Origin of the sequence: Shimia haliotis (assembly GCF_900114415.1) — a bacterium.
In the GTDB taxonomy this organism is placed as follows: Bacteria; Pseudomonadota; Alphaproteobacteria; order Rhodobacterales; family Rhodobacteraceae; genus Shimia; species Shimia haliotis.
In genome coordinates this window covers 1-44,290 of sequence record NZ_FOSZ01000014.1, presented here as the reverse complement: position 1 = coordinate 44,290, position 44,290 = coordinate 1, and the positions used below count along the sequence as shown (strand labels likewise).

The window sequence follows — 44,290 nt, the reverse complement described above, 5'->3', positions numbered from 1 at the left end:
CGAGGTAGACCACCTCGTCGATAGGCCAGAGATGTAAGTGCGGTAACGCATTCAGTTGACTGGTACTAATTGCCCGATAGGCTTGATTTGATCCAGTAAAAGAAAGACTTTTACGGACCATATGAAGTCATACACAACACAATCAGCGTACAAGACTTGGACAACACTATCAGAACCGGGTTGTTTACTCGGTTTGGTGATCATAGCGCGAGTGAAACACCCGGTCCCATCCCGAACCCGGCAGTTAAGCACCGTAGCGCCGATGGTACTGCATCTTAAGGTGTGGGAGAGTAGGTCATCGCCAAACCTAGTAAACAACCCAGCTCTCGTATCTCTCAAAACGATACTAAATTAGCGACAGTCGTGCTCAAGTAGCGCTCCGCGCGGTAGCACAGCTAAACTGGCGCGGGATGGAGCAGCCCGGTAGCTCGTCAGGCTCATAACCTGAAGGTCGTAGGTTCAAATCCTACTCCCGCAACCACTGAAAATTGACTCCCGGCTCGCAAAACAGCGCCCGGGAGTTTTTCTTTTTCCAACCCCCCGTAAGTCCCTAAGATCCCAGCACAATCACCGTGAAGCGTGATCGTGTAGCCGTCCTGTGCTTCCGGATCAGGTGTGAGAACCACCGTCTCAATCATATCAGCCAGAGCCTCATGGGCGCGCTGAACGATTGCAGGGTCCCGCAGAGTGTCTTCAAGCGAACGCACGAGTGCACCGTAGGCCGCAGGCAGGTTGGGCATCTCAAAGGGCTCCTTAGGTGTGTGTGCGAGGGCATCGAGCTTGGCGGCCAAGGCCTCACGTTCGGTCTTCCGTTGCTCCAGACGTGGCAGAAGCAGACCCGCTTGACCGGCGCCGTCTTCAATCTGGTCCATAATGCGCGCCATCTTCACATCCAGAGCTGCGATCGCTTTTTCCAAGGCTCTCCGGTCATCACCTTCTGACTTTTGCAACGCATTGAGCTCTCCGCTAACTCTGGTGACGAAGGCTTCCAGGTTCTCCGGTGCCAGTAGCTTTGCTTTGAGGCTTGCGAGAACACGACCCTCGACTTGTTGTCGGGTTATTGTGCTCGCGTTGTCGCAGGCACCGGTGCGTTTGCGCGTTGAGCAGCCGTAGCGTTCCTTTGCCTGAATCGCCATATTGCCTCCACAGTAACCGCATTTGAGAAGCCCGGAGAGAAGGAACTTTTTGCGGTGAGAACGGTTGAGGGCCAGTCCCGTCTTAGGGTCTGTGGCCATCTCGCGTGAAATGGACCTCAGGCGATCGGAGACCGCATTCCAGAGATCTTGCGTCACAATCCGCAGTTCCGGCGCATCGACGACGAGAGGGTCAACGCCAGGTATGGAGGTGCGTTTTCCAGTCTTCGGATCTTTCCGAAACCTCATCTGGCCATACACGATTTGTCCTATGTAAGCGCGATTGCGTAGAATGCCGGTTTGGCGTTTGGCGTTGCCGCGTATCGTGGAAGATTGCCAGAGCCCGCCTGAAGGGCCGGGGACGCCCTCAGCATTCAAAGCTGCTGTAATTTTGGCGGGCGCCAACCCGTTTGCGAAGTCTTCAAAGATGCGACGAACGACCTCAGCCTTCGCTTCATTGATGACGCGGTTTTGGCCCGTAGTAGGCGAGACGTCATAGCCATAGGCGATGCCTGCTGCGACGCGCCCACGGTGTGTTGAGCCGACCTGACCGCGTCTGGTTTTTGCGCCGAGATCCTTAGAAAACTGTTCCGCGACGACGCCGAGGATTGCGGCGTGAAACTGTGTGATCTCGCCGACGTTCACGGCGTAGAGCTGTTGGCTCTGGAACGCGAGTTGATCTCGAAGGTCGGTGATATCCGCCGTTCGGCGACTAAGACGGTCGATAGACTCTGCGAGAACGATGTTGAACGCGCTGGCTTTGGAGTCCCGTAACATGCGCTGATAGGCAGGGCGTGCCGCGGATTGTCCGGATATCTCCTTGTCTATGTAAGTCGCCCCGATGTCCCAGCCTTGGCTGTCTGCATAGGCGCGACAAACGCGGATCTGGTCTTCGATAGAACAAGCATCCTGCAGAACCGAGGAATACCGAGCGTAGAGTGCAACAAGAAGAGCCATGGTTATTAATCCTGTTTGGGGCGAGGTGCGTTGTTGTCGTTTGCGGCTGAAAGCGTCGCGACGTAGCGCTCGGCAAGAAGTCCAACAAGAGCTTCAACAGAAGCGGGGGAGCGGTCGGTTTTGATCGTCATGAGTAGTGTCCTCGTTGGTGGGAAGCGGGGTTCCCGGTTGCTGTTTTGAGGACCTCAGACGCTTTGAAAATTTAAGAAGCGAGTTTGACAAGAAAACTGGTGAACCTGACGAAATACTCCGTCAGGTCGCTGATATTTATAGAAAAGAAATTTGCGATTTAGTCGCGAATTCCACGATGCCAGCCCACGTCGCGCTCGGCTGCAAGCAAATCACGCACACGATTAGAAAGCGAAATCGCTTGTTGAAGTTCTTGAGCAATCCGGTCGAAAATCTCGGAACAATCTTCCGGGTGTTCCATGTCGGCGATCTGCGTTTTGAGGGCATATGCGGCGTCTACAAAGCGATCGTTTAGCAAGCGTCGCTTCTCCACCGCTTGCCGAAGTTCGGTGACGTCAGCGGCGGTCGATCGGTCCAGCTGTATCGTCAGGGATGCGAGGTCTTCGAGGGCTTTGCGCGCGGCCTGCAGGCCGTTCGCAGTGAGTTCCTCCAAGCCGTCGAAATCATCGCGCGGTGTTGGCTGTAGGAACAGCGCAACGCGGTGTGAATTGTCGTTCGGGAAATGTGTTGGGGCAGGGATCATTGTGTCTCTTTCTGGGTCGGGCGAGCACCTGCCGACCTCACTTCGAAGGTCGGCAAGCGCTGGCGAAATGGAAGAAGGTTGCAGGCGCATCGGCGCCTTCAAGCTTTTGATCAGGTCATATCTTCGCCGCGCAGGGTCTGTGCGATTTGCTCAGACCGGCGCAGACGACCGAGCGTCAAAAGCGCACCGCGCAACTGCATCAGAGGCTGGATCTTCTCGCCCAGATCTTGAGCACCCGGGCGCAATATCTGATCGAGAGGCCTTCCAGAGGTGTGCCGCGATGAGACATGGGTATCTCCGAGGGGGGCAGGCTCCGCCACCGCCATCAATGGCAGCAGAACCTGCTCCAGAGCGTCGAGATCGCGCGCGGAAAATATCTTCTCTTGTGCGATCTGCGCAGATAGACGGCGCGCAGCGTCCTCGTTTCTTCGATCTATCCAATACTCCGAGAGTTGATCCAGCGCGTTGTGCGCGCTGGATGCCAGTGTCAGGGCCTGAAACACTGCCGCCTGGATTGGGTCGTAGTCGAGATTGGGCTCAGACATTGATCGTCTCCCATTTGGTTTTGCGAAACTTAGAACGTCGCTCGACAGTGACTGGGCGAAGGCCGCCCGCGTTGCGGCGATGACGCCCGAGAAAATCACGTCGGATGTCGCGTTCTGCGTGAATGCGTGCACGCACGCGGTGCATGCGATCGCTTGCCGGGCCGGTCAGGCGTCCGAGCACGGGCGTGCCAATCTCAGCACTCAGTTCAAAACCTGGATGGTCGAGCGACACGAGAACCCGTCGCGCAGCGTTGAAGCGTGTCGGTCGGTGGAGCGCGGTCGACGCGCGATCTTTGTCCGAGCGGACATCCACGCAGTAGGCTGCTTTGCGCGAGCGTGGATTAGACGTGCCGTAGGCGAGCGATGCGAAGCGGCCGACGTCGGTCTCTTCCACATCGAGGACGAGCGCAGGGCGCACTTTGGGATCGTTTGAGCCGTCGGTCTCATGCGGAAAACGAAACGCGACCACGTCGCCGGTTTGCAAGCTGTCTTGCCACACGGCAGGCAGCACAACGTCGGGAGAAAGGATATCGGTCATTGGGATCTCCAATTGGAACAAACATCACGTCTTCTTCTGAACCGGGGCTGGTCCCCGTTCTCAGATGCGCGACACAAGGTCTGTGCAGCTGAGAACGTGTGTCCTGCACCCGTGGTACACACCGCTTTGCAACCTCACCGAGGCCAGCGCTGGAAGGGGTTTGGGGAAGGTCGGCGCAAGGACCTTCCTCAAGAGCACGGGGTCTTGGGGCGGTTTGCGGAATACCCCCTGAGCCGGTCGGGAGACGCCCTTGGAGTGCAGAGGAGCGTGGCGAACGTTCCTTTGCCGCCCGCCGCGCAGGTGGCCTGCGGCAGCGCGGGGTTCGGGGCAGCGCCCCGACGAACGACAGCCAGAGCGGTTTCCAACGGAAACTGCGCGGGCTGATTAGTGAGTAACTTTCCCTGCGCAGCCAAGCCGCGCTCGGGTCAAGGTGTCGCCTCAAACCTGTGATGCACAAGTTTGCGACAGCGGCCCCACTTCCCGTCCTCAAGACAAGAGGGCGACATCATGGGTGAAGACATCAAGACGGCCTACATGCGACATCCGGTGGTGTTGCGCATGCTGGGCCTCTTTCCGGCGGATCTGGGGGGATACGAACTGCACCGCCGGCGTAAGGGCGGTGATCTTGGTCACGTGGATGAGACACGCTCGAACCTCAACCGACGCCTGATCGGCGGCGAAGATTGGGCGCAGCGTGCCATCGCAGAGATTGAACACATGCGCGTGGAAAACTTCGCCAAAGAGCTTGAAAGGCTGAAGAAGCGGCGCCGCAAGGCGGAGCTTGCCAAGCGGGTTGTAGAGGGACCTAAGGATCCTTGGCGCGGCACACGGCATGGGCCTTTGCGTGAAGTGATCATCACTGCGCATCAGGACTGGTTTGCCTCGATCGATCTACGCAACATGGATGATCTGTTCGGAGAGAGCCGCGAAGACCGGTTTGAACAGATAGCTGTGGCATGGCTCAAAGACAGCTTTGGTGAGGATGTGATCCACGCCCGCGCCGACCTCGATGAAACGACCTATCACATCCACGCCATCGTCATGCCTCGGTCCGAGACAAAGGACGGGCGCAAGATGTTGCAGCCATCAAAACACCCCCTGATCAAGGACTATGAGAAGGCCCAAGACAGTGTGGGGGTGTGGTTCGCGGAGCTTGGTTTGAAACGCGGTGAGAAGCGCAAGCAGGCGTTGCGGGCGGCTGTGCAAAAGCATCGTGAAGAACAGGAAGTACAAGACAAAGATGTCGAAATGCCAGTCGAACTTCCACAGCATGTGGAGCATGTCAGCCCGCGTGAATGGCGTGAAAAAAAGGAGCGGCAGTTGGCAGGCCGTGAAGCCCGCGTCGGCGAGCGCGAGAAAGAAGCCGCGACCAACATAAAGATCGCCAACGCTGTCGCCGCCGGGGATCCCAAAGTGCTCGAAGAGATAGCGCGACGGCAGGGCAAATCCTTCGCCGCGAGCCTGTTCGGAAAAGCTTTTACAACTCTACGCCGCAAGGCCCGCGAGGAGGCAAGGCAGGAAGCCCGGGCTGAAGTGCAGTCTCACTTTGAAGAGATCAAAGCGGCGGATGATGCGATTGTGCAAGCGGCTGCTGCGTTGCCAGAGGCGGCGCGCAAGAAGATCGTTGAAGCACGCAAGTCGTTGGTGGGGCGCATCACTGCGCTCAAGCGGGCGGTTCACAAGGGGACGAAGTCAGACCCCAAAGACGGTCCGGAAATTTGAGGGGAGTCAAACCTCTCTCAAACTTTTTTCTCTCTGAAGAGCAACGATCCTACCTGCTGATTGTCGAACGCGGCATTGCGCTGCCTCGGCAGTCACCGGGGGGCACAGCTTCCCTAAACATTCATGGTCAAAAAGGGGGACTCCTATGGACCTACCAACAGACCTCACCCCGGCGCAGTTGCGTGCGCTTGGGATCATTGCCGGTATCGGCGAAACGCGGGCCGAAGCCCGCGCGAAGATCAAAAAGGCACTTGCGGACACGCTCCCCAAGTTCCTTGAAGCGGCGTCGAAAGACGAAGATTTGCTACGCAAAATCTTTGTCCTCTTTGAAACGGTTGCTACGGCGACAAACGCTTCAAGAATCCAGCTTCATCCACTGCGCCCTGAGGGCATCGGCCAAGAGGTCGACATGCTGCGCGAGGCAAGAAAGGCGAAACCGAAGGTGAAACAAAAGTCGGAGGCAAAACCCGAGACGTGAAGCGCCCTCTGTTAGGATCGCAAAGAAAAAGGGGCGCGGCTTTGGCCGCGCCCTTATGCGTTTTGAGGACTATGCCAGCTCCTCGGGCCCAGGCTCCGCGTCAAAATGCTCAAGCAAAGACGACAGCTCGGCCTGGGTGTAGAGGCCAGATGTCTCAACCGCTTTGCCGATCGCCAGCCAGTGCAATGCCTGTGCCTTGATCGTCCGGTCGTGAACCAGTGCTTCATGACGGAGGCGTTCGTAAAGATCAGGACGAAGAGTGATGTAGCGGGGCATGGGAGGCCTTTCCAATCTGATGCGCTGCAATCAAAAGCGCAGAAGATTGGGAAAGGCAGGTGGCGGTCCAAAGCCGGCTTTGGACCGCATCCCCAAGCGCTGCCTTTCGCGCATGAGTACAATATCGCCATTGGCCAAAGGTCACTTGTGTGGATAAACAGTCGACCTGTCAGATGTCAGGCTTCAAGCCCTCTCGGCCTAAGGCCGTCTTTAGAATCGGTTCGTATCCTTCGACCAAAATTGATCATTCCGGTCGCCGGCGCGATGAGGAGAAACCTGCTTCAGGTGCCCAGGCCTAGAAACAGAATATGGGAACCGGGTCGGTCAAAGTTGTTCTGACTACCAAAGAAGCGGCATGAGGAGCCCTTTGCTCCAAGGCACCGGCGTTTCGAGACCCGCATGCAAATGCACATCAAGATCATAGGCTAAGGTCGTCGTCCACGCGATCAGGACACATAGACTGACATAAGTAATCCCCAAAAAGGCAGTCGTAAGATTGGAGAAGGGCGACCTTATCAACGTCACGATCGGCCCGAGGTAGAAGGCGCCCAACCAGGCGATCGCACCAATGGCGGCAAGGGTGTGTCGCAATTGCAGGAAATCCGCCTGTTCCGCACCCGTTGCAAGTTGCAGCGTGTCCAGCACCATTAAGTAGGGGCCGAAAAAGCCGGTTACAGTCTGAGCGAGCGACAGGTACATCGCGATCTCACCGAGCGGCATAGCCCAATGTGAGACGATGCCTGTCTCGTCCATCTCGCTTGAGGCAATAAACAGGATCAGCGCGACAATCGCCAATCCCAGGGCAAGAAACAGAGGAACCGAGACGGTGACATGGATTGGGATCTCGAAGCCCTCTAGGCGGTAGCCGCCGCTAAGCACGCTGGAATTGGTCATGAGGATCGAGATTACTGCAAGGTTGAAGCCCAACACCGTGAGGCGCGCACGCATAACATTTACTGCGATCCGGACCTTTTTGGCCTTCGGGTCTGTCCTTTTGAGTTTCAGCAATCCTACTGCCCCTTTGTACCTTTTGCAGTCCATAGCATATGTTTGCCAGCTGTCGAGAGACCCGATCGATGTGGCGTGCTACCAGCATCCTGCGAAACGTAAACAACGCTACTCTGGATCGCGAGCTTGCTTTATTTGCCAAAAGGAGCAACAAATTGGCTTGTTATTGTGTGCAACACTAGCTACTCAGCAATAAAATTTCCACGCATTCTCATCTAAACAGGGAAACATTAACATGTCGAAGGACAAGCCCGGGTATTACACGTCAATCTACGAGCAGTATCAGGAAGAGATTCCCGACGAGTTTCCCGAGCAAGGTGTCTCGCCCCGCGCGGCCGAGGCACTGATCGAAAGCGCAATGTGGACAGACGCCAATCCGATGCTCAACCTGTCAAGCTTTGTGACCACCTCCATGGAGCCCGAAGCACGCGAGTTGATCGAGCGGCATTTGCATATAAATTATGTGGATCACGACATGTATCCGACCACCTATGCGATGGAAAAGCGCATGGTGAAGATGCTGCATGGCCTGTGGAATGGTCCGCAGACTGCCGAACCTTACGGTGCAGCTACGGTCGGCTCATCGGAAGCCTGCATGTTGGCCGGCCTCGCGCACAAGTGGAACTGGCGTCAGGCGCGCGAGGCCAAGGGGCTTGATGCGAGCAAGCCCAACATGGTTACCGGTGGCAATGTTCAGATCGTGTGGAAGAAGTTTATGCGTTACTTCGATGTGGAACCCCGCATCGTGCCCCTTGAGAAGGGCAATTACCGGCTGACCGCGGAGCATCTGGACAAGTATGTGGACGAGAACACAACCTGTGTCGTCGCCATTTGCGGCCAGACCTTCACCGGCGAGGACGACGATCTACAGGAGATCCACGATTGGCTCGACGCCTATGAGGCGCGCACTGGGATCTCGATCCCGATGCATATCGACGGAGCCTCCGGCGCCTTCGTCAACCCCTTCCTGTACAAGGACTACGAATGGGATTTTCGCCTGCCGCGTGTACAGTCGATCAACGCTTCGGGTCATAAGTTCGGGCTGGTATACCCTGGCATTGGCTGGGTCGTGTTCCGCGACAAATCAGTCTTCAATGAGGACTTGATTTTCTACGTCAATTATCTCGGAGGCGAATCCCCCACCGCGACGCTCAACTTCTCTCGCAATGCCGCGCAGATCATCGGCCAAGCCTATCAGTTCCTACGCCTCGGCTTCGACGGTTACGAACAGGTAATGCGGCAGACGGTAAAAAATGCAGAATACCTGCGCGACCGGCTTCTGGCGTCGGGCTACTTTGAGATCATGAATAAGACCCAGCGCATCCCAGTTGTGGCAATGACGCTCAAGGACAGCGTCAAGAATTTCAACGAATTCGACGTCTCCTTCAAGGTTCGTGAGAAGGGCTGGGTGCTCTCGGCCTACACCATGCCGCCCAACGCTGAAGAAGTGACCTCGCTGCGCGTCGTGGTGCGGCCGCATCTCAACCGGACCCTGATGGAGGAGCTAGCCAGCCACATCGTCGAGGCGTGCAAATATCTCGAGGAACATGGTGGCACGGCAACCCCGCCAACGCTCCACGGACATGCCAAGCACGCCCCTAAATGCTGAGCGGTGCGAACTTATCCCATTTCAGGAGCCAGCGCTCGGGCCACTGTCAAATTCACGAGGAGGGACGCATGTTACGTCTCGTACAATTTTGTGGCCGAACCCTTCCGGCTATGTTCATCATGCTCATGCTGAGCGCCATCGCCTCCACCGCGCAGGAACCCGTCCCCGATTCCGTCGGCGGCGCGGCGCTACAGATCTTCGAGCCGGTGCTCGAAAGCGGGATCCACGGTTTTTTCGAGCTGCTTGACAAACAACCCTTCGTTTTCTTGCTGCTGGCCCTGGCTATCGGCTACCCGCTCGGCCGCGTGGCGATTGCCGGAATTTCGCTCGGGCCGACCGCCGGCACACTTTTGACGGGAATCGTGATCTCGCTGACCGCTAAAGTCGCGTTCGACATCCAATACGAGATCCCTGGGCTGGTCTCGACCATCTTCCTTCTATTCTTCATGTATGCGCTCGGACTGAAGGTCGGGCCGCAATTCTTCGCCGGGTTGCGCTCCGGTGGCCTTGCCTTCATCACCATCGCGGTCGTGGTCTGGGCACTGAACTGGATCATCGCGTTTGGCGGTGCTCAAATTGCCGGGCTCGATCCAGGCTATGCCCCAGGCATTATCTCCGGCAGCTATACCATCACCGCCGTGATCGGCGTTGCCACCTCTGCGGTGCAATCCGGTGCCTACGTCCCACCCGAGGGTCTGACTGCGGAACAGATTGGCGCCAACATGGCCGCTGGCTACGCGATCAGCTACGTGCTCTCCTCTGTCGGGATCATCCTGCTTATCCGTTACCTGCCTTCGCTTTTTGGCTATGACGCGAAGGCAGAAGCCGCCAAGGCTGAGGAATCTATGAGCGACGGCGCCACGGAGCCCGTCCCCGGCGCAGCGGAATCGCTGACCCTCGGGTTCTCGCCCTATGACATCCGTGCCTACCGGGTTGAGCATACCGCCTTGATTGGCAAATCAGTTGAAGCGCTTCACCATGCTCATCCGAATGCACCCATCCTACGGGTTTTGCGAGGCGGCCAGGTGATCGAGCCGGAGGTGGACCCGATAATCGAAGCTGGCGACATCGTTGCCGTGCGCGCCGATGTGCATGGACTTATCCTGCAGGGCGAAGAGGTGATTGGTCCCGAAGTTGACATCGCCGTAGCCCGAGATGTCGCGCTGGAAGTAGCCGATGTACATGTCGGCTCGCGCGACATTGCCGGTAAGACGCTAGGTCAGCTCGGTGAAGATATCGGCTACGGGCTGCAGCTCAAGGCACTGTTCCGGCATGGCGAGCAAATCGCGGCGGGCGCCAACACGGTTATTCAGCGCGGTGATGTCGCCCGCCTCGTTGGGCCGAAATGGGCAGTTGACCGGGTTGGTGTGAAAGTCGGTGGCAAGCCGATTGTTGAGACAACTTTGACAGAGGTCACCTGGATGGCGATCGCCATGATGGTGGGCTATCTCGTTGGGATTATCAGTGTTTCCGTTGGCGGCATTCCCTTCGCGCTCGGCACCTCGGCGGGCTGTCTGCTCGCGGGGATATTCGTCAGCTATTTCCGCTCGATGAATCCCGAGATCGGCGGGCCGGTTAGCGAGGGCGCGCGCAGCTTTCTGCAAGATATCGGGCTCAACATGTTCGTCGCGGTGCTGGCGGCGAATGTTGGTCCGCAGATATTGCAAAGCTTCCAAGGCGCGACAGTAATCTGGATCGCGCTGATCGGTTCCACCGCAGCGCTCCTACCGCCCTTCATTGGTTTCCTGATCGGCGTCAAGGTTTTCCGCCTAAATCCGATCCTCTCCGATGGTGCAGCCGCAGGCGCGCGTAACTCCACACCTGGTCTCAACGCCATCGTTGCCGAGAGTGGTAGTGCGGTTGCTGCAGTGCCGTATCCACTGACGTATGCAGTCACCACAGTGCTTGCACTGATCGGCGGCTATGTGGCAATGATCCTATCTTAAAAAGTGCTGAAGCTCCGCTGAGCAAGCGGTGCTTCCAACCATTCTCTGCTGGCACCGTCTTCCCGAAAGCTGCAAAGGTCTGATGTCTGACGCCAGCGCCCATTGCACCAAATAGGGCAATTTGAGTGCTGAGTGTTCTTGCCCCATTCTACCTCCCGAGGAGTGGACGATTGGACAGGCAAATAAATGCATTGAGGCGTAGATTGGCAAAGGCGACAGGCAGGCAGAGTTCTGCCCAAGAGAAGATGCAGATCGTGCTGGATGCCCTTCAGATTTGGTTTGCAATTGTTCTCTGCATTTTTCATTTTTATAGGCACATTCACGAATCGTGCTTATCGAAGGCTTAGTATGTCCCCTACAATAACGGTGTTCGGTTCCTATTTTCCGGCTTGGGCTGCCTGTTTAATGGTGGGGATCGGCTGTGCCATAATTGCTCACGGCGTGTTCAAGGCCTTCAACTTTCTTCCTGCTCTGCCCTTTCCTGCGCTTGTTTACTCGTTCACCGTTTTGCTCGGAGCCAATACTTTCTGGCTGGTGATGTTTCTTTGATGATGTTCCCGATTGAACCCTTGGAACCCACTAAACGTTATCTCGGTTGGGCGGTTTTTGCAGGTACTGTTGTTGCAGCCTTCGTGTCCACTTGGGTTGTGCTGAGTAACCTATCAGTCAACCCTCGATCGACAGACGCTTTCTTAGCCGCCGACATTGCGAATATTTCGGCCGGCGTGCCGGGCCAAGTTAGCGCGGTTCATGTTGGGGAAAACGACTTGGTCGCCAAGGGTGACTTGTTGTTTGAAATTGACCCTTCCAACTATGAGCTTGAAAGGGCTCAAGCCGAAGCAAACGTGGCTGCAATACAAGCGGCTATTCGTGAAGCCGAAAGAACGATAAGGGCGGAAAGCGCAAACGCGGTTTCCGCCGCTGCCGAAATTGAACGCGCCACACAGAACTTGAGCCTCGCTCAGGCAACGGTCAGCCGTCTCCGTCCATTAGTTGAACAGGGAATTGCGTCGCGGCAATCTTTAGATGAGGCAGAAACTGCAGCGGCGGATGCAGCGGTCTCCTTGCAAATTGCAACTCAAACTGCAGAGGCTGCCGACGAACTGGTCAAGACAACCGATGTTCTCAATGCCAACCTTGCCGCTGCCCAGGCAACGCTGGCTATTTCCGAACACATGCTTTCGCGAACGAAGATAATTGCTCCTTTCGACGGCAAGGCGGTCGGCGTATCAATTGTTGCTGGTGAGTGGGTTTTGCCAGATGCCCCGGTGCTAAGCCTGATCAATGATGCCAGCTGGTATACCGAAGCGTTTTTCAAAGAAACCGAGCTGGCCGAGATCCGGCACGGGATTCCGGCTACGATCTGGATACTGTCGAACCCAGATCAGCCGATTCATGGAACCGTCCATTCTGTGGGCTGGGGCGTTCAAACCGAGGACGCATTGGAACTGGGTAGTCTTTTGCCTTACGTGCCGCCGACAACGGATTGGGTGCGCTTGGCCAAACGGTATCCGGTTCACATCGAGCTTGAAGATCCACTTCCTGATTTCCTGAGGGTAGGAGCCAGCGCGACCGTTTCGCTGGGTACCCCTTGAAACAGCTACATTCGTTTTTGGTATTCTCTGATCTGTGGCCCTTTGACTTAAAAGACAGGGCCTTCAAAGCTCTGGTTCTGTCCTCGGTCGTCGGGCTGACAATCGTGTTTTCCAAGCACTTGAGCCTGCCAGAAACCGCCCTTTCGGCTTATCTGGTATTGTTTGCTGTTCGGCCGGGAGCTTTTGAGACGATTGGGATCGCAATCGCGCTTATCTTCGCCGCGCTATTTGCCGTAGGTTTTTTGACTCTGGCGATAATGGCGACGTCAGGCCAGCCTGCGCTCAGAATTCCTCTCATGTTTGTCACTGCATTTGGTTGCTTTTGCTTGGCGAGTGGAAGCAGCGAAGGGGCTGTCTTCACCACCGCCGGTATGATCATTTTCGAGGTTCTTAGCGGCCTGGACGTTATCCCATTTCCCGATCTCGTATTAAGGGGCATGTTCTGGCTGATAGCTGTGGTGATGTTGCCAATGAGCCTGCTCATCGTCTCGCAGCTTATACTCGGAAGACTCCCCTTGAGCTTCGTCAGAAATGAACTCGGCCTGCGTCAGAAAGTTCTCGATGCCCGGGATGCGGGGGATCCGTCGAGCAAGAGAGTTTTACGTTCATTTTTTCTTACCAGCCCCAGAGGCCTTACTAAGCCGTTGCAACAAGTTCGCAACAGCGGGTTCCTGCTGTCTTCCTTTCCTCAGTGGGAAGCCCTTTCAGATGGAACGGCACGAAATCTTGCTCTTTCGTTGCAGAACGTGCTGCCGCATCCCATCGAGATGCCCGTCGGTGGCAAGACCCCGCGGGTGAATGTACGGCGTACGAACGACGAGAAGACACCTTTCAGTCCTGACATCCGATTTGCATTGGCCGCAACCTTGGCGGTGGGGATTAGCTACATAGTGTTCCTGCTGCTGAAATGGCCAGAAATTCACACCATCACGATTACAACTTTTCTGATATCTATTTCGACCAAACACGAGACTTACTATAAAGCCGGCTTGAGGATGGCCGGGTTTTTTGCAGGCGCGTTGATCACAATTTCAACACTTCTTTGGGTCATTCCGGAAATCGAAAACGCCTCGCAACTTGGACTAGTTTGCTCAGTTGTTCTTTTTCCCGCTGCGTGGATCGCTCTTTCCAACGAAGTCGTGTCGTACGTGGGTTTGCAGATCGCTCTCGTGTTCCTTCTGACAGTTGTGAACTCTCCAGGGCCGGAGATTGATTTGACAATTGCTTGGGGACGGTTTTGCGGCATACTCTTGGGGACACTGATCGTCACAGTTGTTTTCCAGACCTTTCTTGCCGATAGGCCAGAGGTTCGTATCGGAAAACAACTCTCGACCCTGAGAAGACGAAATGCAGCGCGAACGTTTGACCAAAGGGGCGATGGAGAAGAAATGCTGGAACTGATAGATCAGGTGGCCGCGTTGCGCCGACTGATTTTTATTGCAAGAAAAGATCCCACGCAGACACCCAGCTCGAAAATTGCGCTGGATTCACTTTGGATCAATACGAACCGGCTTTTTGTTGAGATAGTAAACAGAACCCGCCCGCTCAATCAAAAAGCGCAGAATGTGCCACCGAACTCCAGAGGCAGAGCTTCATGAAGAAAACCGGTGTATGCGTACTCTGCCTGCTTTTGTTGGGATGCGAAGAGGCGCCCCAAGGGCGCAGCTTGGTTACGTCCTCAACCCCGATTGTGGATTCACCAGAAACCAGACAAGCCGATGCGGACTTGTCTGCAGAAATCGCTGTGGATCCAAGCACACTTCCAGGCGTGTCTACTGGCAAGGTCTACACGTTGCCGCAGCTGATAGACATCGCCCAAAGCAGAAACCCGGTCACTCGCAAAACCTGGCTTGCCGCACGCCAAGCAGGCCAAAACGTTTCAGCCGTTCGTGCAGCCACGCTGCCATTGGTGACTGCATCAGTTATTGCCGGCGGTCAGCGTTTCAACACTGATGTCAATCCGGCTCTCCTGCCCCCTTCAACGGTTTCGACAGACGTTAGCGGCGTGGCGGCCGTGGTCGGCGTATCCTGGCTGCTTTTTGATTTCGGTGAGAACATCTCACGGCAGCAGGCCGCCGATCAGCTGGCAAGAGTGGCCGAACTCCAGTTTAACAGAGCGCATCTGCAACTTATTTTCGACGTATCTTCCCACTACCACCGTCTCGATGCTTCTCAAAAAAAGAACATGGCGGCCACAGCCGCGACCCAACGTGCGGAACAGCTTCTCGAAGCAGCCAATAAACGGAAGGGCTCAGGTCTTGGAAATGACGTTGAAGTGGCTCAGGCAGAACAACTCTTGGCCCAAACCAGGGTGGTTCAATCACAGGTCGCAGGCGAAGTTGGTGCCGCCCGGGTGTTGCTCGCCTCGGCTTTGAATTTATCACCCAATTCTGTTGTTCGGATCAGGCCGACAACCGGGCGACTTCCGTCCCCCAAAAGTAAGACTTTGGAGACTTATGTCCAAAGCGCCATGAAATCACACCCGGAGGTGCTAGCTGCTCTGGCTGAAGTGCGGGCGGCGCAATTTGATTTGGACGCAACCGCTGCTTCCTACCTTCCAAAAATTTATGGGGGCGCGAATGTGTTGGCAGGGAACAGTGGCCTGAGCATTAATGGATTTGAACCTGGAGGTATTGGCACAACCTCAAGTTCGGGAGTGTTCTTAGGAGTAACTATTCCAGTTTTTGATGGAGGGCTGAAGGAGACGCGTCTCAACAACGCGAATAGTCGGATAAGCTCCGCGAAAGTTGGGGTAGAGATCGCACGCTCAGTAACCAGTAGAGAAGTTGGTTTGGCATATCAGGCACTAAAGACCTCGCTTGCCGTGCACCTTGCAGCGCAGGATCTTGTGACCTCAGCAAAACGCACTGCAGACGCGGCAGAAAGTGCCTACGCCGCAGGGATTGGGACTATTTCAGACGCTTCTGTGGCCGCCTTGAATGAGTTTGTCGCCATTGAAGCACTGGCGGACGCACGAGCCGCAGTTTATATTTCGTCGGCAGCCTTGGCTTTAGCTACCGGGACCTATGGCAACTAGACGTTCATTCCAGAGATTTTTTGAACCGTAGCGACGCCGTCGCAATGCCGAAAATCGAATAAAGCGACAGAACGAGCGCGCCCGACCCAAGGTCGGCGAAGGTTGCATCACGTAGAACCACCCCGCGGATCATGTCCATAAAGTGTATAGCGGGGAAAAGGTTTGCGATCATCTGGGCTGATTGAGGTATGCATTCATAGGCAAGCGACTGCGTCAGCCGGTGACTATGGGCGGCCAGGGTGGGGGCTGGTGTGTGTGCCCAGATGTACGTGCGGCGCGGGCGCTTGAATTCACCTTTGAGGTGAACATGTCAAGGATCGTGGCCTTTGATCCGCAAACCAAAGTCCGCAACAAAACCTGTTGGGTGTCTGCTAATTATTTGGTCACCAGCATTGAGCATTAGCATGTTGAGGCGGCGTTTGAACAGCTCAGAAATCGCCAACCGTGTTTGAAATTGACCAAGAGGCTCTCGCAGTCTTCGGTGGTATCAGGCTCCCGCAACCAAATTTATAACATAAATATCAAGTCACTAGCCGCCTCAGGGCGGTTTTCCACGTTTGCGCTTCAGCGCACGTGTCCGGCAGCTCGCCGACCTCTTCAATGTCCAAGGTGATCAGCCTCAATCAAGTGGTCCACTTTGAATGTTAGTGCATGATTGGCCTTGGTTCCATTGGGACGATGGTTTCTGAGGCCGGTGGGCGATAACCCAAGGCACCGTGTGGTCGTTTGGTGTTGTAGTGTTTCCCGCTGACCGGCAGGGCATTGTGCAGCAATGTCCCGAGTGGTTCCATTGTTCGATCAGGATTTGGGCCTCCTTTAGGCTGTTGAAGACTTCATCATTTGGAAGCTCGTCGCGGAACCGGGCATTGAAACTTTCACAGTATCCTTTCTCCCAAGGTGACCCGGCTCGATGTAAGCGGTCTTGGCTCCGACCGCGCCTATCCAATCCCGAACAGCCTGAGCTATGAACTCTGGGCCGTTGTCTGATCTTATGTAGGCCGGAACACCGCGCAGGATGAACAAATCCGTCAATGCATCGATCACCTCGGCTGAATTCAGCTTCCGTTTCACTCGGATCGCCAAGCATTCCCGGCTGTGCTCATCCAGGATATTCAATGTCCTGAACGCCCTTCCATCATCCGTTCGATGATGAACGAAGTCATACGACCAGACATGGTTGGGATACTCTGCACGCAGTTGGATACCCGAGCCATCGTTGAACCAGAGCCGTCCTTTCTTGGGCTGCTTCATCGGCACCTTGAGCCCCTCACGCCGCCACAAGCGTTCAACACGCTTGTCGTTCACCCGCCATCCCGCATCTCTCAGCAAAGCTGCGATGCGGCGATAACCGTATCGGCCATACTGGCGAGCCAGTTCGATCATGTCGGCAACCAAGCGGTCTTCATCGGCGCGACCTTTTGGGGCTTTACGCTGTGTTGAACGGTGTTGATGCAACACTCTGCACGCCCGACGCTCTGAGATGCGGAACTGGCTTCGCACATGCACAATGCTGGCACGGCGGCGCGAAGGGCTCAGTAGTTTCCCCGTGCTGCTTCTGACAATATCAGCTTGTCCAGCGTTAGGTCCGACACGGCTCTTCGCAGCCGTTCATTCTCCTTCTGAAGTCGTTTGAGTTCCTTCAGTTGATCGGTTCCCATTCCGCCATATTGCTTACGCCAGCGGTAAAACGTCTGCTCGGTTATCTGCACTTGGCGGACGGCATCAACGCGTGCCATGCTTGGCCGCACAGCACCTCGATCTGCCGTAACTTCGTGACAATCTCTTCCGGCTTGTGTCGCTTCATTCCCATATTAGATCCTCCGTTCGCTATCTATACGGGCGGACCACTTCCGTGGGGGAGGATCAACTCGGAACTAAGCCAAAAAGTGTGCCGATTGATCCTTATGAGCGCGATTTGGGTGTGAGGCCTTCGCAAAACTATACTAAAGGTCAGTGGAATTCTCTTTTGATCACTCTACCATACACCAGCTCCAGCCCGCACTTTGTTGGTTTTCCCTAAGTGTACCTCGAACATTCTGACGAGGTCGCTTTGAAAATTCGCCATCAACCCGCAGGCTCCGACCTGAGTTGGACCGTCCAAGCCCCCCTGACGTTTGAGGCCCCGTCCGGTCAGGTTGTACGGATTGATGCCTGGTCTTTGGCCGGGCTGTCTTGGCCGAAAGAGGCGGGAAAGTGTCCGCAGACAGGGCAACTTAGCGTACCGTTCCAGGGAGTCGACGTGCGTTTTCCGGTGCGGCTTACGCAGCCAGATAGCGAAAGCTTTGTCGAATTTTCCGGTTTAAGTGGGCGGCAAAGAGAAACTTTGGCGCTGTTCTACCGTGCTTTGCTTTCAGGTCGAATGGCCAGCAGCGAAGATGTCATCACAAGCTTGGACACGCCGGTGGACCTCGTTCCAATGGAAGAGACCGAAGAAGAGAAAGAGGAAAGCACCAAAGGACGGTGGCCAACACCGATCCGCGTGGTTCTCCATGTTGTTCTCTACGCGATGGTTGCACTCACTGTTGCGACAATCCTTGGTACATCCCTGTTTAACAGCTTTACACGCATCAACGTTCAGCATGGGCGCGTGGTGGCTCCCATTGCCGAGCATTTGCCTGCCAGTGAAGGGTTTGTGAAGTCGATTTCCGTGAAAGCTGGCGAGGCTGTCGTTGCAGGGCAGGTTTTGGTGCGTCTTAAAGACCCCGAGGCACAGGGCAAATTGGCTTTGGCGCGTTCCAAACTGGCGCACGAACAGAATGAACTCCTGAGCATAACCCGCACGCTGGAGGCATTGACGTCTTACCATAGTGTCGAGGCACCAGACACACGCGCGAGCGCCATGAGGTTGGCATACACGCGCTTTGTTGGGGACCGTGGGTTTGACACCCTTTGGGACAGGTGGCGGACAGAGCAGGCAACGTCTCCTGCCCAGTCGGTGGCTCAGGATCCATTTGTGTTTGCAGTAGCGAGACTAAAAGAGGTCGAGGCGGCACAACTGGCCAAAGTGCGCGGCCTGCGTGCGGCGCGCGATGCCCAAAAGGATGCCATTTCACTTAGCCACGTGCGAGCGCCAAGTGATGGACTGGTGCATGAGGTTCTGGTGCGCAAAGGGCAGCCTTATGACTACAACGATTTGGCTGTTGTTTTTGAAGGGGACGCTCCGCGTGTGGCGCAGGGTTGGGTCAGCGAGCGTTTCGCAGAAACCATTTTCGTTGGTATGCCCGCCAGCATCGGCATCAATACTGCAGGCCGGAAGAAAACCTTGGCTGGCAAGGTGACGGACGTGGCTGCGGGGGCAGATCCGCGGCGGCCGGGTGAGTTCGGCATCATTGTTACTGTGACCCCCACCAATCTGAGCGCCCAGGAGACAAAATCGGCCTTGCGAAAGGATGCGCCTGTCAATCTTCAGGTCCGCCGCCCTTGGGCCCAGCGCATGATCTCCCGCGTCAAAACCCTGTGGTCGCGCGATGCGTGACATACATTCCGAATACGCGTTCGATAAGGATCTGACCAACCGGCTTCGGGAATTGCAGCGCCCCAAGAAACCGTATTGGCGCCGCTGGACCTTCAAAAATCTGATGGTGCTTTTTGCGGTGATTGCGCTGCTTTTCTGGCTGTTGGTCTCTGTGCCCAACCGGTTTCTCGATCCAAATGTAGGGCACATCACAATTGTCTTGGGATCTCTGGGCCTTTGGCGTTTCGGCTGGTGGTTCACCCATGCCATTCGCGCTTCGATTTATTCGTATGTGGCATGGCCGGCAAAACGCAAAAAGGCTGACGCGATTTGGCAGACCGGATGGCGACCGAAACGGTTACATATACAAATGACCACCTATTTTGAGGAGCCGTCGATCACCAAACGGGTGATCGGGTCAATTCTTGGCCAAATCCGCCGCGAACGCATTCCGACCACAATCTATATCGGAACCGGCAGTGCCTATGACGAGATGATCATACGGGATTTTGTTCAAACCTATGCGCAAGACATTCCCGACGACCTCGCCGAGCTTGTTTTTATTCGCCAAAATCACCCCGGCAAGCGGATGGCCATCGGCTTGATTTTGCGGGCTATGAGTCGAGCAGCGGCGGACCCTGAGGATTTGGTGATCTTCATGGATGGCGATGCCTTGTTCGGAGACGATGTGCTGAAAAAAACACTGTCGATGTTCGCCTATGATCCGGAGTTGCAGGCGTTGACCACGGACGAAGAGGTCATCTGCTACGGACCTCAGTGGATTGCCAAATGGCTAGACATGCGTTTTGCTCAAAGGCGTCTCGCGATGCAAAGCCATGCTCTGTCCGACAGGGTTCTGACCTTGACTGGACGGATGAGCGTTTTCCGCGCCCGACATATCTTGGATCTGAAGTTCATTCGAACAATCGAGGCGGACCACCTGAACCACTGGCTTTGGGGCCGGTTTCGCTTTTTGTCCGGCGACGACAAATCGACTTGGTATCGCCTGCTGAGTGTCGGGGCAAAGATGACTTATGTCCCGGACGCCACGGTCTATACAATCGAAGTGATCAAAGAAAACGGCCTGATGCGGATGATCCAGAATTTCCGCCGCTGGTCTGGAAATATGTTGCGAAATGGCAGCCGCGCCATCGCATTGGGCCCGCGCCGGATGCCTCTGTTCATCTGGTGGTGCGTGGTGGACCAACGTCTGGCAATGTGGACCATGATGGTGAGCCCGATCATGGCGGTGTTGGGCAGCATGATCGCACCTGGGTATTTCCTGAATTGCCTGATCTGGGTGCTGTTTTCCCGAGTGGTGCTTTGTCTGTTTTTGATCGGCTACAGCCGTCATGCAGACATGAGCTGGCCGTTTATTCTCTATCTCAATCAAGTGATTAACGCGTCGGTGAAAATCTACATGATCTTTCATTTGTCCAAGCAGAAATGGTCCAATCGTGGCAATCAAAGTGCAGGGAACCATACTGGATTTGTCGACCGTCTCCGCAATGGGTTCGCCAAGTTTCAGCTTGTGACAGCCACCTCTGCATTTCTAACTCTTTTGATGCTTTATGTTGGGCTGATTGACCTGCCCTTTTGAGGGTCTGCTATCCTTTTGAACAGGTCGATAGCCCTCCGACATCGCACCTTCGTTTTTGTTGCCAGCTATCCTCGCTGCAACAAACAAGAAAGGAAGTTTCGATGATCACACCTGTCATTCTCGCTGGAGGGTCCGGCACACGTCTGTGGCCTGTTTCGCGCAAGAGTTTTCCCAAACAGTTCGCCAACCTTTTGGAAGGGCCAAGCCTGTTTCAGCGCACATTGGAGCGGGTGAATACACCTGAGTTCGCGGAGCCGACTGTGATCACTGGCGAAGACTATCGTTTCATTGCCCAAAAACAGCTGGCGGAGATGCAGGTCGATTGCGGTGGCCTTATCGTGGAACCGATGGGACGCAATACAGCCCCAGCCGTGTTGACCGCCGCGCTGTTGCACAAGGACAACCCAGAGAAAATTCTGTTTGTTCTGCCAAGTGACCATCAGATTTCGGACGCTCACGGGTTTCGCCAAACCATTTTCAAGGCGGCGCGGGTTGCACAGAAGGGCATGATTGTTACGCTGGGTGTCAAACCAGATTTTGCGGCGACGGGATTTGGGTACCTGCGTGTCGAAGGTGGCAACGATGATGCGCTGATGATTTCCCAGTTTACTGAGAAGCCGGATGCTGAAACAGCCTCCCGGATGCTCGAAGATGGCAATTGGCTGTGGAATGCCGGCATGTTCCTTTTTCGAGTCGACGTTGTCTTGAAAGCATTTGAAGCGTACGCGCCTGAGCTAATCGGGCCAGCAGAGGCAGCAATGGCATTGGGCGGCGAAGATCTTGGATTCATGCGTCTTGATGCGGACGCATTTGGGCGCTGTGACGAGATTTCCTTTGACCACGCGATCATGGAAAACCTATCAGAATGCACTGCATTGCCGTTGACCTGTGGGTGGTCCGATTTGGGAAGCTGGCAGGCCCTCAAAGACATCGGTGAACCAGATGAGCATGACACGGTTGTTCTAGGGAACTCTACAGCGCTCGATTGCGAAGGGAGTTTGCTGAAATCGGAGAACCCTGATGTGAAGCTTGTCGGTTTGGGGCTCAAGGATGTGATAGCTGTGGCCACGGATGATGGCATTCTGGTCGCGGATCGGCGCCATAGCGCCCAAGTGGGGCAGGTGGTGGAGGCCTTGCGCATGGAAGGTGCCACCCAGGCAGACGGATTTAAGCGGTGCTACCGGCCTTGGGGGTACTATGAAACGCTCTCATTGGGCGCTCGCTTTCAGGTGAAGCGCATCATGGTTGAGCCGGGTGCCAAGCTGTCTTTGCAAAGCCATGTTCATCGCGCAGAGCACTGGGTCGTGGTCAGCGGATCAGCCAAGGTGACCGTCAATGAGGATGTGAAGCTGCTGACAGAGAATGAAAGCACATACATTCCGCTTGGTGCTGTTCACCGTTTGGAAAACCCGGGGAAACTGCCGCTTCATCTGATCGAAGTGCAGTCGGGCTGCTACCTAGGTGAGGACGATATCATCCGCTACGAGGATATCTACCAACGCGCCGAAGTGGCCTGATCTCTCCCCAAAGATTGACCGTCGTATGCCTAAGCCCACCCGGCTCGACGGACATGGCAAACCTGCATGGATCACCGTGCAGGTTTCGTCATTTCTGCCGTTGTAAAGGCTGGCTGCACTAAAGGATAGCGCCCTCAACCTAAGGGCGGCTGAAATGACCTAATTCCAAAAATATTCCTGAAAACAAAGCTTTAATTTGATTTCAGTCAGGAGGAATTTGTCATGGAATACCGTAAGTTTTTGCCGCAGGACGCCGAGATCGTTGTCCCTGCTCCCCGTCACAAACCCAGTATCAGTGTGGTTGGCCTTGGTTATGTGGGCGCCGTATCAACGGCGTGCTTGGCATCCTTGGGTCACCGTGTAATCGGGGTCGACCTGAGCGAAACCAAGGTCAAAATGATCGGTCGTGGCGAAAGCCCCATCCACGAAGATCAACTTTCTGAAACGCTGAAACAAGGTGTTGACGATGGATTGATCAGCACTTCCGACGACCTCTCGCAGGCAGTGATCGACACAGATGTGACTTTTGTCTCTGTTGGCACGCCTACAGCAGCAGACGGCGGGTGCGACTACACATTCATTAAGTTGGCGTCCGACGCGATGGCGCGTGGCTTGCGCGACAAAGATGGTTTTCACGTCTTCGCAATGCGCTGCTCAATTCCCCCAGGGACGACAATGAAAGTTATGGCGCCTATTCTGGAAGCAATTTCCGGCAAGGTCGTGGGACGTGATTTCGGAATTTGCTTCAATCCGGAGTTCTTGCGTGAAGGCGTGGCGATTGATGATTTCCACAACCCGCCCAAGACGGTCATTGGCACCACGGACTTTGCAACGGCAGAGATCATGCGCCGTATCTATGCCTCGGTGGATGACAATCCGATCCTGACCACCATCGAGGTCGCGGAAACAATCAAATATGTGGACAACGTTTGGCACGCCACCAAGGTTTGTTTTGCAAACGAAGTTGGTCGTCTTTGCAAACCCCTGGGTGTGGACAGCCATGCCGTCATGGACATCTTCACACAAGACCAAAAGCTGAACCTCTCCTCATACTATCTGAAACCTGGCTTCGCCTATGGTGGGTCATGCTTGCCCAAGGAAGTGCGGGCTGTGCAGCACATCGCCGAAGAGATGGGTGTCTCACTCCCTCTCATTGGCAATCTGGACAATTCCAACAAAGAGCAAATCCGGCAGGCGACCGAAATGCTGCGCGGCACTGGCGCGCGGCGCGTCGGTGTCTTCGGGATTGCCTTCAAACCAGGTACAGATGACCTGCGCGAAAGTCCGATCCTCGAAGTCATGGCGGCTTTGCATGCCGAAGGCATCGAACTGTTGGTGCACGACGAGGCGGTTTCGGCCGACACGCCGGTTTCGGATCTGTTGCCCTACGTCACACACGGCAGCAAAGGGCTGAGCCAGCTTGCGGGCGCGCTAAAAGACATGTTGCGCGACACTGTTGAAGACGTGACCTCCAACGTTGACGCGGTGATTGTTTGCCACAGCAACGACACCTACCGCGCCGCGGTCTCGGCCAATCCCGATCTTCCGGTCATCGATGTCGTGCGCCTGTTTGCGTCGTCCCCGAAGAGGGGCAACCTCCAAGGCATCGGCTGGTAAAAGATCCCCTTTTTCAATCAAACCTGTGAGGTAACTCAATGTCTACAACAACCACCTGGGTGGGCTCGGGCCTGTCCGATGTGCACGAAGGCACCAGCCAATCTGACAACATGGTCGGCTTGGCGGGCAATGATAATCTGGCCGGGCAGGGTGGCAATGACCTCCTGTTTGGCGACTATTCCGAGGACAATTTGCTTGAGGGGACAGACGGTGCATCCTCTTTCGCCGATTATGCTGAAAGCGGCAATTGGACGGTTTCGGATCTGGAGGGCGGACACCAGCAAATGACCCAAGAGGTCACGACCGAGGCGGGCGGGGTCTACAATCTAACTCTCGAACTCGCCGCCAATTTTGCGGGCGGGCAACCCAATGCTACTGTGGAGGTCTTGATGGACGGCGCCGTCATTGCCGAGTTTTCCTCGGACAGTGGTTCGTACGGCGCACATCAGGTGCAATTTACAGCCTCGGACGAGTCAGCCGAGATCACCATTCGTTCTGTCGAAGGCGAGAATAGTGGGCCAGAAATCGACACGTCCGGACCTATTTTTCACTATGAAACTGAGATCGACATCGGTGGTCAGGATGTGACCGTTTCGGCCTTCGCCGACGGGCAGGCAAATCTCTATCAGGTGCTCAATGGCACGCTTCATGTCTTTGACGTCGAGACACAGACCTACGAGGTAGCGGGTGTTCAAGGCACTGTGAACGTTAACTCAATGGGCTACAACGCTGAAAATGATCTGCTCTATGCCATCGCTGTGGGCGACGGTGTCGACGCGCTGGGCAACCAGGTCAGTCGATCCGACCTCGTGATGATAGATGCCGAAGGTAACAGCTATCGGGTTGGGGAAACGCCTTACCGTGCATGGACCGGCGATTTTGATGACCAAGGAAATCTTTGGTCATTCCAGTCCAGTATGAACCACATCGCCGTGATAGACGTCGATCAGTTTGACAGCGACGGCAACCCGCTTGTGTCAGTGCATCGGTTCCCTGCCGAATTGGTAGGTGCCCGTGTCTATGACGTCGCTTTTGACGCCGCAACTCAGTCCTTCTACGGCGTAGCCCGCCCTAGTGCTGAAGGCGCCGATACCATTTTGCTTGTCGTTGATGTTTCTAGCGGCACCCCAACTTTTGAAACTGTTCCGGTGACGTCGACTGTCGTTGATGGTGTCACGCTGGATGGCGTACCGGCCATGACATTCGGCGCGGCCATAGTGGATGCGGACGGCAACCTTTACGTAGGGGGCAATGCCGGCGATCACGACATGGACGACTCCACACCGAGTTCGGGCGCGATTTACCAGGTGGTGATCGACCCGGAAACCGGTCTTGCGAGTTTGCACCTGCTGGCTGAAACCCCGACCTCATACTCAAACGACGGGTCGGCCGATCCGACAGCTGAAAGCCCGTTCGTAGAAGTGGACATAAATTCCAGTGTTTTGGTTACAGGCCTGACACTTGTAGCCACTTCTGAAGGAGAACTGACTTACGATGACACGCTAAGCGGTAACGGCGGAAACGATACGCTGGATGGCGGCATCGGTGAAGATGAACTGACCGGTGGAGGTCTCGGTGATACTTTGCTTGGTGGTCAGGGAGACGACTATTTGCATGGCGGCGCCGGCGCGAATGGCAACAGCACCATAGTGTCACACTATGACAGTGAAGGGCTGCGCTATGATCAGTTCGGCAACCTCCTGCCCGAAAACGATGACGTTTTGCTTGGTGGAGCCGGAAGTGACACACTCGAAGGGTCCGCGGGTCATGACACGCTGGATGGCGGGCAGTCCTCCGATGTTCTGAACGGTGGGTCCGGCGCTGACGTTCTGTTTGGCAGCGACGGTGACGATACTCTATCCGGCGGTGGCCAGAATGACATTCTCTCAGGAGGTAGCGGCACAGATGAGCTGCACGGTGGGTCCGGTGACGATGATTTGTCTGGCGATGCCGGGGCTGATGTCTTGGAAGGCGGCTCTGGAAGCGACACCCTGTCTGGCGGCGTGGGAGAAGACCATCTCACTGGTGGCAGCGGGGACGACTCTCTGGATGGAGGCGAGGGCAGCGACGAACTGATAGGTGGATCTGGAAACGACACCCTAAACGGAGACAGCGGCAATGACACGCTGGCTGGCGGTTCCGGCAACGATGCGTTGGATGGAGGAGTTGGAACAGACAGCCTGCGCGGTGGAGTTGGTGATGATGTCCTCACTGGGGGAGAAGGGCGTGACAGCTTGCGCGGAGATAGCGGCAATGATGTGCTGTCCGGGGGAGCGGGACGTGACTATCTCAGTGGTGCGTCAGGGGACGACACTCTATACGGTGGCGCCGATGGGGATCGTCTATATCTGGGGGCAGGCAGTGATGTCGCCTCGGGTGGAAGCGGTGCAGATACGTTCATTTTCCGCAGCGACGACCTGGACGGATCTTTGGACAGCATTCTGGATTTTTCGGTCACGGATGGAGACCGTTTGGATCTGCGCCGTTTGGAGATCGGCTTTGACGAAAGTGACTATTCGGCTTGGTTCCAAAGCCAAGTCAGCGTTATTGGCAATGACATTTCGATCCAACTCGGCAACGACACTACGCTTCTGCTAACAAATACGGCAGACGACATTGCCCAACTCTATGACAGTTTTCTGTTCTAGTTTTTGAGAACGGGGCAGGCTTATTCAAAGCCTGCCTCCTTAGCTATCAAAGCCGCTTGGGTGCGGTTTTTCGCGTTGAGCTTTTTGCAAAGTGTTCGCACATGAAGTTTGATTGTCACCTCTTGCAGGTCGAGGTCGCGGGCAATTTCCTTGTTGGACTGCCCCTTACACAGGCCGGTCAAAACCTGCTGTTCTCGTTGGCTCAATTGCTTTGAAAAATCACTCTCACTTGCTTCACCACCGGCTGCCAACACGCTTGCGGGGACGAATGTCTCACCTGCTATCATAAAGCGCACCGCATTGACCAAGGACTTGGCCCCCATGGTTTTGGGGAGAAACCCTATCGCCCCGGCTTCGAGCGCGTCTTGGGCAATTTTGTTGGGTGCGGTGCCGCTCACGATGGCAAAGGCCTGATCAGGGTGCGAAGCCACAGCATCGGTTAGTCCTTTCAGGCCGTTCATGCCCGGCATGCTGAAATCCAGAAGCACAAGATCGAATGGGCCTTTGAGTTCCAGAATTTTCATGGCTTCGAAATAATCCGAAGCGGTCAGAACGGCGGCTCGGCCTTCCGTCGTAAGATATGCGGAGATGGTTTCTCGAACCATTCCGTGGTCATCTGCCAACAATATTCTCATAGAAACTGGGCGTCCTACTCGTTGAATGTGAGATAAGCTTATCGGGGACGGCTGATGTAAGCCAGTCGTGTCTCCCTGACTTTGCTGAGATTCCTGTAGCATTCAAAACTTCCTTCTTCTTGCAGCCGAATGGGGTAGAGCGCCGCTTCGTCCGAATAATCTGGGATAATTCGCATAGTTTTAGAAAATCTCAGCGGTGCATCGGACGAACCTCCAACGCTGTAAGGTCATCCAAACTATACCAAAGGTTAGTCCAATAACCGAATGTGCAACCGCATGGGCTCTGCGTTGATGGCACAAGGATGCAGACCACAAAAATCGGAGAGTCCAATGAAAAGCCTAAATGGAATTTTGACCAAATCTCCCTCTCGGAGCCTTTTAGCCGGCGTCGTCTTCATGGCCATGGTGGCTACTCAGCCGATGGCGGAGACTGTTTTGACCATCACCGGCGATGTTGCGGAGACGGCGGATGGTGCAAAGTGGCAGCTTGATGAAAATGCGCTGCGTGCGTTGCCAATGACAATGCTTGAAACCGACACAATCTGGACGGAGGGCCTTCAAACATTCGAAGGTGTTTCGCTGGCCGCACTTCTTGCCCATGTGGGAGCAGGCAAAGGCGAGTTGCGCGCCACAGCCGTAAATGACTACACTGTTTCCATACCCACATCGGACGCAGTTAAAGGTGGTCCGATCGTCGCTTACTTGCGCAATGGCGAAAAAATGTCCTTGCGGGACAAGGGACCTTTGTGGATCGTCTACCCATTCGCAGAAAATGCATCCTATCAGACAGAAGAGTATTATTCCCGCAGTATATGGCAACTCGATCGTATTGAGGTTGTTGCCGATGAGTAAATTGAGGTCCGCATCTCCCGTTTCAGAACCATGCTCATGAAAGGCCGATGGCCATTTCTACTCTTTGCAAGCTTGCTCCTCGCAAGCTTGCTTTTGGTGGGTGTTTTGGGGCGAACCGTGTTTGCCGATTTGAGAGTTTTGTCCAAGGCACAAAACGACGATGTTAGCTGGACGATGTCGCAACTCGAAGTGGAGTTGTTGATGTTGCAAAACGCAGCTCTGTCGGCGCAAACGGGCGAACTCGCCGACTTGCAGCAAGTCCGAAAACGCTTCGACATATTTTTCAGTCGGAATACGACCGTGCGGCAAAGCGCCTTTTTTGGTCCCATGGCGCGAAACGAAGAAGTTGCGGCATACATGGCTGAGACGGTCGAATTTCTGGAACAAAGCATTCCATTTGTCGACGGGCCCGACGAGAACTTAAGATCAAGACTGCCCTTCATGCTTTCGCAAATCGAAGTGCTACGCCCCAAAGTGAGGGCCTTGGCGCTGTCTGGCGTGGATCATTTTACAACTCAGGTTTCGGCGGATCGACAAAGATTGTCGGTGACACTCCAGCGGTTGGCATTCGGCCTGACGACCCTGATTGCGGTCTTGTTTCTGGCGCTGGCAAGTTTGATCCAACTTTATCGACAAGGACAGCGCGCGGCACAACTCAGCGATCGGGCCAGATCGCGCTTTGAGGCAGCGGTTTCTTCCTCTCTGGATGCCGTTTTGGTTGTGGACAAGCGCGGTCAAATTGTTGAATTCAATGGCGCGGCAGAAACGGTTTTCGGGTATTCCCGCATGGATGTGCTTGGGAAAGACATGTCCGATCTGATCGTTCCCGAAGAACTGCGTGCGGCGCATCGCGCGGGATTGAAGCGTTTCGTGGAAACCGGAAATAAGAAAGTAATCGGCGCTGGGCGCGTCCGCTTGCAAGGGATGCGAGCCTCCGGCGAGGTGTTTCCAGTCGAACTTTCAATTTCTTTGTCCGAGGCCAGTGGCGAGACGGTGTTCGTGTCGTTTTTGCGCGATATCACCAGCGAGTTGAAGGCTGAAGAAGACCTCAAAAACGCATTGGAAAAAGCGCAAGTCGGCGAGCAGGCGAAATCAAACCTGCTAACGGTGATGAGCCATGAAATGCGCACACCGCTCAACGGAATTTTGGGCTCGCTCGATCTTCTGGATCAATCGAACTTAAGCGACACACAAAAACGGCATTTGGCCTCGATCGGGATTTCCGGCGAGCTGTTGTTGTCACATGTGAATGACGTGCTTGATCTTTCTTCTTTGGGCACAGAGAACGAGCCGCCCAAACAGGCTCCGTTCAACTTGCGCGACCTGGTGCAGGATGTGAACGCAAGTCTGCGCAGCAACGCGGATCAGGCTGGAAATGACCTGTCGGTTGATTTCACCACACAAGATCTTGAAGCCGTTCGCGGCGACCGTGGTGCCTTGCAACGTTGCCTGGTCAATTTGGTAGGCAATGCGCTCAAATTTACCCGCGATGGCAGCGTTGCCATTGAGGTGGAACGGTTGTCCAGTTCGGATGTTGTTGAATTTCGTGTAGCCGACACCGGTGTCGGAATCGCGCCGGAAAATCTTAGCAGGATCTTTGAAGAGTTCGTCACAATCGATACTGCATTCGATCGCGAAAACTCGGGCACGGGTCTGGGGCTTGCAATCACCAAACGGCTGATCGAGCGCAACGGCGGTACGCTGGAGGCCGACAGCCTTCTAGGAGAAGGGAGCCTGTTCACGTTCCGGTTGCCGTTGCCCAAGGTAGACGTTGGCGATGGCATTCGAGGCACAGCCGGCACGCAGACTTTGCCAGACCTTCCAAAGGGGTTCCACGCCTTGATTGTGGATGACAACGATATCAATCGCGAAATCCTTGTAGACATCATACGAGAGCTTGGTGGCCGCTCTCATCAGGCCAGCAACGGATATGACGCGATCGATATGTGTGATGACACGGATTTTGACGTTCTGCTTTTGGATATCAGCATGCCGGGCATCGATGGGATCGAAACGCTGAAACGTATCAGGGACGGAGCCGCGCGAAATGCCGCCACACCTGCGGTTGCGGTCACTGCGCATGCCTCAGTCTCCGACCATGAGGCCATTCTGGCGCAGGATTTCCAGCGACTGGTCCTGAAGCCCGTGCGACGATCTGCCATTCACAGCACTCTTGTCGAAGTTTTCTCCGGCGAGGAAAAGGTCGGCTCTCACGACCTTGACATGTCTGAGCAAGAACCCGAGTTTTTGAAGCGATTTGGCCAAGAGCGCTACACTGAGGCGCAGCTAGAAACGCAGGGAGAGTTGTCGCAATTCCTTGACGGCAAAGGTACTTCTGACTTGATCTCGGAAAAAGACCGTCAAGAAGCGCATCGTCTGTCTGGATCTGCTGCGGTGCTGGGCTGGCAATCTCTCTGGAGCATCCTGCAAGAAATCCAGAATGCACCAGAGGGCCAATGGGGCGACCTCCTTTCCCGACTTCGCAACGAAGCCGAGGCCTTGCATCCCGACGCCGCAGATCAACGGTGAAACTCAAAGTGACGCTAAGTTCGGTGATGTTCGTCAGCCTAGGTTCATGGTTCCGCGCGCAACTGCGCAATCTCTGAGGCAACCGCTTTGATTGTCGTTGACTTCAAAGGGCCCAAAACACAGGCGCTTTGCTGCCCTGTTTCACGGCAAAACGCATTGATCGAGCGGATCAGCGGGCGATTCAAATAGGGGCTGGCGCGTCCTACGCGATATCCCAAATCCCGAAGCTCCATTTGGACGATCCGGACATAGGCGTTTTTGTTTATCTTCGCGGTCACCGACAGGCCACGTGCAAACACATCATTGGGTGCCGAGCGCACAATCTCCTCTGACGTGCTCCAAAACTGTTCGGGGTCTAGGTCGCGCGCTAGAAACAAGCCTTCTTCAACACGTATCTTGTCGCGCAGGCCATCGGTCTCCAAAAGCGTTGCCCGTGTCTCGATTGTCCCGCGTGGGTGGCCGACGATCCGGTAATATCTCAACAGGGCTTCCGCAGCTTTGGCATCCCCCTGCGTGTGGCGACTATGCAACTCTGTGAGCGTCTTGGAGACGTCCACATCATGTGAGGGGGTGCGTGTTAATGCATCAAGCAACGAAATCTGACCGTCTCGATCCCCGTTGGCGGCCAAGGTGATCAACACCGAAAGCCCTTGGTCTGGGTCGCCAATAGGTCCCAGTCGTCCCGTCGCATGGGCCCATGCCAGGACAGCCTCTGCTCGTTGGTCTCCCTGCGCAACAGCCGCCAAAAGACTTTCAGACGCCGCCTCGTAAGATTTCTGGGTTAGGTGAATTTTTCCCAATGATAATAGTGACTTGCTGCTGCCTTGCTCTACTGCTTGTTGATAGTAGGCGATGGCTTGGTCGGCGTCTTGCGGTATGCCGATGCCTTTGAAACTAAAATAGCCGAGCCGGTCGCACGCGCGCGAAAAACCTTCATCACAAAGCTGCTCCAGTGACGTCGTCGCCATTTGCGGATCAGATTCGACTGAATCCATTGCTGCGTTGTATCGATCTCTTGGCGTCTCTTTTGCCTGTGCTGGTGTGAGCGCCAAAAACAGAGCCGCAACCGAACTGACGGTAAAAGTGCTGGGGATACGAAACATGAATACCTTCTCCTGATCTGCATCCAATATGGAGTGGATCGGTTGCGCCAGTGGGCGCGCAAAAGGATAGACAAAGTGTCAAAAGGCGGTCGGACAAAGTCTTTCATACATTTTCACCCGATCCGGTCATTTCAGATTTCCAACGCCATACTGCGGTCAGGAAAAATGCGGATGGGACATGTGCCAATACGACCTCGCCGATGAGAGAATTTCGTGCGAACGCACAGACGGACCTCAAATGTCCACAACCTGTCGCCCCCTTTTTTCATGGAAACGGCGATTGAGACGCCATCGCTATGGGTTCCGACGCCAAGAGGAGCCGCTTGACGCGCAGAATCTAATGCGCTCCAAAACCGGGCACGAACTCGCCGTCACCTCGGAAGCACCCGCTCACATAGTTGGCCGTCTTTGGGACGTCGCACGTCCTGCGCGCCCAAATCATTGCGCTTTTCCTCATCCTTTCCTGCCCAAGGGTCAGCGAGATAACCTTTCGCGACATCCAGTTATCCTTTCGACTTCCCTCGCGATCACCGCCTTTCTCTATCTCTTGCAAGGGAAGGAGATACCCTATGAACCGTTTCAAGCTCGCCCCTTTGTCTGTGCTGGCACTTCTGTTTGGCGCGAACGCCGCATGGACTGCCGACAACACGCTCTATGATGCCCCTCCACCGGATGACGCAGTGTTTATTCGATGGCTCGATGGCGGAACTGCGCCAGCGGTTTTAGGTGTCTCGTCGCTTGGGGAAACGGATGACGCCTTTCGGCCGGTCTCTGCCGCGTTAACCAGCGGTGCGCTCGAGGGAGCCTTTTACTCGGCGGCAATAGACGCGACTGGGCATGTTGTGATTATTCAGGAACCCGCACGGGACAACAAAGCACAAGTGCTTCTGACGCTGCTGAACCTGTCTAACCAGCCCGTCCGATTGTCGCTTGCGGAGCACGACGTGGATGTTATCGGAAGTACCGCCATCAACACTGCAGAGGGCCGTTCAGTCAATCCTGTCGCTGCAAGGCTATTGGTTCTGTCGGCTGAAAATAGCGTGTTGGGTACTTTTGACGTTCAGTTGCGGCGAGGACAGAACCTAACCTTTGTGGCGCGACCCGAAGGGGCGCATCTCATCGAGAACCGTTTCGGCACAAATATCGAGGGCTGAACAATGGTCTTCTCAACGCCCATCTTTGTATTCGGCTTCTTGCCCTGCTTCCTGGCCGCCTACTACGCGCTGCCGAACGGCGCGCGCAATTGGTTCATCCTGCTGGCCTCAACGCTGTTTTATGCTTGGTGGCGGGCGGATGCGCTTATCGTGCTCTATGCCATTGCCGGCGGCAGCTATTTTGCGGGCTATGTCGCCAACAGGACGTCCCGGTCGGAGACCAAAAAATTGGCTGTCCGTATTGGGGTGGCGTTCAATCTTTGCGTCCTTTGCTGGTTCAAATACACCACGTTCCTGCTTGGAAATCTCAACACCATGATGGGAGGTGAGAGGCTTGTTGTGCCTGAGATCCTTCTGCCAATCGGTTTGTCGTTTCTGACGTTTCAATCCATCAGCTACATTATCGACGTATCGCGTGGCGACGCTCCGCCGGCCAAGAAGCTTTCCGATTTCCTCGCCTTTTCGTCGCTGTTTCCACAGCTGATTGCCGGCCCGGTTCTGCGATACAAGGACCTTGCCCATCAATTTGGGCACCGCACCCATTCGCTAGTACTTTTCTCCTACGGCCTGCGCCGGTTCCTGCTGGGCCTCGCGATGAAACTACTTATCGCGGACAGCGTCGCGCCATTGGCTGATAGGATCTTCGCCTTGGGCGAACCGACAATGGTCGAGGCATGGACGGGTGCTGTCGCCTATTCGATCCAATTGCTCTTTGATTTTGCGGGTTATTCGGCAATGGCGATCGGTCTCGGGATGATGATCGGGTTTCACTTCCCCGAGAATTTCAATGTTCCCTACATCAGTCAGTCGATCACGGAATTTTGGCGTCGCTGGCACATGAGCCTATCAAGCTGGCTGCGCGATTATCTCTATGTGCCGCTTGGCGGCAATCAACGCGGTAAGGTGAAAACCTATCGAAACCTGCTTTTGACAATGGTTTGGGGGGGGATTTGGCACGGTGCAAACTGGACGTTTGTCGTCTGGGGCATCTGGCACGGCGGCATAATGGCCATTGAGCGTGCGATGGGGGCCAAGCATCGCGAGACCGTTTGGCCCAAGGCGATAGCTTGGCCGTTGACGATGTTGTTTGTGATCTTGGGCTGGGTGGTGTTCCGCGCGGAAAACTTGTCGGGGGCGGCCACGATGTATGCTGGAATGGCCGGTCTTCACGGCTTTGCAATGCGTCCGGAACTCATCACCCTCACGGCCACCACCGAGGTGTGCTTCCTGCTGTTTGGGATCGGAGTATCAATCTCTCCTCGCCTGTCGCTGCCCCAGATCTCGCTCTCACCAGCCCTGCAATCCGCCACCCTCTCCATCCTGTGTTTCGTTGCCCTTCAAGTAAGGACCAACAGCCCGTTCCTTTATTTCCAGTTCTAGGAAGCAGACAGATGCGCGTTACTTTTGACACCCTAAGCACCTTTGCTATCGCGACGTTGATGGCCGGACTTTCGGCAACCGCATTCGTGCGCACCGACGCGGGGGACCCACTCAAAGGCTGGACCAACGGCGCCTATCAGCGTGGATTTGAGGGCCGGTTTGAGGCTTCCATTCCGGCAAACGAAGGCGCCGTTGCGATTTGGGCTGCGGTCAAATGGATCCTCTTTCAAGAGCCCGCCGATGGCGCCGTCGCTGGTAAAGATGGCTGGTTGTTTACGGCGGAAGAATTCACTGAACCAAGCGATCCTCGCGATTTTTCGTCAGAACTCGCTCGTGTCTCCAGAGCACTTTCCAAAGACGGGATCACACTTGTTCCTCTCATCGTTCCGGACAAAGCTCGGATGCAGGCGCAACGTCTCCAGCGCGGGCGCTCAGAGAGTTTCACCCAGCGTTATGCGCATACACTTGCCGCCATCCAGAATGCTGGGCTGGTCGGGATTGACCTACGAAAGACGCTGCAAATTGATGCTGCGTTCATGCGTACAGACACCCATTGGAGCCCAGAGGGCGCGCGACGTGCCGCCAATGCGATTGCCGAGGCCGTGCAAGAGCTTGAAATTCCGCGGGCCAAAGTCACCACCCTCGCGACGGGCGTCACAGAATTTGACGGCGATCTAATGTCATTTGTTGCTACAGGACCATTTCGCAGTCGCGTGGGCCCCGCGCGTGAGACCATCGAGAACTTTGAAACCACCGTTGCCACCAAGGGGGGCTTGTTTGGAGACGTCGCCGTTCCCGTTGCATTGGTCGGCACCAGCTTCTCCGCCAAAGAGGAATTCCACTTTGAAGGGTTCCTCAAGCAGGCGCTGCAAGCGGACGTCCTCAATCTCAGCCACGTAGGGCAAGGCCCCTTCGTTCCTATGGACGCGTTTCTGAAGGATCGCTCCAGTTTCTCAACCCTCCCATTGCTTGTGATCTGGGAGATACCTGAACGCTTTTTGACCAGCCGGAGCACTCAAAAATGAAACACTATGCCCCCTTGATTGCCGCCCTTCTATTGGGGTCTGCCGCACAGGCCGCTCCCTATTGCGAAATGCTCTTGGATGGCGACGCGCTGCCAAAGAAATACGCCAAGGTTGCACCGGTCTACAGCGATGATAGCAGCAGATGGATTTTTACGCAGGATCAGCTGATAGACCGCTACGACATGAAACCCACGTCAAAGAAACTCGTTCAGGCTATTGTCGATGAATTCAAAATGCGCGGCGTTCCTTTGGCAATTGTCATCGCGCCGCCGCGTCCTGTGGTTGCTGGACAGCAGCAACTTAACGCCGCGATGGGGGCGAACACCTATGATGTTACCGCCGCGCAAGCGTCCTTTGATGCCTTGATCAAAGGCCTGTCTATGTCGGGAGCAATTGTTCCCAACCTGTCCGATGTCGCCTTGGCCGACGCTACTATCAGAGAGGATTTTTACTTTCGGCGGGACACGCATTGGACCACCACAGGGTCCGCAGTCAGCGCGATTGCTTTGGCCAAGGCGGTCAACGGGGAAGCACCTGACCTGTTCGCCAATGACGGCCAGTTTGGCATGGATGACCTGACAGTCAACGACACCATAGATGAGAGGGGTTCTCTTGCTGATATTGTGCGCACCACTTGCGGGACTTCGCTGCCTGCTGAAACGGCAGATTCGTTTAACCTGACCCGCAATGGCAGTCTTCTAGATACGGTAGATAGAGAACCTTCCATCGCCTTGCTGGGCAGTAGTTTTTCCAACCGATACAAGCGGGACTACTACCGTTTCGCCGACGCGTTATCCCGCGCATTTGATGAAGATGTGGAAAATTTCTCTGTGTCCGGTGGGGGACCGATCGGCGCGATTGAAGCCTATGTGGCGTCAGGCGCACTTGAGCGACAAGAACATAAGTTGGTCATTTGGGAATTGCCCTACACCGAGAGTTTCAATTCCTCGTCATTCTTGCGGCAATTGCTTGGTATGCTGAGAAGCGGTTCCAATGTGTCAAAGGCGACCGTTTTGGAGAACAGCTCCGCAACATCTTTGGTTCAACTTGACGATGGCGCGTCAATTGCTGGGATCGAAATTGTACCGGCGGAACTGGCAAAGCAAAGTTTCAGTTTGGAGGTGCGCTTTGACAATGGTTCGAAATCAAAAATCTACCTTGGACGTCGTGCCTCGGTGCCTGTCCAAATGCGGTCTCCTAGCCTCTTTAGTGACCTTTCCTTTATCGGGAACAGAAAACCCATCGAGATTTCAATAACACCGTTGAAGGACGCCAGTATCGACTATGTCGCTGTGTTTGAGAGCGCGAATTAGTTGGCGATCGAGATATCCAACGCGAATTTGGAGTGTTTCAGTACCCCCGAAGGATCGGCTGCTCCCGCATGGTTTGTGGGTACTTCGAGTCGGGACCTGCGCTTCTATCGAGGGCAAGATTTATGCCGCATGTAGAGGGAATCCAGCCTTAAGAATGCCAACCCCATTTTTGATCTAATGCCCGAAAGCTGGACCGACCTAGGCTGGGATTCTTCATTTATGTTTCGGTAATCCAGTCTTAATCTGGGAAAATTGAGCCACTATGCTGGTGCCACGGCGGGGTGGAAGGATGGCTTGAATGAGGATCCGCTGCGTCACCCTTCAAAACAGACTAAAGTGTTGCACTCACCATTAGAATCCACACACTAGGTTTGCCATTCGGAAGATCTTGCACGAACGGCCGCTTTGGCGGGACGTTGAAGTTGGGAACTGCGTTGGAGGGTTGTCATATTTGGCAACCTAACGTCGTTCGACATCGGCGGTTGCGAGCTCCCGCAACCATTACTGTCGAACAACAAGCCACCTTCGGGTGGCTTTGTTCGTTCCGGGACATCCCCAAACTCAGCAAGCCATCCAATTCTCCAACCAATTCAATCTCCAAAGCGCCTGCGCCGTTGGGCACAACGCGAATACTATCAAGCAGAGACCGGATGATTGTCGTAGTCTCGGCTTTGGTCGACTGATCGTTCAGCGCACCCGTCAGGTTGGCGATCTTGTTCCGGTACACGTCGGCTCAAGTCACGTCACGACACATAATCGGCTTTGGGTTTAGCGTCCCTGTCCTGACCACTTCACGTCATTGGGCATGCAAAGCCTCTTCCAACTCATGGTGCCAAGGAGAATTGGCGCCTGCACGGGACACGGTCACACCGGCGACCTTTGTCCCAAAGGACAAGGTAGCTTTCAAATCCGCATGTGACAGTGTGCCAAGGGTTGATTTCTTCAACAGCGATCGCTTGTCCAAACAGGCAAGAACACCTGCGTTGAATGTGTCACCCGCCCCAACTGTGTCGACGACTTGAACCGGTGTGACGGGAACCTGCGCGGTTTGGCCCGTTGCGGTCCATGCGCTTGCGCCATCGCCACCTTCTGTGAGGATGGCCAGCTTTGCGCCTTCGGAAAGAATGCGTGATATTTTCTGGTCTACAGGATCGTCGCCAGGAAACATCCAGTGCAAATCCTCGTCCGAAACTTTTACGATATCCGCGCAGGACAACATCAGGTTCAATCGGGCGCGGAAACGTGCTTCGTCGCCAATGAAACCAGTTCGAATGTTGGGATCCAAGACGATCACCTTGTCGTCTTTGCCTTGCTTGGCCAGCGCAGCATAAGCATCTGCCCCCGGCTCGCAGGCGAGGCTGATGCCGCCGAAGTACAGAACTGAGACCTCAGGGCTGATCTCCGGAAAGTCCGTGACCTGCAGCATCCGGCCCGCGGAGTTCTCGTCAAAGAACGAGTAGGTGGCTTGCCCGTCAGACAGATGCACGAAAGCAAGCGTGGTTGGGCGATGGCTTATCACAAGGTGCGAGGTGTCCACGTGGCTGGCCTGCAAGTCGCGCAAAAGCTGTTGCCCAAACAAATCGGAGGACAGGCCGCTCAACAGGCCCGCGCCCGCGCCAAGACGCCCCAAAGAGATGGCTGTGTTGAACACTGCACCACCTGAATGAGGCACAAAGCCGGCTTCGCCCGACACCGTTGGCGACGGGATCAAGTCAATCAAAGCTTCGCCGCAACATAAGATCATTCAGAAGCGTCCTTTTGGGCCGTGAGTAGGTCTCGATGTACTCGATTTAGACACCGCGTCATCGGTTTGATGTCACTGCGACTTACCTTGCAGATACGTGGATATGGTTGCTTCCACCCCATCACAATGCAGGCGCGTTAACCAGTCTGTAAAGGTGGCACAGAAACCCGGGTGGTTGGCAATGGCACCGTAGTACTGCCGCTGCTCCAGCCATGCCTGCGGGTGATGCTCGGCCTGTTTCGCAGCAGCACTCAATTGCTCCCATGCTGGATCATTGGCGGCAATGGTGCTGCCATCTTCCCGACGGCCTGTGCACATGCGTGCCCAGAGTGCCTGAGAAAGTGCAAGACCTTCAATCGGCGCCCCGACGGCGAGCGCCTGACGGATCAAAGGCAAAAGCGCGCCGGTATGGCGGTTTGAGCCATCAAAAGCCACGCGCCGCACAGTGTCGACGATCGCGGGGTTGGAGAAGCGTGCATCCACCAAATCGACATATTGCGAAGGGCTGCAATTCGGAACCGGATTGATATGCGGCGATATCTCATTGAGGGCAATTGACCGGAAAAGGCCTTTGAGTGTTGATTGTCACTGAGAACTGACCCGGTATGCCTTTAAATTGTCACTGAGAATTGACCCATGTGAACACACTACCCCGACGTTTTTGGTTGGGGGGATTTGGAGTGATCGACATGGGATTTTTGAGTGTCATCAGACGTTGGGCATTGCGTGACAAAATGCCGATACGCGAGATTGCCCGTCGCTTACAGGTCATAAAAGGCAACGCAGGCTAGGGGGTTGTAATACACGCTTCGCGCCTTTCCCAACGCATGCCTGCCCCGAGGCGCCGCAAGCTGACCTAGAAGAGATGGATTGCCGGGCTACAGGAACTGAGCTCAAGTGGGCGGTTTGCGGACCTTCGTGGCACGTGCATAGTTGTTGCCTCAAACTGAGGAAAGCAGCCAATCAAACGTGAACCCCCCTGCTTGAAAGCTGCGCCAACCTCCAATGGCAGCACGGCAAAGTTTGCGTGTTTTGAATAGTCACACCGTCGGCCGATAGCTGGCATTTTTCCTGCCAAATCGGTCATGCCTGCCTTTGGGCCTGTTCGACTGCATAGCTCCTTCATCAGACCCGTCGCATGGCCACCAGCTGCATTGCCAAACTCAGTCGTTGTTTCCGTCCAATGTCTTCAAAATCATTTGCTCTGTTTTTGAGCCATCGGCGAACAATGCGTTCACAATGTAGGCCGTCGGAAAGTCCGGCCACGTCGCGTTCAACTCAGCAAGCAATGCAGTCGACTTTTCTGAGTGTGCCAGTTGATCAAACGCGACAGCTTGAAACAGCAATGAAGGCGGGCTTATCGGCGCGCCAACCGGCGCCGCGCCTTCAAAGGCGGCGATGGCTTCTGCATAGTTTCCCAACATCAACTGTGACACGCCCCAAATATTGCGGGATCCAAACCTACCGGCGCCTTCTCGGGGCACTGATGGATCACTTGCCAAAGCTGCAAGCTCCGGATCATCTGCAACAATAGCCGTCATGCCTACCAAATCCAGAACATGACCATCCTTCGGCGACAGCTGCATAGCAGTTGTTGCGTATTGAATCGCTGGCTCGCGGTCACCGGTCGCCGCCAAGACAAACGCATAAGCGCCATTGGACCATGCATCTGCCGGCGCCAATTGCAACGCGTACACAGCGCTGTTCAAAGCATTTTCCAAATAAGTGGCCCCGACTGTTTGATCGGGGCTCAGCAGGCCCAAAACGGTCAAGGTTTGCGCCGCTCCGGCGTGACCTCCCGGAAGAGAAGCATCGAGCTCGATGGCGTGCCGGAACATGCCAAGCGCGAGCTCCTGGCGCTTTAGATCAAAAACAGGGAACAGCATGCCCTGCGCTTGCTCCGTGATGTTCATGGCCTGAAGAGACAACATGGAGTGTTGCCGCAACGCCGCTCGTACCGGATCTTTGATTTCGGCCAAAGAAGGAGACGCTTTGGCTGGAGGCTCCGAAAATTGTGCCACCGCCAGCCCAAAACAAATCACAGCGGCCGCCCCTCCTGCCGCCCAAGGCAGCATGCGTCGCTTGATGGGCTGCGCGGCACTTTCGTCTAGGTCTGCCCGAGATGACGTATCAAGGAATACAAAACGTGGCCGGTATCCGCCGGCATCCATCCGAATCTGTACTGGGTCATTTTTTCCTTCCGCCTCGTAGTACGCCGTTAACAATCTGCGCAGGCGGCGCGCTTCAACTCTGACAAGGTTTTGCCCGGCGTCCCCGACCAGACTCCGTCCATACACATCCACGGCCACAGACTTTCCACGGATCGCGGCACCTCGCCCAGCCAGAGTTTCCCGAACGACGTAGGATAAAAATTCTTGCAAACGAAGGGATTCAACGAAGCCGTCGCTTTCGTTGATACACTTAAGCGCGACTTCGACCATTTCGCGTGATTTCTCGTCAAGAGACTGAAACAGTTCTGTTTTCTTGCTCGGACTCACAGACAACTCACCCCCAACTCACCGTGACTCACTTTCAAAAAATTTTGAAACAACTCACGCTAAGAGAGTTCAAATCGTAGTGGTTAGCAGTCCTATGTCAACATCACCCTTGGAAAAGGATTTCCCACACTTCGCCGCCGTTATCCGGCAGGCGTCGCGCCATGATGAGGCACTCAAAGGTGCCCTTGCGGACTACGAGACTGCATGCCGAAAAGAAGCTTCGCGTGACATTTGTGAAGTCGAGCGCGCGGAGTGGACTCGCATCCGCCGTGAGGTTGCCAATGAGATGAAACGCTTGGTCCAATTATATTCAATTGATGGTCAAAACCCATGATGACTTTTTGTGTGCATACATTTTTGAATACCCATCACTTGGCGACACCCGTGAAGCAGCTGATCCTCGCAGGGTTGCTGGCATCGCTGACAGTTACATCCGGCTTTGCTGCCGAGCCGCGCAACCTACGTTGGGATGATCTCGTACCCACGGTCACGGTCGGAGACAATCCATTCGAGGCATTGGATTTCCGGCAAAAGAACGATCTTGCCAAACTTTATCGCATTGAGGTGAAGGATGCGGCAACGGCCAGCGATTTCGAAAAATCTCAAGCGTTGACCATCCGCGAAAATTTGGATGCCGACGGTCTCGACCCCGATTGGTATTTTGCTCAGCGTGAGCGTTTGATGGCGGAACACACCCGACAGTTTAATGCGCCAAACCCGGAGGTCTTGGCCCAGTCCGTACGCGTGCCGGGCTACATCCTGCCGCTGGAAATGGAGGGTGCAATGGCGGTCGAGTTCTTGCTGGTCCCCACGGTCGGGGCCTGCGTGCATACGCCACCGCCAGCGGCCAACCAACTCATCCATGTCAGCTACCCGAAAGGCTACCCGCTGAGGGGTATGTACGATCCTGTCTGGATCATCGGCGAACTACAGGCCGAAACCCAGATCGAGATGGTCGCCTACTCTGACGGCCAACGAAACGTGCAGTCCAGCTATGTGATGACCGCTTTTGAGGTCGAGCAATACAAGTAGGCGCTGCGCCCACTCTCCCCTACCCAATTTCACCGAAATCCATTCAGGAGGATAAAATGAGAAAAATCAGAGCATTGGGGGTCGCGGCCCTCACGTCATTGTCGCTAGCCAGTGGAGCTTACGCACAACAGATCCCTGCACCTGCTGAGCCGTCTTCCGCGGAAGACATTCAGAATGCGTTGCTGGGTGGCGTTCCAAACGGTCGTTGGAAAGAAGGCCTAATGTTTGAGGGCATTTCGCCTCAACCTTGGCTTCAGAGTGCCGCCAACTGGTTCCCAGGTACCGAAGAAGTGCAGCCAGAAGAGATGCGCATCACGTTTATGGGCACCGCACCTCTGCTGCGCCCAGGACAAATGAACACTTCGGTGTTTGTTGAACTCGGCAATGGGGACAACTTCATCTTCGACATCGGCGAAGGCTCTGTTGCCAACTATCAGGCCGCACGAATTGCCCTCAATGAACTTACAGATGTGTTCATTACTCACCTGCACGTCGACCACTTTGGCGCTTTGCCTTATCTGTGGATGTTCCGTACCTGGAACGGTGGCTGGCACGAGCCCCTGCGCATTCACGGACCATCCGGTCGCACACCAGAATACGGCACCGCGGCCATGGTCGAAGGCATGAAAATGATGACCGCCTGGCACCGCGACGCCTTTAGCGTTTTCCCGACGGGCACAGGTTGGGACATCGAGGTCAATGAGTTCGATTTCGCGGACAATGGTGGCGTCATCTATGAGAAAAACGGCGTCACCGTACGCCACTGGCAGCGCAGCCACGCCAAAGACGGCGCCACCGCCTACCGCCTTGATTGGAATGACCTTTGTTTCGTCTGGACTGGCGACGGACGCCCGAACCTGCTGGATGTGGAATACGCCAAAGGCTGTGACGTGTACATCACCGAACAGCAGCAGGAAGTGGTGGAAATCAACTCTGGCGTACAAGGGGTGCCACCATTCCTTGCCCGCTACACCATCGACACGCACCACACCCCAACCTACGCGGCGGGCTATATCGCGAACCTGATCCAGCCCCGTCTCTTCATGACCACTCACATGAGCTATGACAAATATCTGCTCGAAGAATCTGTGGCTGAAATTCGCGAACACTGGAAAGGCCCGTTCCACTTTGGTGCGCCTGACGGGATTGTCGTGAACGTGACCAAGGATCAAATCTGGGTTCGCGAAGGCATCCTGCCTGAGTTCCCCAACGTTCGGGCACCACAGTTTGACTTCACCAACGAGCAATTGGTTGTTCCTGCGCCGCCACATGCGCGTGAAGACATCCAGAATGCTGAGGTCCGGGAAACCGAGCTCGACCCTGAACTCTACTACCCGGAAGGTTACCATCCTGAATTGCTGCCATTCTGGCCGGTTGAAGGTGATCTTGTCGTTCCAATGGAGATGATGCCTGAAGCTCTCAAGAACAGCATGGGCGCGGCTTGGCGTCATCGCGAAAAGAACCGCGAAATCTTGAAAGAAATGGGCAAGTTCTAAACTCGCCAGCAACGGAGGCAGCCCCAAATACGGGCTGCCTTTTTGAATTCCAGCAGCAAATTACCGGTAAACCGATGTTTCCTCACTCCACTACCGTTTCGTGTCGCACATTGATTGCATCATTCGTCGCCACGCTGTTGACCGCATCTTTTGCCCACGCTGAGGCGCAAAAATGGGACTACACGGGTTTTTTGTATCTGTGGGGACCGGCTATGAGCGGCGAAACAGCCACCGGTCAAGATTTTGACCTAAGCTTTTCCGATGTTGTCGACAAACTTGATTTTGCCTTGATGGGCTCGCTTGAAGCGCGGAATGGCCCCATCGCAATATTTGGTGATGCTCTATATCTGAACCTCTCCGAGGGCCGAAACGCAGCTGTCGGTCCAGGCATTCCAGCCACCGCAGATGCAAATGTCAAAGGCTTGGCACTTACAGTCGGAGCTGGCCGAGATTTCTCGCACACAAATCGCTTGAACCTCAACGGTTTTGTCGGCTTGAGACACACAATACTCGACACGACCGCGAATGTCGGCATCGGTGGTGGTTCACAGCGCGCCAATGACACCCTGCGGAATTGGGATGTGATTGTCGGACTGCGCGGTACAACCGAGATTACTGATCGATGGGCGATAACATACTACGGAGATATTGGCGCGGGTCAGAGTGATCTCACTTGGCAGGCCAATCTTTCATTTGACTAGGGGCGTGAATCATACCGACCAATCAAGTTCAATGTCGTTTAAGGGTCCTGAGCCTAGGGTGGCTCTTGTCGTCCTGAGACATCCCCAAAGACAACAAACCCGCCAATTCTCCAACCAATTCAATCTCCAAACCACCGAAGCCCCTGGGCAAAAGGCGCATGCTCTCGAGCAACGAGCGAATGATCGGCGTCGCCTTGGTCGCCGGATCGTTCAACGCCTCGGTCAGGTTAGCGACTTTGTCGCGATACACATCGGACAGGTTCGGGTGCTGCAAGACAGGGGCAGGGGGCTCCGCATTAGCCAAGTCAGCTTCAAGTTCGCGCTTGTGCGTCTCAAGGCTGTCGGTAATCCCCCCGAAATTTAGGTGTGTCTGAAAGTAGAATTTTCTCGAATGATGAAAGAGGAGATTCTGATGAAAAAGTCGAAGTACAGCGAT

Annotated in this window: 35 protein-coding genes, 1 tRNA gene, 2 rRNA genes and 2 pseudogenes; 25 read left to right on the top strand and 15 right to left on the bottom strand. The window is 55.1% G+C overall.

Annotation, left to right across the window (positions count from 1 at the left end):
- The 3 genes from BM069_RS19385 to BM069_RS19375 form a co-directional block, all read left to right on the top strand.
- Positions 1-90: ribosomal RNA gene (locus tag BM069_RS19385) — 23S ribosomal RNA — on the top strand; the annotation flags it as partial.
- A gap of 102 nt (positions 91-192) precedes the next feature.
- A 5S ribosomal RNA gene (gene rrf, locus BM069_RS19380) occupies positions 193-307 on the top strand.
- 97 nt (positions 308-404) lie between these two features.
- Positions 405-481, top strand: a tRNA-Met gene (locus BM069_RS19375).
- Here the strand turns inward: BM069_RS19375 and BM069_RS20220 are convergent.
- From BM069_RS20220 to BM069_RS19350, 5 genes are all read right to left on the bottom strand, one after another.
- Positions 438-2,090 carry a recombinase family protein gene (locus tag BM069_RS20220; RefSeq protein WP_425288697.1) on the bottom strand — a complete coding sequence of 551 codons (1,653 nt, stop codon included), beginning with the start codon at positions 2,088-2,090 and terminating at the stop codon, positions 438-440. The genes BM069_RS19375 and BM069_RS20220 overlap by 44 nt on opposite strands.
- A 5-nt stretch (positions 2,091-2,095) precedes the next feature.
- Entirely contained in the window at positions 2,096-2,221 is a 126-nt protein-coding gene (locus tag BM069_RS20160) for a hypothetical protein (protein ID WP_280137043.1), read from the bottom strand.
- Positions 2,222-2,379: 158 nt separating this feature from the next.
- Positions 2,380-2,802, bottom strand: a complete 423-nt coding sequence (locus BM069_RS19360) for a hypothetical protein (protein WP_093326172.1) — start codon at positions 2,800-2,802, stop codon at positions 2,380-2,382.
- Between the two features lie 110 nt (positions 2,803-2,912).
- Positions 2,913-3,347, bottom strand: a complete 435-nt coding sequence (locus BM069_RS19355; RefSeq protein WP_093326171.1) for a hypothetical protein — start codon at positions 3,345-3,347, stop codon at positions 2,913-2,915.
- On the bottom strand, positions 3,340-3,885 hold the full coding sequence (locus BM069_RS19350; protein WP_093326169.1) for a hypothetical protein: 546 nt from the start codon (positions 3,883-3,885) through the stop codon (positions 3,340-3,342). Before BM069_RS19350 ends, BM069_RS19355 begins: the two co-directional genes overlap by 8 nt.
- A gap of 507 nt (positions 3,886-4,392) precedes the next feature.
- Between BM069_RS19350 and BM069_RS19345 the strand changes: the two genes are divergently transcribed.
- Entirely contained in the window at positions 4,393-5,607 is a 1,215-nt protein-coding gene (locus tag BM069_RS19345) for a plasmid recombination protein (RefSeq protein ID WP_093326167.1), read from the top strand.
- A gap of 145 nt (positions 5,608-5,752) precedes the next feature.
- Positions 5,753-6,085, top strand: coding sequence for a hypothetical protein (locus tag BM069_RS19340; RefSeq protein WP_093326166.1), 333 nt, complete (start codon positions 5,753-5,755; stop codon positions 6,083-6,085).
- A 69-nt stretch (positions 6,086-6,154) separates the two neighbouring features.
- On the opposite strand, the gene BM069_RS19335 is transcribed toward BM069_RS19340, so the two are convergent.
- Together BM069_RS19335 and BM069_RS19330 are read right to left on the bottom strand one after the other, a co-directional pair.
- Positions 6,155-6,361 carry a TA system antitoxin ParD family protein gene (locus BM069_RS19335; RefSeq protein ID WP_093326164.1) on the bottom strand — a complete coding sequence of 69 codons (207 nt, stop codon included), beginning with the start codon at positions 6,359-6,361 and terminating at the stop codon, positions 6,155-6,157.
- A 339-nt stretch (positions 6,362-6,700) separates the two neighbouring features.
- Positions 6,701-7,369, bottom strand: coding sequence for a hypothetical protein (locus BM069_RS19330; RefSeq protein ID WP_139216257.1), 669 nt, complete (start codon positions 7,367-7,369; stop codon positions 6,701-6,703).
- Positions 7,370-7,604: 235 nt separating this feature from the next.
- Here BM069_RS19330 and gad point away from each other — a divergent pair, with 235 nt between their 5' ends.
- The 6 genes from gad to BM069_RS19300 all read left to right on the top strand — a co-directional run bounded on the left by gad (position 7,605) and on the right by BM069_RS19300 (position 15,556).
- A complete protein-coding gene (gad, locus tag BM069_RS19325; RefSeq protein ID WP_093326161.1) occupies positions 7,605-8,978 on the top strand; it encodes a glutamate decarboxylase in 1,374 nt (457 codons plus the stop codon).
- A gap of 68 nt (positions 8,979-9,046) precedes the next feature.
- Positions 9,047-10,924, top strand: a complete 1,878-nt coding sequence (locus tag BM069_RS19320; RefSeq protein WP_212611567.1) for an aspartate:alanine exchanger family transporter — start codon at positions 9,047-9,049, stop codon at positions 10,922-10,924.
- 261 nt (positions 10,925-11,185) lie between these two features.
- Positions 11,186-11,473: a YtcA family lipoprotein gene (locus BM069_RS20215; RefSeq protein ID WP_093326159.1), complete on the top strand. Its 288-nt coding sequence runs from the start codon at positions 11,186-11,188 to the stop codon at positions 11,471-11,473.
- Positions 11,473-12,519, top strand: a complete 1,047-nt coding sequence (locus BM069_RS19310; RefSeq protein WP_093326158.1) for an HlyD family efflux transporter periplasmic adaptor subunit — start codon at positions 11,473-11,475, stop codon at positions 12,517-12,519. Before BM069_RS20215 ends, BM069_RS19310 begins: the two co-directional genes overlap by 1 nt.
- Positions 12,516-14,117, top strand: a complete 1,602-nt coding sequence (locus tag BM069_RS19305) for an FUSC family protein (RefSeq protein ID WP_139216256.1) — start codon at positions 12,516-12,518, stop codon at positions 14,115-14,117. The genes BM069_RS19310 and BM069_RS19305 overlap by 4 nt, the downstream gene beginning before the upstream one ends.
- Complete coding sequence (locus tag BM069_RS19300; RefSeq protein WP_093326156.1) at positions 14,114-15,556, top strand: TolC family protein; 1,443 nt, start codon at positions 14,114-14,116, stop codon at positions 15,554-15,556. Before BM069_RS19305 ends, BM069_RS19300 begins: the two co-directional genes overlap by 4 nt.
- Positions 15,557-15,560: 4 nt before the next feature.
- On the opposite strand, the gene BM069_RS19900 is transcribed toward BM069_RS19300, so the two are convergent.
- Positions 15,561-15,728 (bottom strand): hypothetical protein, encoded by a 168-nt coding sequence (locus tag BM069_RS19900; protein WP_170846799.1) that lies wholly within the window; start codon positions 15,726-15,728, stop codon positions 15,561-15,563.
- Between the two features lie 472 nt (positions 15,729-16,200).
- A pseudogene (locus BM069_RS19295) lies at positions 16,201-17,366 on the bottom strand (IS3 family transposase).
- 429 nt (positions 17,367-17,795) lie between these two features.
- Between BM069_RS19295 and BM069_RS19290 the strand changes: the two are divergent.
- The 5 genes from BM069_RS19290 (at position 17,796) to BM069_RS19270 (ending at position 26,392) form a co-directional block, all read left to right on the top strand.
- Positions 17,796-19,031 (top strand): HlyD family secretion protein, encoded by a 1,236-nt coding sequence (locus BM069_RS19290; RefSeq protein WP_139216255.1) that lies wholly within the window; start codon positions 17,796-17,798, stop codon positions 19,029-19,031.
- Positions 19,024-20,610, top strand: coding sequence for a glycosyltransferase (locus BM069_RS19285; protein WP_093326152.1), 1,587 nt, complete (start codon positions 19,024-19,026; stop codon positions 20,608-20,610). The genes BM069_RS19290 and BM069_RS19285 overlap by 8 nt, the downstream gene beginning before the upstream one ends.
- Before the next feature lie 101 nt (positions 20,611-20,711).
- Positions 20,712-22,127 (top strand): mannose-1-phosphate guanylyltransferase/mannose-6-phosphate isomerase, encoded by a 1,416-nt coding sequence (locus BM069_RS19280; RefSeq protein ID WP_093326150.1) that lies wholly within the window; start codon positions 20,712-20,714, stop codon positions 22,125-22,127.
- 222 nt (positions 22,128-22,349) lie between these two features.
- Positions 22,350-23,744: a nucleotide sugar dehydrogenase gene (locus tag BM069_RS19275; protein ID WP_093326149.1), complete on the top strand. Its 1,395-nt coding sequence runs from the start codon at positions 22,350-22,352 to the stop codon at positions 23,742-23,744.
- A gap of 38 nt (positions 23,745-23,782) precedes the next feature.
- Entirely contained in the window at positions 23,783-26,392 is a 2,610-nt protein-coding gene (locus BM069_RS19270) for a calcium-binding protein (protein ID WP_093326147.1), read from the top strand.
- A 20-nt stretch (positions 26,393-26,412) separates the two neighbouring features.
- Here the strand turns inward: BM069_RS19270 and BM069_RS19265 are convergent, their stop codons facing one another.
- Positions 26,413-27,027 (bottom strand): response regulator, encoded by a 615-nt coding sequence (locus BM069_RS19265; RefSeq protein ID WP_093326146.1) that lies wholly within the window; start codon positions 27,025-27,027, stop codon positions 26,413-26,415.
- A gap of 330 nt (positions 27,028-27,357) precedes the next feature.
- Here BM069_RS19265 and BM069_RS19260 point away from each other — a divergent pair, with 330 nt between their 5' ends.
- On the top strand, positions 27,358-27,879 hold the full coding sequence (locus tag BM069_RS19260; protein WP_093326144.1) for a putative pterin-binding protein: 522 nt from the start codon (positions 27,358-27,360) through the stop codon (positions 27,877-27,879).
- A gap of 117 nt (positions 27,880-27,996) precedes the next feature.
- Positions 27,997-30,408 carry a hybrid sensor histidine kinase/response regulator gene (locus tag BM069_RS19255; protein WP_170846798.1) on the top strand — a complete coding sequence of 804 codons (2,412 nt, stop codon included), beginning with the start codon at positions 27,997-27,999 and terminating at the stop codon, positions 30,406-30,408.
- Between the two features lie 44 nt (positions 30,409-30,452).
- Here the strand turns inward: BM069_RS19255 and BM069_RS19250 are convergent, their stop codons facing one another.
- A complete protein-coding gene (locus BM069_RS19250; protein ID WP_093326141.1) occupies positions 30,453-31,511 on the bottom strand; it encodes a tetratricopeptide repeat protein in 1,059 nt (352 codons plus the stop codon).
- Positions 31,512-32,080: 569 nt separating this feature from the next.
- Here BM069_RS19250 and BM069_RS19240 point away from each other — a divergent pair.
- Genes BM069_RS19240 through BM069_RS19225 form a run of 4 tightly spaced genes read left to right on the top strand, consistent with a single transcriptional unit; the run spans position 32,081 to position 36,383 of the window.
- On the top strand, positions 32,081-32,665 hold the full coding sequence (locus tag BM069_RS19240; RefSeq protein ID WP_093326138.1) for an alginate O-acetyltransferase AlgF: 585 nt from the start codon (positions 32,081-32,083) through the stop codon (positions 32,663-32,665).
- Between the two features lie 3 nt (positions 32,666-32,668).
- Positions 32,669-34,045, top strand: coding sequence for an MBOAT family O-acyltransferase (locus tag BM069_RS19235; RefSeq protein WP_093326137.1), 1,377 nt, complete (start codon positions 32,669-32,671; stop codon positions 34,043-34,045).
- A gap of 11 nt (positions 34,046-34,056) precedes the next feature.
- Positions 34,057-35,070 (top strand): alginate O-acetyltransferase AlgX-related protein, encoded by a 1,014-nt coding sequence (locus BM069_RS19230; protein ID WP_093326135.1) that lies wholly within the window; start codon positions 34,057-34,059, stop codon positions 35,068-35,070.
- Entirely contained in the window at positions 35,067-36,383 is a 1,317-nt protein-coding gene (locus BM069_RS19225; RefSeq protein ID WP_093326133.1) for an alginate O-acetyltransferase AlgX-related protein, read from the top strand. Before BM069_RS19230 ends, BM069_RS19225 begins: the two co-directional genes overlap by 4 nt.
- 796 nt (positions 36,384-37,179) lie before the next feature.
- On the opposite strand, the gene BM069_RS19220 is transcribed toward BM069_RS19225, so the two are convergent.
- The 3 genes from BM069_RS19220 to BM069_RS19210 all read right to left on the bottom strand — a co-directional run bounded on the left by BM069_RS19220 (position 37,180) and on the right by BM069_RS19210 (position 40,568).
- Positions 37,180-38,127 (bottom strand): carbohydrate kinase family protein, encoded by a 948-nt coding sequence (locus BM069_RS19220; protein ID WP_093326131.1) that lies wholly within the window; start codon positions 38,125-38,127, stop codon positions 37,180-37,182.
- A gap of 72 nt (positions 38,128-38,199) precedes the next feature.
- Positions 38,200-38,682, bottom strand: coding sequence for a mannitol dehydrogenase family protein (locus tag BM069_RS19215; RefSeq protein WP_093326130.1), 483 nt, complete (start codon positions 38,680-38,682; stop codon positions 38,200-38,202).
- A 608-nt stretch (positions 38,683-39,290) separates the two neighbouring features.
- Positions 39,291-40,568, bottom strand: a complete 1,278-nt coding sequence (locus BM069_RS19210) for a tetratricopeptide repeat protein (protein WP_139216254.1) — start codon at positions 40,566-40,568, stop codon at positions 39,291-39,293.
- Between the two features lie 441 nt (positions 40,569-41,009).
- On the opposite strand from BM069_RS19210, the gene BM069_RS19200 reads away from it, so the two are divergent.
- Genes BM069_RS19200 through BM069_RS19190 form a run of 3 tightly spaced genes read left to right on the top strand, consistent with a single transcriptional unit; the run spans position 41,010 to position 43,854 of the window.
- Positions 41,010-41,657 (top strand): DUF3299 domain-containing protein, encoded by a 648-nt coding sequence (locus BM069_RS19200; protein ID WP_170846797.1) that lies wholly within the window; start codon positions 41,010-41,012, stop codon positions 41,655-41,657.
- A gap of 56 nt (positions 41,658-41,713) precedes the next feature.
- Positions 41,714-43,153 (top strand): guanitoxin biosynthesis MBL fold metallo-hydrolase GntH, encoded by a 1,440-nt coding sequence (gene gntH / locus BM069_RS19195; RefSeq protein ID WP_093326124.1) that lies wholly within the window; start codon positions 41,714-41,716, stop codon positions 43,151-43,153.
- Positions 43,099-43,854, top strand: coding sequence for a hypothetical protein (locus tag BM069_RS19190; protein WP_139216253.1), 756 nt, complete (start codon positions 43,099-43,101; stop codon positions 43,852-43,854). The genes gntH and BM069_RS19190 overlap by 55 nt, the downstream gene beginning before the upstream one ends.
- A gap of 28 nt (positions 43,855-43,882) precedes the next feature.
- On the opposite strand, the pseudogene BM069_RS19895 reads toward BM069_RS19190, so the two are convergent.
- Positions 43,883-44,290, bottom strand: a pseudogene (locus BM069_RS19895) (hypothetical protein); the annotation flags it as partial.

Coding starts and splice junctions, on each gene's coding strand:
- gad (WP_093326161.1), top strand. CDS start 7,605: ATGTCGAAGGACAAGCCCGGGTATTACACGTCAATCTACGAGCAGTAT.
- BM069_RS19350 (WP_093326169.1), bottom strand. CDS start 3,885: ATGACCGATATCCTTTCTCCCGACGTTGTGCTGCCTGCCGTGTGGCAA.
- BM069_RS19260 (WP_093326144.1), top strand. CDS start 27,358: ATGAAAAGCCTAAATGGAATTTTGACCAAATCTCCCTCTCGGAGCCTT.
- BM069_RS19235 (WP_093326137.1), top strand. CDS start 32,669: ATGGTCTTCTCAACGCCCATCTTTGTATTCGGCTTCTTGCCCTGCTTC.
- BM069_RS19275 (WP_093326149.1), top strand. CDS start 22,350: ATGGAATACCGTAAGTTTTTGCCGCAGGACGCCGAGATCGTTGTCCCT.
- BM069_RS19240 (WP_093326138.1), top strand. CDS start 32,081: ATGAACCGTTTCAAGCTCGCCCCTTTGTCTGTGCTGGCACTTCTGTTT.
- BM069_RS19900 (WP_170846799.1), bottom strand. CDS start 15,728: ATGATCGCAAACCTTTTCCCCGCTATACACTTTATGGACATGATCCGC.
- BM069_RS19335 (WP_093326164.1), bottom strand. CDS start 6,361: ATGCCCCGCTACATCACTCTTCGTCCTGATCTTTACGAACGCCTCCGT.
- gntH (WP_093326124.1), top strand. CDS start 41,714: ATGAGAAAAATCAGAGCATTGGGGGTCGCGGCCCTCACGTCATTGTCG.
- BM069_RS19280 (WP_093326150.1), top strand. CDS start 20,712: ATGATCACACCTGTCATTCTCGCTGGAGGGTCCGGCACACGTCTGTGG.
- BM069_RS19230 (WP_093326135.1), top strand. CDS start 34,057: ATGCGCGTTACTTTTGACACCCTAAGCACCTTTGCTATCGCGACGTTG.
- BM069_RS19225 (WP_093326133.1), top strand. CDS start 35,067: ATGAAACACTATGCCCCCTTGATTGCCGCCCTTCTATTGGGGTCTGCC.
- BM069_RS19285 (WP_093326152.1), top strand. CDS start 19,024: ATGCGTGACATACATTCCGAATACGCGTTCGATAAGGATCTGACCAAC.
- BM069_RS19355 (WP_093326171.1), bottom strand. CDS start 3,347: ATGTCTGAGCCCAATCTCGACTACGACCCAATCCAGGCGGCAGTGTTT.
- BM069_RS19265 (WP_093326146.1), bottom strand. CDS start 27,027: ATGAGAATATTGTTGGCAGATGACCACGGAATGGTTCGAGAAACCATC.
- BM069_RS20215 (WP_093326159.1), top strand. CDS start 11,186: ATGCCCTTCAGATTTGGTTTGCAATTGTTCTCTGCATTTTTCATTTTT.
- BM069_RS19250 (WP_093326141.1), bottom strand. CDS start 31,511: ATGTTTCGTATCCCCAGCACTTTTACCGTCAGTTCGGTTGCGGCTCTG.
- BM069_RS19345 (WP_093326167.1), top strand. CDS start 4,393: ATGGGTGAAGACATCAAGACGGCCTACATGCGACATCCGGTGGTGTTG.
- BM069_RS20160 (WP_280137043.1), bottom strand. CDS start 2,221: ATGACGATCAAAACCGACCGCTCCCCCGCTTCTGTTGAAGCTCTTGTT.
- BM069_RS19360 (WP_093326172.1), bottom strand. CDS start 2,802: ATGATCCCTGCCCCAACACATTTCCCGAACGACAATTCACACCGCGTT.
- BM069_RS19270 (WP_093326147.1), top strand. CDS start 23,783: ATGTCTACAACAACCACCTGGGTGGGCTCGGGCCTGTCCGATGTGCAC.
- BM069_RS19320 (WP_212611567.1), top strand. CDS start 9,047: ATGTTACGTCTCGTACAATTTTGTGGCCGAACCCTTCCGGCTATGTTC.
- BM069_RS20220 (WP_425288697.1), bottom strand. CDS start 2,090: ATGGCTCTTCTTGTTGCACTCTACGCTCGGTATTCCTCGGTTCTGCAG.
- BM069_RS19210 (WP_139216254.1), bottom strand. CDS start 40,568: ATGGTCGAAGTCGCGCTTAAGTGTATCAACGAAAGCGACGGCTTCGTT.
- BM069_RS19300 (WP_093326156.1), top strand. CDS start 14,114: ATGAAGAAAACCGGTGTATGCGTACTCTGCCTGCTTTTGTTGGGATGC.
- BM069_RS19340 (WP_093326166.1), top strand. CDS start 5,753: ATGGACCTACCAACAGACCTCACCCCGGCGCAGTTGCGTGCGCTTGGG.
- BM069_RS19310 (WP_093326158.1), top strand. CDS start 11,473: ATGATGTTCCCGATTGAACCCTTGGAACCCACTAAACGTTATCTCGGT.
- BM069_RS19220 (WP_093326131.1), bottom strand. CDS start 38,127: ATGATCTTATGTTGCGGCGAAGCTTTGATTGACTTGATCCCGTCGCCA.